50 protein-coding genes and 11 pseudogenes (2 of these 61 cut by a window edge) are annotated in these 56014 nt (G+C 55.3%); 30 read left to right on the top strand and 31 right to left on the bottom strand.

Annotated features, from left to right (window positions below; genetic code table 11):
- Positions 1–598, bottom strand: partial view of an AAA domain-containing protein gene (locus J3P96_RS16890; RefSeq protein ID WP_434658223.1) — the beginning only. It extends 2633 nt beyond the left edge of the window; only the first 598 of its 3231 coding nucleotides appear in the window; it begins with the start codon at positions 596–598; the stop codon falls past the left edge of the window.
- 364 nt (positions 599–962) lie between these two features.
- On the opposite strand from J3P96_RS16890, the gene J3P96_RS16885 reads away from it, so the two are divergent.
- Complete coding sequence (locus J3P96_RS16885) at positions 963–1418, top strand: hypothetical protein (protein WP_434559445.1); 456 nt, start codon at positions 963–965, stop codon at positions 1416–1418.
- 156 nt (positions 1419–1574) lie between these two features.
- Here J3P96_RS16885 and J3P96_RS16880 read toward each other — a convergent pair whose 3' ends face one another.
- Positions 1575–2054 carry an endonuclease/exonuclease/phosphatase family protein gene (locus tag J3P96_RS16880; RefSeq protein ID WP_434559443.1) on the bottom strand — a complete coding sequence of 160 codons (480 nt, stop codon included), beginning with the start codon at positions 2052–2054 and terminating at the stop codon, positions 1575–1577.
- Positions 2055–2758: 704 nt separating this feature from the next.
- On the opposite strand from J3P96_RS16880, the gene J3P96_RS16875 reads away from it, so the two are divergent.
- A complete protein-coding gene (locus tag J3P96_RS16875) occupies positions 2759–3388 on the top strand; it encodes a LysE family translocator (protein ID WP_434559441.1) in 630 nt (209 codons plus the stop codon).
- Positions 3389–3422: 34 nt separating this feature from the next.
- Here the strand turns inward: J3P96_RS16875 and tnpC (J3P96_RS16870) are convergent, their stop codons facing one another.
- Positions 3423–4964 carry an IS66 family transposase gene (tnpC, locus tag J3P96_RS16870; protein ID WP_434559439.1) on the bottom strand — a complete coding sequence of 514 codons (1542 nt, stop codon included), beginning with the start codon at positions 4962–4964 and terminating at the stop codon, positions 3423–3425.
- Here tnpC (J3P96_RS16870) and tnpC (J3P96_RS16865) point away from each other — a divergent pair.
- From tnpC (J3P96_RS16865) to J3P96_RS16855, 3 genes are all read left to right on the top strand, one after another.
- Positions 4893–6389, top strand: coding sequence for an IS66 family transposase (tnpC, locus tag J3P96_RS16865; protein WP_434652475.1), 1497 nt, complete (start codon positions 4893–4895; stop codon positions 6387–6389). The genes tnpC (J3P96_RS16870) and tnpC (J3P96_RS16865) overlap by 72 nt on opposite strands.
- Positions 6390–6443: 54 nt before the next feature.
- Positions 6444–6950 (top strand): GNAT family N-acetyltransferase, encoded by a 507-nt coding sequence (locus J3P96_RS16860; RefSeq protein ID WP_081782130.1) that lies wholly within the window; start codon positions 6444–6446, stop codon positions 6948–6950.
- Between the two features lie 150 nt (positions 6951–7100).
- Complete coding sequence (locus tag J3P96_RS16855; protein WP_434559433.1) at positions 7101–7361, top strand: hypothetical protein; 261 nt, start codon at positions 7101–7103, stop codon at positions 7359–7361.
- A gap of 119 nt (positions 7362–7480) precedes the next feature.
- On the opposite strand, the pseudogene J3P96_RS16850 reads toward J3P96_RS16855, so the two are convergent.
- Together J3P96_RS16850 and J3P96_RS16845 are read right to left on the bottom strand one after the other, a co-directional pair.
- Positions 7481–7678: pseudogene (locus J3P96_RS16850) on the bottom strand (hypothetical protein); the annotation flags it as partial.
- Positions 7679–7860: 182 nt separating this feature from the next.
- Positions 7861–8675: pseudogene (locus J3P96_RS16845) on the bottom strand (alpha/beta fold hydrolase).
- Positions 8676–10066: 1391 nt separating this feature from the next.
- On the opposite strand from J3P96_RS16845, the gene J3P96_RS16840 reads away from it, so the two are divergent.
- Positions 10067–10432, top strand: a complete 366-nt coding sequence (locus tag J3P96_RS16840) for a histone-like nucleoid-structuring protein, MvaT/MvaU family (RefSeq protein WP_434559431.1) — start codon at positions 10067–10069, stop codon at positions 10430–10432.
- A gap of 167 nt (positions 10433–10599) precedes the next feature.
- On the opposite strand, the gene J3P96_RS16835 is transcribed toward J3P96_RS16840, so the two are convergent.
- From J3P96_RS16835 to J3P96_RS16825, 3 genes are all read right to left on the bottom strand, one after another.
- On the bottom strand, positions 10600–11292 hold the full coding sequence (locus J3P96_RS16835; RefSeq protein ID WP_434559429.1) for a DUF421 domain-containing protein: 693 nt from the start codon (positions 11290–11292) through the stop codon (positions 10600–10602).
- Positions 11293–11513: 221 nt separating this feature from the next.
- Positions 11514–11744 (bottom strand): DUF6555 family protein, encoded by a 231-nt coding sequence (locus J3P96_RS16830; RefSeq protein ID WP_434559427.1) that lies wholly within the window; start codon positions 11742–11744, stop codon positions 11514–11516.
- A 126-nt stretch (positions 11745–11870) separates the two neighbouring features.
- On the bottom strand, positions 11871–12452 hold the full coding sequence (locus J3P96_RS16825) for a chemotaxis protein CheB (RefSeq protein ID WP_434559425.1): 582 nt from the start codon (positions 12450–12452) through the stop codon (positions 11871–11873).
- Between the two features lie 341 nt (positions 12453–12793).
- On the opposite strand from J3P96_RS16825, the gene J3P96_RS16820 reads away from it, so the two are divergent.
- Together J3P96_RS16820 and J3P96_RS16815 are read left to right on the top strand one after the other, a co-directional pair.
- On the top strand, positions 12794–14305 hold the full coding sequence (locus J3P96_RS16820) for a diguanylate cyclase (protein ID WP_434559423.1): 1512 nt from the start codon (positions 12794–12796) through the stop codon (positions 14303–14305).
- A 435-nt stretch (positions 14306–14740) separates the two neighbouring features.
- Positions 14741–14965 carry a DUF2188 domain-containing protein gene (locus J3P96_RS16815; RefSeq protein ID WP_434559421.1) on the top strand — a complete coding sequence of 75 codons (225 nt, stop codon included), beginning with the start codon at positions 14741–14743 and terminating at the stop codon, positions 14963–14965.
- A 1559-nt stretch (positions 14966–16524) separates the two neighbouring features.
- Here the strand turns inward: J3P96_RS16815 and J3P96_RS16810 are convergent.
- Together J3P96_RS16810 and J3P96_RS16805 are read right to left on the bottom strand one after the other, a co-directional pair.
- A pseudogene (locus tag J3P96_RS16810) lies at positions 16525–17405 on the bottom strand (manganese catalase family protein).
- Between the two features lie 1149 nt (positions 17406–18554).
- Positions 18555–18965, bottom strand: coding sequence for a response regulator (locus J3P96_RS16805; RefSeq protein WP_434559419.1), 411 nt, complete (start codon positions 18963–18965; stop codon positions 18555–18557).
- Positions 18966–19357: 392 nt separating this feature from the next.
- On the opposite strand from J3P96_RS16805, the gene J3P96_RS16800 reads away from it, so the two are divergent.
- On the top strand, positions 19358–21016 hold the full coding sequence (locus tag J3P96_RS16800; protein ID WP_434559417.1) for a sensor domain-containing diguanylate cyclase: 1659 nt from the start codon (positions 19358–19360) through the stop codon (positions 21014–21016).
- A 171-nt stretch (positions 21017–21187) separates the two neighbouring features.
- On the opposite strand, the gene J3P96_RS16795 is transcribed toward J3P96_RS16800, so the two are convergent.
- Positions 21188–22192, bottom strand: coding sequence for a chemotaxis protein CheB (locus J3P96_RS16795; protein ID WP_434559415.1), 1005 nt, complete (start codon positions 22190–22192; stop codon positions 21188–21190).
- Between the two features lie 336 nt (positions 22193–22528).
- On the opposite strand from J3P96_RS16795, the pseudogene J3P96_RS16790 reads away from it, so the two are divergent.
- A pseudogene (locus tag J3P96_RS16790) lies at positions 22529–22707 on the top strand (KUP/HAK/KT family potassium transporter); the annotation flags it as partial.
- Between the two features lie 204 nt (positions 22708–22911).
- On the opposite strand, the gene J3P96_RS16785 reads toward J3P96_RS16790, so the two are convergent.
- Both J3P96_RS16785 and J3P96_RS16780 read right to left on the bottom strand, forming a co-directional pair.
- Positions 22912–23925 carry a chemotaxis protein CheB gene (locus tag J3P96_RS16785; RefSeq protein ID WP_434652473.1) on the bottom strand — a complete coding sequence of 338 codons (1014 nt, stop codon included), beginning with the start codon at positions 23923–23925 and terminating at the stop codon, positions 22912–22914.
- A 109-nt stretch (positions 23926–24034) separates the two neighbouring features.
- The gene (locus J3P96_RS16780) at positions 24035–24268 is read right to left on the bottom strand and encodes a hypothetical protein (protein ID WP_434575618.1); all 234 of its coding nucleotides are present in this window, start codon (positions 24266–24268) and stop codon (positions 24035–24037) included.
- A gap of 74 nt (positions 24269–24342) precedes the next feature.
- On the opposite strand from J3P96_RS16780, the gene J3P96_RS16775 reads away from it, so the two are divergent.
- Positions 24343–24612: a hypothetical protein gene (locus tag J3P96_RS16775; RefSeq protein ID WP_434652471.1), complete on the top strand. Its 270-nt coding sequence runs from the start codon at positions 24343–24345 to the stop codon at positions 24610–24612.
- Positions 24613–24797: 185 nt separating this feature from the next.
- Here the strand turns inward: J3P96_RS16775 and J3P96_RS16770 are convergent, their stop codons facing one another.
- Both J3P96_RS16770 and J3P96_RS16765 read right to left on the bottom strand, forming a co-directional pair.
- Positions 24798–25037, bottom strand: a complete 240-nt coding sequence (locus J3P96_RS16770; protein WP_434576423.1) for a WYL domain-containing protein — start codon at positions 25035–25037, stop codon at positions 24798–24800.
- An 89-nt stretch (positions 25038–25126) separates the two neighbouring features.
- Positions 25127–26322 (bottom strand): annotated as a pseudogene (locus tag J3P96_RS16765) (MFS transporter).
- A 144-nt stretch (positions 26323–26466) separates the two neighbouring features.
- Between J3P96_RS16765 and J3P96_RS16760 the strand changes: the two are divergent.
- From J3P96_RS16760 to J3P96_RS16745, 4 genes are all read left to right on the top strand, one after another.
- Positions 26467–27291: a LysR family transcriptional regulator gene (locus tag J3P96_RS16760; protein WP_434652469.1), complete on the top strand. Its 825-nt coding sequence runs from the start codon at positions 26467–26469 to the stop codon at positions 27289–27291.
- A gap of 508 nt (positions 27292–27799) precedes the next feature.
- Complete coding sequence (locus J3P96_RS16755; RefSeq protein ID WP_434652467.1) at positions 27800–29506, top strand: sensor domain-containing diguanylate cyclase; 1707 nt, start codon at positions 27800–27802, stop codon at positions 29504–29506.
- 196 nt (positions 29507–29702) lie between these two features.
- Complete coding sequence (locus J3P96_RS16750) at positions 29703–29969, top strand: hypothetical protein (RefSeq protein ID WP_434604290.1); 267 nt, start codon at positions 29703–29705, stop codon at positions 29967–29969.
- A gap of 1024 nt (positions 29970–30993) precedes the next feature.
- Positions 30994–31440, top strand: a complete 447-nt coding sequence (locus J3P96_RS16745) for a hypothetical protein (protein ID WP_434652465.1) — start codon at positions 30994–30996, stop codon at positions 31438–31440.
- A gap of 139 nt (positions 31441–31579) precedes the next feature.
- On the opposite strand, the gene J3P96_RS16740 is transcribed toward J3P96_RS16745, so the two are convergent.
- Positions 31580–32230: a BON domain-containing protein gene (locus tag J3P96_RS16740; RefSeq protein WP_434652463.1), complete on the bottom strand. Its 651-nt coding sequence runs from the start codon at positions 32228–32230 to the stop codon at positions 31580–31582.
- 228 nt (positions 32231–32458) lie between these two features.
- Here J3P96_RS16740 and J3P96_RS16735 point away from each other — a divergent pair.
- From J3P96_RS16735 to J3P96_RS16720, 4 genes and pseudogenes are all read left to right on the top strand, one after another.
- Positions 32459–33135: pseudogene (locus tag J3P96_RS16735) on the top strand (thermostable hemolysin).
- A pseudogene (locus J3P96_RS16730) lies at positions 33125–34599 on the top strand (AMP-binding protein). The pseudogenes J3P96_RS16735 and J3P96_RS16730 overlap by 11 nt, the downstream one beginning before the upstream one ends.
- A 2-nt stretch (positions 34600–34601) precedes the next feature.
- A pseudogene (locus J3P96_RS16725) lies at positions 34602–35111 on the top strand (TenA family transcriptional regulator); the annotation flags it as partial.
- A 315-nt stretch (positions 35112–35426) separates the two neighbouring features.
- Positions 35427–35927, top strand: a complete 501-nt coding sequence (locus J3P96_RS16720; RefSeq protein WP_434577284.1) for a hypothetical protein — start codon at positions 35427–35429, stop codon at positions 35925–35927.
- A gap of 3 nt (positions 35928–35930) precedes the next feature.
- Here the strand turns inward: J3P96_RS16720 and J3P96_RS16715 are convergent, their stop codons facing one another.
- Positions 35931–36848 (bottom strand): polyprenyl synthetase family protein, encoded by a 918-nt coding sequence (locus J3P96_RS16715; protein ID WP_434577282.1) that lies wholly within the window; start codon positions 36846–36848, stop codon positions 35931–35933.
- Positions 36849–37065: 217 nt separating this feature from the next.
- Between J3P96_RS16715 and fni the strand changes: the two genes are divergently transcribed.
- The 5 genes from fni to J3P96_RS16690 are packed head-to-tail and all read left to right on the top strand — an operon-like array spanning position 37066 to position 43076.
- Positions 37066–38121: a type 2 isopentenyl-diphosphate Delta-isomerase gene (fni, locus tag J3P96_RS16710; protein ID WP_434652461.1), complete on the top strand. Its 1056-nt coding sequence runs from the start codon at positions 37066–37068 to the stop codon at positions 38119–38121.
- Entirely contained in the window at positions 38118–39416 is a 1299-nt protein-coding gene (locus J3P96_RS16705; protein ID WP_434652459.1) for a glycosyltransferase, read from the top strand. Before fni ends, J3P96_RS16705 begins: the two co-directional genes overlap by 4 nt.
- On the top strand, positions 39413–40591 hold the full coding sequence (gene crtY / locus J3P96_RS16700; protein ID WP_434562993.1) for a lycopene beta-cyclase CrtY: 1179 nt from the start codon (positions 39413–39415) through the stop codon (positions 40589–40591). The genes J3P96_RS16705 and crtY overlap by 4 nt, the downstream gene beginning before the upstream one ends.
- Positions 40588–42078, top strand: a complete 1491-nt coding sequence (locus J3P96_RS16695) for a phytoene desaturase (protein ID WP_434652457.1) — start codon at positions 40588–40590, stop codon at positions 42076–42078. The genes crtY and J3P96_RS16695 overlap by 4 nt, the downstream gene beginning before the upstream one ends.
- On the top strand, positions 42075–43076 hold the full coding sequence (locus J3P96_RS16690) for a phytoene/squalene synthase family protein (protein ID WP_434652455.1): 1002 nt from the start codon (positions 42075–42077) through the stop codon (positions 43074–43076). The genes J3P96_RS16695 and J3P96_RS16690 overlap by 4 nt, the downstream gene beginning before the upstream one ends.
- On the opposite strand, the gene J3P96_RS16685 is transcribed toward J3P96_RS16690, so the two are convergent.
- Complete coding sequence (locus J3P96_RS16685) at positions 42958–43503, bottom strand: sterol desaturase family protein (RefSeq protein WP_434562999.1); 546 nt, start codon at positions 43501–43503, stop codon at positions 42958–42960. The two genes, J3P96_RS16690 and J3P96_RS16685, sit on opposite strands and share 119 nt — an antisense overlap.
- A gap of 265 nt (positions 43504–43768) precedes the next feature.
- Between J3P96_RS16685 and J3P96_RS16680 the strand changes: the two are divergent.
- A pseudogene (locus J3P96_RS16680) lies at positions 43769–43927 on the top strand (transposase); the annotation flags it as partial.
- A 40-nt stretch (positions 43928–43967) separates the two neighbouring features.
- Here J3P96_RS16680 and J3P96_RS16675 read toward each other — a convergent pair.
- Positions 43968–44183 (bottom strand): hypothetical protein, encoded by a 216-nt coding sequence (locus J3P96_RS16675; RefSeq protein ID WP_434652452.1) that lies wholly within the window; start codon positions 44181–44183, stop codon positions 43968–43970.
- Between the two features lie 498 nt (positions 44184–44681).
- Positions 44682–44834, bottom strand: a complete 153-nt coding sequence (locus tag J3P96_RS16670) for a hypothetical protein (protein WP_434652450.1) — start codon at positions 44832–44834, stop codon at positions 44682–44684.
- Between the two features lie 65 nt (positions 44835–44899).
- On the opposite strand from J3P96_RS16670, the gene J3P96_RS16665 reads away from it, so the two are divergent.
- Positions 44900–46078, top strand: coding sequence for a hypothetical protein (locus J3P96_RS16665; RefSeq protein ID WP_434658368.1), 1179 nt, complete (start codon positions 44900–44902; stop codon positions 46076–46078).
- Positions 46079–46085: 7 nt separating this feature from the next.
- Here J3P96_RS16665 and J3P96_RS16660 read toward each other — a convergent pair whose 3' ends face one another.
- Both J3P96_RS16660 and J3P96_RS16655 read right to left on the bottom strand, forming a co-directional pair.
- Complete coding sequence (locus J3P96_RS16660; protein ID WP_434652448.1) at positions 46086–46514, bottom strand: CopD family protein; 429 nt, start codon at positions 46512–46514, stop codon at positions 46086–46088.
- Positions 46515–46518: 4 nt separating this feature from the next.
- Positions 46519–46842, bottom strand: a complete 324-nt coding sequence (locus J3P96_RS16655; protein ID WP_434652446.1) for a DUF3817 domain-containing protein — start codon at positions 46840–46842, stop codon at positions 46519–46521.
- Positions 46843–46965: 123 nt separating this feature from the next.
- Between J3P96_RS16655 and J3P96_RS16650 the strand changes: the two genes are divergently transcribed.
- Complete coding sequence (locus J3P96_RS16650) at positions 46966–47922, top strand: GlxA family transcriptional regulator (protein WP_434652444.1); 957 nt, start codon at positions 46966–46968, stop codon at positions 47920–47922.
- A gap of 187 nt (positions 47923–48109) precedes the next feature.
- Here J3P96_RS16650 and J3P96_RS16645 read toward each other — a convergent pair whose 3' ends face one another.
- The 5 genes and pseudogenes from J3P96_RS16645 to J3P96_RS16625 form a co-directional block, all read right to left on the bottom strand.
- Positions 48110–48616 carry a GNAT family N-acetyltransferase gene (locus J3P96_RS16645; RefSeq protein WP_081782130.1) on the bottom strand — a complete coding sequence of 169 codons (507 nt, stop codon included), beginning with the start codon at positions 48614–48616 and terminating at the stop codon, positions 48110–48112.
- A 54-nt stretch (positions 48617–48670) separates the two neighbouring features.
- Positions 48671–50170, bottom strand: coding sequence for an IS66 family transposase (tnpC, locus tag J3P96_RS16640; RefSeq protein ID WP_434658221.1), 1500 nt, complete (start codon positions 50168–50170; stop codon positions 48671–48673).
- Between the two features lie 90 nt (positions 50171–50260).
- Complete coding sequence (tnpB, locus tag J3P96_RS16635) at positions 50261–50596, bottom strand: IS66 family insertion sequence element accessory protein TnpB (RefSeq protein WP_434652441.1); 336 nt, start codon at positions 50594–50596, stop codon at positions 50261–50263.
- On the bottom strand, positions 50593–50925 hold the full coding sequence (gene tnpA / locus J3P96_RS16630) for an IS66-like element accessory protein TnpA (RefSeq protein WP_259110206.1): 333 nt from the start codon (positions 50923–50925) through the stop codon (positions 50593–50595). Before tnpA ends, tnpB begins: the two co-directional genes overlap by 4 nt.
- Before the next feature lie 191 nt (positions 50926–51116).
- A pseudogene (locus tag J3P96_RS16625) lies at positions 51117–51919 on the bottom strand (GNAT family N-acetyltransferase).
- A gap of 532 nt (positions 51920–52451) precedes the next feature.
- On the opposite strand from J3P96_RS16625, the gene J3P96_RS16620 reads away from it, so the two are divergent.
- The 3 genes from J3P96_RS16620 to J3P96_RS16610 all read left to right on the top strand — a co-directional run bounded on the left by J3P96_RS16620 (position 52452) and on the right by J3P96_RS16610 (position 53974).
- Positions 52452–53018 carry a DUF6630 family protein gene (locus J3P96_RS16620; protein ID WP_434652439.1) on the top strand — a complete coding sequence of 189 codons (567 nt, stop codon included), beginning with the start codon at positions 52452–52454 and terminating at the stop codon, positions 53016–53018.
- Positions 53019–53260: 242 nt separating this feature from the next.
- The gene (locus tag J3P96_RS16615; protein ID WP_434652437.1) at positions 53261–53620 is read left to right on the top strand and encodes a hypothetical protein; all 360 of its coding nucleotides are present in this window, start codon (positions 53261–53263) and stop codon (positions 53618–53620) included.
- A gap of 168 nt (positions 53621–53788) precedes the next feature.
- On the top strand, positions 53789–53974 hold the full coding sequence (locus J3P96_RS16610; RefSeq protein ID WP_434652319.1) for a hypothetical protein: 186 nt from the start codon (positions 53789–53791) through the stop codon (positions 53972–53974).
- Here J3P96_RS16610 and J3P96_RS16605 read toward each other — a convergent pair.
- From J3P96_RS16605 to J3P96_RS16590, 4 genes and pseudogenes are all read right to left on the bottom strand, one after another.
- Positions 53921–54484 (bottom strand): MaoC/PaaZ C-terminal domain-containing protein, encoded by a 564-nt coding sequence (locus J3P96_RS16605; RefSeq protein WP_434652435.1) that lies wholly within the window; start codon positions 54482–54484, stop codon positions 53921–53923. The two genes, J3P96_RS16610 and J3P96_RS16605, sit on opposite strands and share 54 nt — an antisense overlap.
- A gap of 40 nt (positions 54485–54524) precedes the next feature.
- On the bottom strand, positions 54525–54824 hold the full coding sequence (locus J3P96_RS16600) for a MafI family immunity protein (RefSeq protein WP_434652433.1): 300 nt from the start codon (positions 54822–54824) through the stop codon (positions 54525–54527).
- Between the two features lie 186 nt (positions 54825–55010).
- The gene (locus J3P96_RS16595) at positions 55011–55403 is read right to left on the bottom strand and encodes a hypothetical protein (RefSeq protein ID WP_434652431.1); all 393 of its coding nucleotides are present in this window, start codon (positions 55401–55403) and stop codon (positions 55011–55013) included.
- Positions 55404–55843: 440 nt separating this feature from the next.
- Positions 55844–56014 (bottom strand): annotated as a pseudogene (locus J3P96_RS16590) (transposase); its annotated part runs 446 nt beyond the window's last position; the annotation flags it as partial.

Raw genomic sequence — 56014 nt, 5'->3', positions numbered from 1 at the left:
GCTTGTCCGGGTTGATCGGCGCCGAGCGGAAGCGATGCATGCGCGGCTTGTCGCCGAACAACGTATCGAGCCCCAGGGCCTGGCGGATAAGCTCGGTCATGCTTGCCAGGTCGGCAGCCATGACCACACCTCCAAGCAGGCTGTTGGCCTGTTCGCGAAGGAACTCCTGGGTTTCGTCGAAGCCTCGAGTCCAATCCTTATGGTTGATGGCGCAGCCGACAAACCACGCCTCGCTAGACAACACCAGGCTGTCGGTCACCATCATGCCCCGGTCGTTGAATTTCAATGCGAACAGAGCCGACTGTCGACGTTGAGGCTCCTTGTAGCCTTGGTCTGCGCCATAGAGCGCCTCCAACTGGCGGGAGACATCCAGATTGTCGTAAAGATGTGCATAGAGCGTATGGCTCCATGCGCGTTTGTTGGGCAGGGGCTGTCTGCTCAAGGAGTTGCCTGGCATCCATGGCAGAATCTGGGTGGAGGCGGGGATGTCCTGGAAATAAGGCTGATAGTCGCTGTCGCGCTTCTTCAGCTTTGGGACCGCCTGAGGTTGCAGTAGCTCGACGGCGTGCCAATAGCGCACGATGTTTTGCGGATTCATTGACGTCCTTGAAGCGCTGGTTTGGATTCCTGGTTGGAAGGATATCAGGCATTGCGCATTGCTTTCTCGTGCGGCGCGCGGAAGCGATGCTGACTGGGCTAACGGACGATGTGATCGAGAACGTAAGATCTCCTTCATGACGCCATGGAAGTGAAGTTGTACTTGCCAATGGTTAATCACCGACCCGGCCCACACGATAGAACACGATATGGCGTGGCTTTCTAAAGTGACCACCATGGTGTGTATCAGCAGGTGGGGCAGACTAATGTCGTGGTAGTCTTCAAGTGTGCCCCCCTGGCAACGTACTGTTTTTACAGGGGGACGGTCCGCAACGCTGGAGTATGTTTTCTATAGGAGATTTCGCGTGCCCTGGAAGTCAAATCTTGTAGTGCTCGCCCTGTCCGCCGTTGCCTTTTCGGCGCAGGCCCAATCCGATCGTCAAGTGGTCGAGGACATGGTTACTCGCTCGGCCAATGTCTGCCCAGGCCACAGCACCGAGCGCACCGCGCCCACGGTGAGGGCGGTGCCTGTCGGCGCGTTGCGGGTTATGCTTGACCGCGGCCTGGTCATGTGTCCCGACCGGCGCCTCGATGTCGACGCGCCGGCTGTGTTCTACGGCAGAGTTGGCGTATTTGAATGGAACCCCGAAGTGCCTGCAAGCTCGGAGGTGATCGTCAAGCAGATCGACGCCATGACCCGCAAGGACGAGTACCCATCGGACACTTTAGTTTGGGATGCCAAGGGTATGCCACTTGAGCAGCGCACCGTGCCGGCTTTCGAACCCAAGCCGGGGGCTGCTGTGCTGTACCAGATACGGTAAGTCTTGTCGACGAGGCGCCTGGAAATACTACTACCCCCGGGTGTTGAGCAGCCTGTCGTTCAGGCTGCTTAACTAGATTGTGTCGTGTTTATGAAAGGGAAGGCAACGGTAGGGGTTGCGAAGGCGGGTCGAAAGCAGCGATTAGCTCCAAAGCGCTCAAATGTCTAGATCTACCCACACAGCAGCATGGTCGGACCCCGCATTTTCTTTCTTGATGATTTCCGGGTAGGTCTCCCAGCGTACCGGTCTTGAACCTGGCCACATTCCCTTGCGGTAAACCCCACCAGCTTTTACCTTCAGAAAGAGCTCCGGCGACAGCAATAAATAATCAATTTTGTCGGCGGCTGTGCACGAGCCGTATCTTCCAAGATAACCGCCGTCATCGAAACGTTGGTGGGTGAGTGCATCCTTCAGCGTCGTATCTTCAAGGAGCGGCTTCAATGCGTCGCTGCCTGGCGTGTCGTTCAAGTCCCCCACAACGGCGACATATTGTTCGCCTTGCTCAATCAGCGAGTCATAGATCTCTTTCACTCGACTGGCTTGAGCAAATCTTCTTTTGGCCGAGTCAGCGAGGCTACCGTAGTCTTTGCTTTTGAAGTGATTGACTAACAATACCAACCGGAGGCCGGATGGCATCGAGAGATGAAACTCTGGACAAACCCTCGAACCTTTTTTGCACTATAGGCATCTAATTGGGCCGACCGCCCGCTAGTATCGGCCGGTTCGGTTTGAAATTTAGTCGCAATCAAGGACGATGCGGTCAGAGACAATCCTGCCGCCGTGGTTGATGGTCTTATGGAAGGAATCAAAGGCCTGTCACAAAGCGTGGTTGACGGTTTTCGTGAGGGCGGCAACGCAATTGGAGAAGGTGCAGCCGTTGCGTAAGCAGGCCGTAGAGCTCCGCAGCCATCCCATTAGCTGAACTCTGCGGTCTGCAGGGCTCGACGCTTCCGAAAGGAATAGGCAGCTATCGACTTTACTTTATCAGGCTGGCTCAAGGCCAACGCCGATTGACTCTTCATCTGGCAGATATGTAGAACCTTGGAGGGGTACGATGACGGCTAGCATATTCGCAGTAGACCGTAAGCGGCCCGGGAATACGCCTTGCGGAGCTTGGGCGAGCATCCGCTCATGCGGCAGCAACTAGCTGTGCGCAGTCCTTCGCGAACAACTGCCTCGGGTCGACTCTGTTGAAAAAGCCGGTGGGGGGCGGTCAAAAAGCACTCGCGTGATTACCTTCTGGTAAACACATCTTCTTGATCCCAGCGTTTAGGGCTAAAGTGAAAATCGATTTAAAACAGGTAGATTGTTGCTGATCACCGCTGAGGAAGGATTCCTTCATGCTGGGTATAGTCCACTTTCCGTTGTTTGTACTAGCAGTAATCGCTCTCAATGCAACGCCAGGCCCGGACGTCGCTTACGTTGCAGGCCAAAGCATGGTGCATGGCAGGCGCGCCGGCATTTTGTCGGCCTTGGGCGTATCCTTGGGAGGATGCTTGCATACGATTTTTTGTGCGGTCGGGCTCACGGCCCTGCTGGCTACTTCCCCATCAGCGTTCATCGCGATTAAATACCTAGGTGGCATGTATCTTGTTTATCTGGGGGTGCGGACGATCTTCGCAAAAGCGGCTCCAAGTCACATCAGCCCTAGTACACCCCGTTTAAAAAACAGGACACTTTTGTTTCGTGGCTTCCTGACGAATGCGTTTAATCCCAAAGTCTTACTTTTTTACGTCGCATTTTTTCCACAATTCGTAACACCCGATAGCGCTGACAAAACTGCTGCGTTTTTGGTGCTCGGCGCAGTTTTTGTCTTCCTGGGGCTAATCAACGATATTACCGTCGCGTGGTTAGCGGCCAAAGCCGCACGAGCAGTCAGCAGTAGCCCGCGTGTCAGGAGGTGGATAGATAGAATGATCGGTTTCACGTTCATCGGGCTAGGCGTGCGACTCGCTCTGACTCATAAGTAAAGAGTCAAATGATCGGATGATGCTCGATCATAATCTACCGGCCATTATAGTCGCGCAACGGCATCCAGTTATGCGGCAACAACTCGGCGATCTCACTTGCACGCTGCGTCGGTAGCCGGGTTAGGACGTCTTTCAGGTAAGCATATGGGTCATGCCCGTTGAGTTTGGCCGACTGGATCAGGCTCATCAGCGCCGACGCGCGTTTGCCGCTGCGCAGCGATCCTGCGAAGAGCCAATTCTTGCGTCCAAGAGCCCATGGCCGGATCTGTTGCTCGATGTGGTTGTTATCAATAGGCACCGCGCCGTCATCCAGATAACGCGACAATGCCGTCCAGCGTTTCAGGCTGTAATCCAGGGCCTTGGCAATGGCCACGCCATCGTGCACAAGCTCGCGCTGGGCGATCATCCAGGCGTGCAGCATATCCATCACGGGGACGGCTTTTTCTTGCCGTATTCGTCGCCGTAAATCTGGCTTCAGGTCGCGGATCTCACTTTCGATTTCGTACAGTAACTGGATAAAGCGCAGTGCCTGCTCGGCGAGCGTGCTTTTGTTCGTGGCGTGCAGGTCGAAGAACTTGCGCCGAGCATGGGCCATGCAACCGATTTCGGTGACCCCCAATGCGAAACTGGCCTTGTAGCCACCAAAATCGTCGCACACCAGTTTGCCTTTCCAGTCTTGCAGGAAGTGGCGCGCATGCTCGCCCGAGCGGCTTGGGCTGAAGTCGTACACCACTGCGCTGATATCGACTGATGCGGTGGTCGCGTAGGCCCAGACGTAGCCACGATGGGTTTTCTTCGCGCCAGGCATGAGCACCTGTACCGGTGTTTCATCGGCGTGCACCACGCCGTGGGTGAGCACCACTTCGCGTAGGGCATCGACCAGCGGTTGCAACTGCACACCGCAGGCGCCGACCCACTGGGCCAAGGTCGAGCGCGGGATGGCAAAGCCAGCCCGACCGAAGATCTTTTCCTGGCGATACAGCGGCAAATGATCACCGTATTTGGCAACCATCACTTGAGCCAGCAGCCCGGCAGTGGGGATGCCTTTATCGATGATCTGCGCGGGGACGGGTGCCTGGATCAGCGTTTCGCAGTCATCACAGACCCATTTGCCACGGACATGGCGCTCGACGGTAAATACGCCAGGCGTGTAGTCCAGCTTCTCGCTGATGTCCTCACCAATGCGCTTGAGCGCGCAGCCACATGAGCAGTGAGTGTTGTCTGGTTCGTGATGGATCAACGTGCGCGGAAACTCTGCCGGCAATGCCGCGCGTTTAGGCTTTTGCTTTTTCTCAGGCTGCGTTGGAGCCGCCTGCAAGGCTTGAAGCTCAGCTTCAATCGCGGCGATATCGGTATCGATCAGGTCATCGAGCAGGCTGGCCTGCTCTGGATTCAGCTGCTCGCTGCGCTTGGCAAACTTGAAACGCTTGAGCTGTGCGATTTCGTGGGTCAGCTTCTCGATAACCGTTTGGTCGCGGTTGATCTTCTTGCCCATGGTCTCGACTTGCGGCAGCAACTGCGCCGCGAGGGCGCGCAGTTGATGTCGAAGGTCGACACCATGGGCAGGAAGATCCATCGCGATCAAACCATCATCGAACAGCTGACTCACGAGATCGCGATCCTCAAGCGGCACAGGTTTGCCAAGCGCAGCGAGCAGATCAGCCCTGAGCAAGGCAGCTTGCTCGACGATCTACTTAACACTGATCTTGAGGCTATCGACGCTGAGCTGACGGCACTCCAGCCGGCTCCGGCTCCAGAAGAGGTGCGCCAAAAACCAAAGCGTGCACCGCTGCCGCCGCAGTTTCCACGCACCGTCATTCATCACGAACCAGAAAACACTCAGTGCACTTGCGGTTGCAAGCTTCAGCGCATCGGCGAGGACGTCAGCGAGAAGCTGGATTACACGCCAGGCGTGTTCACCGTCGAGCAACATGTACGTGGAAAATGGGCCTGCCGTCAGTGCGAAACACTTATCCAGGCGCCGGTACCGGCCCAAGTGATCGACAAGGGCATTCCGACTGCAGGTCTACTGGCTCATGTGATGGTGGCGAAGTTCGCTGATCATTTGCCACTGTATAGGCAGGAGAAAGTCTTCGGGCGCGCCGGTTTAGCGATACCGCGCTCCACACTGGCTCAATGGGTTGGGCAAACCGGTGTACAGCTTCAGCCGCTGGTTGATGCCTTGCGAGAAGCTGTTCTGGCGCAGCAAGTTGTCCACGCCGATGAGACGCCGGTGCAGATGCTTGCGCCCGGACAGAAGAAAACGCACCGCGCTTATGTCTGGGCTTACTGCACCACACCGTTTTCGGCGCTCAAGGCTGTGGTCTATGACTTCAGTCCGAGCCGCGCCGGTGAGCATGCGCGTAACTTCCTCGGCTCGTGGAACGGCAAGCTGGTGTGCGATGACTTTGCTGGCTACAAAGCTGGCTTCGAAAAAGGCATGACCGAAGTCGGCTGCATGGCTCACGCCCGTCGCAAGTTTTTCGATCTGCACGTGGCAAATAAAAGCCAGCTGGCTGAACAGGCGCTGCACTCGATTGGCGGCTTGTACGAAGTTGAACGCCAAGCGCGAGACATGAGTGATGAGGATCGCTGGCGAATACGACAAGAAAAAGCAGCACCATTGGCGAAAGCACTGCACGAGTGGATGTTGACCCAGCGCGATCTTGTGCCCAACGGATCAGCGACGGCCCAAACCTTGGATTACAGCCTTAAACGCTGGGTAGCGCTGACGCGCTACCTTGATGACGGAGCTGTGCCAATCGACAATAATCCGGTCGAGAATCAGATCCGGCCGTGGGCACTTGGGCGTTCGAACTGGTTGTTTGCGGGATCGCTACGCAGCGGCAAACGGGCGGCGGCGATCATGAGCTTGATCCAATCTGCGCGCATGAATGGGCATGATCCGTATGCGTATCTCAAAGATGTGCTGACGCGCCTGCCGACGCAACAGGCGAGCGAGATTGAGCTACTGCTGCCGCATCAGTGGGTATCTGGCTGAGTCATGTGAGGTAAGCGGAATACTCGTCCAGCGATCTTAATGAGAGAAGAAAGCATGCATAGCTACCAACTCCGGCTTAGTGGCATAGATGATGTTGCAGATTTATGCCGTATCTCGGCTCAAGCACGTCTGCGTTACAAGGCCATTCCAAATCTCGCCCATATTGCTGAAACACCCGCACTGCCCCCAGCGAGATTTGAAGCCTGTCGGGTCGTAGTGGCGCTCGATAGCGAAAGCCAGAAAATAATGGGCTTTGCGGCAATGCGACCACTGGACGGGCTTTTATATTTAGACAATATTTCCGTCGACCCGGATGCTTCAGGGAGTGGGATTGGAGCAAAGCTTCTCACGGCAGTTATAGAGCATGCTGAAAGCAGTGGGGTTCAAGCAGTGACCTTAACAACTTTTCATGAGCCTCCTTGGAATGGCCCTTGGTTCCGCAAACATGGCTTCCGTACGATGCCCAGTGAACACATAGCTGAGGGCTTGAGACAGGTTATGGATCGTCAATGGCTGACCTTGGACGCCACAACTCGTGAAACATTGTGGCGTGTCCTATGATTGCTGGATCAACAAGAAAATTGGGCATTACCACCTAACCTAGGGTGTCTTTGCCATTCGCTTACTCCCCATGAACGAACGGTGCTTGTCCCAGAGCGCAGAATTAACACGATGGCTGGTTCCGCGCTGGCCTTGGACACGGAGCTCGTTATGATTGCCAGCCAACCGTTGAATGATGAACTTGTGAGCCGGCTGGAAGAAAAAATCCCAACCATGGCGAAGGGCGCAATTCATGCCGCTTATATCAATATGCTGGCGGCCGGACTCAGTGTGATGGAAATCAGGAATGGCATGCTCGTTGAAACAATGGCCGATGGTCAGCACAAGGTTATTCGAGCGGCCAAGCCCAAGCATAAGGTAGCTTCGGGCAGGATTTTCAAGGTGTGCCACCTTTTCATAACGAGAGGTTGAGAGCGCCCGTATCTTCACGATGTCACCGCGCAGCGCGCGGGAGTTCTGACGCTTCGGCGAGTCCAGCCTTTATGCTGCGCAGGATAACCGCCAAGCTCGCCATCGCATGGGCCGTTAAATCAGTGACCCTGGGTTCTCAGCTTAGCCAAGCCCTGCTTGATGTGTCCGGCGTTCTCTCCGATGGTGTGAAGTGCACCTCGGACGTTAGCACCAATCTCCGTTGCACCTTGGTCTTCTACCTTCAAGGTCAGTTCCATCACTGCGGCCTCCAAGGCGAGCTGATTTTGGTAAAGCCGCTCAAGAACATCAGAAAGGGTATTCGGTGGGCATCATCTCGACTCCAATCAAGGAGTCGAAAGCGTAGCAGCGTAAGGGACAGAAACCAAAGGTCAGTGCGGGCTAGCGAGTATTGCAGGGTCTAAAGACAGCGATCGGCCAAATGCGACATTCACGCGGAGCTGTTTCCAGACCGAAGCGGTCATTAACGGCGTCGCGATGGTCATCGCTCGGTGAAAAATGCCTTCAGTGCACGAGCCAACTCGACCGGAGCTTCTTCAGCAATGTGGTGACCGCAGTCGATACCTTCTCCGGTGACTTTCAGTTCTGCCCATGGCTCCCAAACTGCAACTACATCGCCGTACAGGTCCTCTAGGTCATCCCTTAACGACCAAATAACATGGAGCGGACATTGAAGTTTTCGACCAGCCTCACGGTCTTCCCGATCATGCAGGTAGTCCAGCTCGATACCCGCGCGATAGTCACCGAGCATTCCAATAACAGTTTCATGATCGTGAATCGCAGCCTGAAAATCCTCGTAATTTTCCCGTCCCATAGTTTCTGAGCAACCCCCATACCAACCCTTTGGATCCGCGAGGATTGCCCTCTCTGGCTTGTCGGGCTGAGCATAGAAAAACCAGTGCCACCATTTGGATGCGAACCGCGCGTCACATCGCTCAAGAGCCTCCAAGATAGGCACACCGTCTTGGATTGCCAGTTTTAGCACGCGTGACGGGTGGTCTAACGCTGAGCGGAAAGCAGCGTAGCTACCTCGATCATGACCCGCTAGGTAAAACTTATCGAACCCAAGGCTATCCATGAGGGCAACGCATGAGCTTCGTAGTCATTGGGGGTCGCAGGCCGGCTGGACTTGCCGAACCCTCTCAAATCGGGACAGACCACCGTAAAAGAACTGGCGAGCAGCGGTGCAACCCTATGCCAAGTCGTGTGCGTACGCGGGTGCCCATGAAGTAACAATAACGGCGGGCCCGAGCCACCATAGCGAACGCGTAATGTCGCCTCAGGCAAGTCAATCATTTTTAGCTGGAAACCTTCGAACATCGTCACTCCTAACGAGGCTTTCCACTCCAAACAATAGATCACGGATACGGTAGCTAGGTCGGACGAGCGGCTGAATCCTCCGCAGGATGCATCATACGGTGTTGGCCCCAGCGTAAGGGTAGGACAGCCAATGGTTCAAGCTTGAGTGGCCGCTACGGTTCTTAATCTTCAGGAAGAATTTTATTTATTGTAAAGCGTCAACTCTCTGAGCCTGCTCTCTGTTGCGTGGTCAAACCGACTCAGAATCACATCGGCTTGTTCCTCTGTGATAGCTCCAGCACACCTTAGGCCAATCACAAACCCATGCTTTTGCGCCGTTTTTCACCGCTAGGATCATCGATCCGGCAGTCTCGATCTCTTTGAGTATTTTCTGGGCAGGGCGTACCGCCCCGACTGGCAAGTCGAAAGGTTCGCTGGACATTCTATACTCCGTACACGCAAGTTTGCCCTTCGCTGGGCTGGGGCGTATCGCCCTCTATTCTCATCGACCCTATCAGGCGAGGTAGGGTTTCCTATGATCCTTTAGCTTGTAGCGCTCTCCCAGGGCCCTGCGCCGTTAAGCACCTGGGTTAGGCGACGAATGGTGCTGCGTGCATGCTTCCCGAAGGAACCCAATCCGTTTCCAAAAAATCTATCTAGGCAACGGGAGGGTAGTAATGAAGTGTGGCTGCTGGATCTGTTGGGGCGATGCGTATCGAACAGGCCTATACGGTGATTGGGACGACATCATCTGCGTCGCTTGTGGTCATTACAAAATCAGCCGCCGCTTCGTAAAAAGTCACCTAGGCAGGAAGTTTGACGTCGAGCGCATGCGCGACCATTTCAATCACATTCACGTTCAAAATTGCACTCCCATCGTGGAAAGATACAGCGCAATTTTTGCAGGGGAGAAGCCGCTACGAGAGCCACTTGAAAAGCTGGTTGGCTGGCCGCTCGGACACGCTGTAAACAGAACGCGTTGAATGAGGCTATTTTTCGTTTGCGTTGGTGGTTCTGGCAAGTCTCAAACTTGACATGAGTTCAGGCGCCGACGGTGGAGAGAAGCTTTGTGACCTGTGCTGCCTCAAGCGATACCTGGCCTGGGGATGGCTATCCAGTCGTGCGCCGTTAGGTGATGGGTTGCAAGCTTCGTGCGCATGATGAATGGGCGTGACTGAGCGCATTAGTGGAGCGCGATGCACTGGAATTCGGACAGGGAAGCGCTGGTGTGTTTTGGATGCGTCAAAGGCATGGTAAACCAATTGTTTTGAGTTATGACTCAGCCAAAACGGTTGCCGAGACATGATTTTTTATACCTGCTCTACAAGCCGAGCGCGAGCTCTAGATCTGCAATACACTCTAAGGTAACCATCAAAACGAGACCTACCATGTCCAAACTCGCAGAATTTCGCCAGCTCGAGAAGCACCTCGCTGAACAGCTCCAAGCACTTGAAGCCCTCAAAGGCGATGCTGGACTTAAGAAAGAAATTGAATTTGAAACGAAGCTCCGCGATTTGCTAGAAAAATACAGCTACAGTCTGAAGGACGTGATCAATCTGCTTGATCCACAAGGGGGACGTCGCGCTGCAGCGGCGACTCTAAAATCTGGCACGCGGAAAGTTCGCCAGGTGAAGTCCTATAAAAACCCGCACACAGGCGAGATCATTGAAACGAAAGGTGGCAATCACAAAGGCTTGAAAGAGTGGAAGGCTGAACACGGCTCAGACACCGTTGAGTCTTGGCTGACCAAGTGACTAGGTGTTGAATACAAAGGAGCGCTGCGGGCTCTTTCAGTTCTCGATTTTTCCGCGAGCCGCCTGAATCAGTTTCAGGCGCTGGTTTGACTGGCGCTCCTTGATTTTTTTTCGCCGTACACCTATCCCAAGTGGAAGTGGTGAGGGTGGTATTGATCTCAATACCATCACCTACATCTTGGACTGCTTAACGCGGTAGACCATATGTCATGGTCGCATCGGGAGCAATGGCCGCCTTGCTCTTCCTGGAGATGCTTCGCGAAACCGCAATTCACGCAGCAATAGAGCGCGGAAATAGATGCTATTTTGAACTCCGGGCGATGTTCCACAGGCAGAACGGATAACCCAGGACGTAGGTCCTCATGATCGTAAAAATAAAGGCTGATATCGCCGTCAGTCTCCATTAGCCCCAGCCTCACCTGGCCTAGGTGTTCAACGCCTTGTTGCCGCAACTCCATCAGCAGCTCGCTCGATGAAATGTTCAGCTTTTCTAACGATTTGAGCTCGTATTGGCCTTCGATGATGACAGTCACAGGCAAGCCATCAATCCACGCTTCAAATTTTTTGCTCTTCGTCATGATCAGTACGGTAGTGCGATAAAGAAGCAGGAGCGTTAGAAAAACCACTGCTACCGGCAACAGCGGGACGTCATGGTAGAAGGACACGTCCCCGGCAGCGGAGCCCAAGGTCAGAATGACGACTAGCTCAAAGAGTGATAGCTGCCTTATGCCCCGCCTACCACTTGATTTTAAGAATAGAAAAACAGCGAGAAAGGCAAAGGTAGCTCTGAAGCCAACCTCTAACAAGAATTGCAATGGGAACTCATCTATCAACATTCGCTGTAGATCGAAGGGTGACATCATTGCCTCTGTTGATTTAGAACGGCCAGGGGATAGCGGTGCATTCCGTCGCCAGACCTGCGATTCGGAGCGCATCTGCTAGTTAACAGAAACAGGAACGCGTTCAGCATGATGAGGCAAGCTCCCACAATGCTTAACAAACTAGGCGTCTGCCTAGTTTAGACATAGCTGACCGCCAAATGGGTTGATGTTCCAGATAGCGCCAGGATTGAAGCCTGGAGCTACTGAGCTCCGCTCGCTCGCCATGTGACATCAGTGACGCCGTACTTCTCAGCTTGAGGCTTTGAGACCATCTTCATTGGCGGACGGCCTGGCTTGGGGATGGGGGCAACGCCGACATCGCAGCTTGCCCAGTGCCAGGCCTCTACGTTTCGCATCGTTTTGCTGCGGATGATGAAGGATTTTGGTTCGCCGTGAAGTTTGTAGGCGATGACGAACAGGTTGTTGTCCATGAGTGGCTCCATTTGCTCATATCTAACGGAGTCATCAGGCTGGGAAAAATTCAAATGAATTGGGAATCTTAGATTGGGCGCGCAGTGGCAGACGCCTTATCCAGGGCTGACCGGCCCGAAGAACGCCTAACTGCGTGAATCAGAACGGTTGCCAAATGCTTTCGCTTTGACTAAGACGTCCGGGTGATCCTTAACGATGGCTTCAACAGGCATACTCGCTACGTCAGCATCGCTCGGATCTTGAACGAGGTTCAAACCCCCCACCGCCCCAACCGCAATCGCTCCGTCTGCTCCGTCAGCCCCGTTGCCGGATAGGATCACACTGATCACTCGGGGGCCGAAGACTTCAGCGGCGGTCTGAAAGAGACGGTCAACTGCTGGCCTACAAAAATTCACTTTCGGTCCGTCACTTAAAAAAACCAAGCCAGGTGCCGAAACCTCAAGGTGTTTGTCTGGCGGAGCCAGATATATACGGCTAGGCAGAATAGCGTCGCCATTCGCGCCATAAGCTATCGGCATAGATGAGGATCGCTGAAGAATGGCGGCCATCATCTTCAGGCTTGAAGAGTGAGTATGCAAAACGATCAAAATTGCGGCGGGAAATTTCGGTGGCAAACCCGCGAGAATTTCTTTCAATGGCTCAATACTTCCCTCTGACCCGCCGATGACGACGATGTCTCTGTACTGGACGATATCGTCTGACATCATTTTCTCTCCTGCTCGGGGGATAGGTACTCTTTCTCATGAGGATGTAGCGGTCAAGAAATTGTCCTGCTGATTCCCCACCATCGAGTGTAGCCTGCCAGCCTAATAACGGCCGCCATCAAAAGACGTGTACAGTCTGTACATGATCTCATGCTGGAGCCTACCTTCATCGGGCATGACGATACTAGCTCGCGTAGCAATGCCCGAGCCCTAATCGCATCCTAAGTCGCGATTAGGTATGCCGGAACGTCCTTGGTTCGCGCGTGATTGCTTTGACGTTGTGCTCCCGCTGATCGGTACGAAAATTGCTCCGCCAAACCCACCGCCAATTTGACGACGCACAAATGACGCTCTTCTTACCGATCTCAGCAAGGCTGACGCCTAAAGCGTTGTCCCTTTCGCTGATAGGTTTCATTCTCCTAGTTTGTTTTTCGCTGATCCTCGCAACCGCCTGGCAGATGGTGCAGTCGTCCGGTGAGCGAGTCGATGCGGCTAAAATAGCTGTTTCGAACATTGTCCTTGCCGCTGAACAGCAGGCCCGTGACACGATGCTGCAGGCTGACAATACCTTACGAGATCTTTCTGAGCGTGTAGCGCACGATGGGATCGGCCCCGATCAACAGAAGCGGTTGGCGAAGCTGATGGCCCGGCAGGTGAATGATATTGAAGGCATTCAGGGGCTTTTCATCTTCGATGCACAGGGCAGTTGGATGGCCAACTCGTTTTCCGAAGGCTTGCAAACCAAAAACAACAGCGACAGAGCGTACTTCATTTATCATCGTGAACACGATGACCAGTCCATTCACGTTGGCTCCATAGTTGAAAGTCGAACGACAGGGGACATGGTAATCCCTATCAGTCGACGTATTGAAACAGTTGATGGAGCCTTCGCAGGCGTCGCGTTAGCCACGGTTCCGGTTTCATATTTTCAAAGCTTTTTCAAACGTATGGACGTTGACGACGAAGGGGTTATTTTTCTAGCGCTCGATAACGGTGAACTACTCGCCCGACGCCCGACAGTCGCGGCATTGATGACGACCAATCTCTCCAAAGGTGAGATTTTTAGCCGGTACTTACCGCAGAGTGATAGCGGTACTGCAATAATCAAATCCATTGTAGATGGTATCGAGCGTATTTACGCCTATCGCCGCCTATCGGGGCTGCCCATTGTCGCGGCGGCTGGCGTATCATACGAACATGTATTTGCTCCGTGGTGGTCATATGTCTATCAATCGGTCGCGCTGGTAGGTTCCATCATATTGGCACTAGCATTCTTAGGCGGCTGGCTATATCGACAGATTCAACAGCTGCTTGTTGCAGAACGCGAACTGAAGGTGGTCAGAAAAGAGTTAGAGGTAATAGCCCTGACAGATGGTCTTACTGCCTTGGCCAATAGGAGGAGTTTCGATGGAGCTATAAATAAAGAGTGGAAGCGTGCTGCGCGAAATCAAGCAAGCGTTTCGTTAATTCTTTTGGATATAGATTTGTTTAAACAATATAATGACTGTTACGGTCATCTAAGCGGTGATGACTGCCTTGTTCAGGTCGCAAACCTTATCGCGGCCAATGTTAACCGGCCAGGTGATATCGCTGCTCGCTACGGCGGGGAAGAGTTTGTAGTTTTGCTTCCGGACACTGAACTCGCTGGCGCGGTCATGATTGCAGAAAAAATCAGACTCTCCTTGATCAATGCAGGAATTCAGCACTCAGCGAGCCCGTTTGGTATAGTCACAATTAGCTCTGGTGTAGTCTCAACTTGCAATACAGGAGAGGAAAATCATAGGGATTTTTTAATCAAAGCTGACCGCTTGCTTTACGGCGCCAAGTCTAAGGGGCGGAATCGGATAGAAAACTAGATCGTTTTCTTCCTCTTCATAATGCACTTGGCTACTTTTTATTGGCTTGGCTTGGCTTGGCTTGGCTTGGCTTGACTGGACTGTTGCTGTCCATGTTGCCTTAGAAAGGCGGCACGAGACGCTGATGGATTCCATATGGCTAATTGCTGGCGCAGCCGATCTCCACTTTTCGGAAGCGGGCTCCGCTTTGATTCGAATTGGGCCCCCTGGCGCTACTTGTCTGAAGGTAGGCTGCCCTCGAGATAGTTCATTCCCTCCTACAGCGAATTTTGGTCACGTACTCTTTGAGCGTTCGAGTTCTGCCTAGAGCCCACTGCATGGGAGAGCCATGGCAGAAGGTGTCGGAATTTGTGACGCTCAATATTTCAAACTTTGATGGCGACCTGCTGTCAACTCAGTACCTTGCCGCACATATTCTAATTCCGAGGTGACCTCATGGATAATTACCACATCAATAAAAGCGAGAAGCTGTGGGAGCTAGTCAAAGAGGGGGCACAGCGCGCCTCCAAAACTGCATCCACAAAAGCTGAGATAACGGCAATAGCCAGTCAATTTCTTCGAGGTAAAACAGCTTCGCTAAAGATCCACAGAGAGGACGGAACGATCCAGGAGGAACGCACATTTCCGCGTGCAGCAGATCCAAGGAAGTCCAAGGGCTAGTTTGGCGATCTGCGGACGCAATGAGTGGCTGCGCAAAGCTTAACCTTGAGTCGTCTTCGCTTGGCTACCGCCATCGCGCCAGCGACACATATGCACACCAAGGATGAGAATCATGCTAATCGCATGCTTAGGATGGGGATCTTTAATTTGGAAGCCGGACACATTGCCGCTGGCAAGCGATTGATTCCTAGACGGCCCTGAACTATCCATTGAGTTTGCTCGAGTCGGCGATAGTGGAGAACTTTCCACGGTGATTTGCGCGAACGCGTCCTCGTGTAAAGTGCTATGGGCAGTGTTAGATGTTGAATCGCTCAATGAGGCGTGTGAGGCGTTGCGCATTCGAGAGCAGGTCCCTGAAGACAGGCAGGACGGCGTCGGGGTCATAGCAATCCGTAGCGCATCGGTGGGCGTGATTGCCGCATGGGCATCGGCTCGACAGTTGGATGCAGTGATATGGACTGCGCTTCCTCCCAAGGTTAATAACGTCGAAGGTCTTATACCTTCCGTTGACGACGCCGTTTCGTATCTCGCTAGCTTAACTGGAAAGGCGTACGACCACGCGCGTAGCTACATCAAGCGTGTGCCTCCCCAGATTGATACCCCTTATAGGCGCGAAATTGTCTCGAGACTTGGATGGTAATCATGACCGGTAGTAGCAGAGTCCGCGTCGCAGCCATCTTTGACCAGTTCGTGGTTCTACTGAAGAGTGTCAGCGGTACTTCAGAAGGCGGAGGCAGACAGGATAAGCACACTTCGCCGTCATCAAACCATGTGGACGACTCGTTCTGCCTGGTGCTCCAGAAGCTTCAGGTCGAGATCGCCCGCCTGGAGAGACTCTGGCGACTATTTGCTGAAGCCACCGACGATGTACTATAGCTCTAGGGGGCAATCCTCGTAGAACGTCCCCGAATCTTTTAACCCTGCACCAGAAATATCGCACAACGCCTTGGGACGATATCGACGGTCTTGCATGGATTTTGGTTAAAAGCTCATCGGGGCTTATGCCAATAAGCTGTTTCCATTGAGCGCTCGGCATAATTGATGCCAAGCGCTTAGGTGTGATTAGGGTATGTTCTCCAGCAAACTGCTTAGTATGATCATCGTGCCGGTTGAAAATATCGCAAAACCCACCAGGAACAAAGGACGGAATAATCCCTCTGATGAGGGATTACCGAGGTTATTTGGAGTTCTCATCTCATCCTCCTACCAATCAGTATTTTGAAGGCGGTTGGGGCTGTCTATGCCGCAGCCGAACGTCCCGTGAATCCCTTCGCATCAGACAGGAATGAGACGTGATCTTTCCCCGGCTGCGTTGTGCTCACATCTATGACATCATCCGCGAGGTCATTAGGAAGTAACGTTCCCATGCCGAAAACATTGACTGCAATACTTACCCTCATTCCTCTACGCGCCTGTCTGCAGTCATGTTCAAAGCCTGCACATGCGGCCCCCATGATGCGTTGGACTAGATGATATGTTGGTGCAGATGGTTTTGCGTTTTTCATGTCATCACTCCTGAAAGAAGGGGCGACCCTGCTCAAGGGCCGCTGTTACGTTTGTTATGCATCTCTGCCCTGAACGTAACCTGAACCCAAATCGGCACCTGTGACAGGTTGGCTGAGGGGATCCGACGCTGTGCGGATTTTCATTGCTTCCAACACTTCTTGGTCTTCTAAAGGGAGACTCACGGTCGCTAGGCCATCACCGCCGTCAACAGCCGGCTCAGGGCTTTCCACATATTCCCAGACACCTCCTTCGTTCCAAGGGCCGCGCACGTTTGGTTCGCCCGACATATTGAAATATTTATTTGTGAACTCGGGTATCCCTGGAAGTTTCCCTTGTGGGAAATTCGGTTGGATGGAATGGAGTGCCTTTTCAAAAGATTGCTGGTGGGCAATTTCTCGTGTCATCAAAAAACCGAGCGCTTCCTTAACTCCGGGATCATCTGTGACGTTGATCAAGCGCTCATAAAGAATTTTTGCGCGTGCTTCCGCTGCGATGTTAGAGCGAAAGTCAGCGGTCGGTTCAGTGATCGAGTCGACGTATGCGGCTGTCCAAGGGACGCCAGCGGAGTTTACCAATGGAGCGCCCGCACCATAAAGAAGGCTTGTGATGTGGGAGTCGTTACCATTGCCGTTTATGGCACGATACAGTTCGCCTTCTTCTTGTACTCCTTCTGCTAACTGGCCTTTCGCGCCTCGGTTGAGCATTACAATGATGGAGCCGACGATTTCCAGATGGCTAAGCTCTTCGGTGGCAATGTCCATCAGGAGGTCTTTGCGACCTGGGTCTTCTTCCGCTAATGCCTGGGTAAAGTAACGCGCCGCCGCTGCAAGTTCGCCGTTGGCGCCACCGAATTGCTCAAGTAGAAGATTTGCCAAGCCGGGGTTCGGCTGGGCAACACGAACGGTGACTGAAGACGCTTGTTATGTAAGAACATTCATTGCTCCTCGGTCTGGGCTAAAGCGCAATCACCACTGCGGGTATTAGCGCGTGCATAGTTTGGGAGTTTTATAGCAAGCAAAAATTTCTTTTTCTGAAAATTAGCTAGACCAGCGGTACAAGGCTAAAAGTTCAAAAAAATCAGCAAGGCGTAAACCCCGATAGGTTCGCAGTAGTTAAACTCCTAAAATTAACCTTCGGCAGGGTTCGCTAGTCGTCATGCTACTAACACTCATGGGAAGGGCTCGGCATGGTGAAAATTGATCGTCGCTTTGCCTGTTATATAGTATCCGCGAGGGACCCATTTGAGGTCAAAACAATGGCTCGGTCATGAAGGCTTTTTGGACGGGCCAAACCTTGCTTGATGCGACCGGCGTTCTCGCCGTTTGCGTAGGCGCTCCGACGTCGTCGCCGACTTCCGTAAGTCCCTGAGCTTCCACGCTGAAGCCTCAACTCATTAGAGCTGCCTCAAGGAGAGCTGGTTTTGGTACATCCTGTCCAAAATATAGGCAGTGGGTATTCGGCCGCAACACAAGTCTCGGCTGGGCTAAGAAAGTTCAGCCCAGCGAGTAGGGCGTGATGACGATTTTGTAGGCAGGCGCTGAGGCTTACAGTAGGGCAGGAACTAATCCAGAATTAATGTCGGTGAACCAAGCGATCGCCGGATAGCGTATCCCAGTGACATGTTTGGTTATAAGGATGAGTGGCACGGCGTCGATATTGGCGTGGTGCTGACGTTTCTCGAAAAGCGGCGGTATTGAACATCTCGTTCGCCTGGTGTGAAGCAATGCAGACCCTGCGCTATCGATTGGGCCTCATCCAACGGCGTCGCCATGCCGACGACTTCGTGCCCCAATTCGGTAACCATGTCTTCAATAAACACTGCTACAAGAGCTTCGTCTTCGACGATGTAGGCCCTTGTCCATATCACGAGCCAGAGGCGCACGGATGTTGCACCGCATACCGTCCGGTTGAAATGAAAGCGTGGCTTCGCCTTCCAGCTCTGATGCCAAGTATCGCTGGATCAGTCTGGTACCGAACCCAGGCGGGTCAAGTAGCTGATGGAGTCGATCGCCTTAGCAATACTTCTCCGTGGCGCACTGGGTGTACGTAATCGAGCCGTAAATAATGAATTTGAAAAGGAGCGCTACCGTTCTGTCGCGGGGTAATCAGGGTAAAGTACACCGGTTATAGAGCTGATTAGGTCTTTCATAGACCAAGGTTTTTGCAGATAAACCGTAGGAGAAGGAACGGTTTCACGCATCAACTCATAGCCGGACATGAGTATCGTTTTTGTTGAAGGCCATTTATCTCTGACCATTCGTATAAACTCCATTCCATTTATTTGGCCTGGTACCCCGTAGTCAACAATCACAAGGGTACAAGGCCGTCCTGATTGCAGCAAATAAACCAATGCTTCATCGGCGGTTTCAAATGCTACTGTCTTCGCACCTATTTCTTCTACAATTTGCTTTGTAAGCGCACGCAGAGTCGAATCGTCTTCTACGACCAGAATTTCCCCTTCGATTTGTTGTAGGGTTTCCTGATTAGCGGTCATAGCTGGCCTTACGCGGACGAATGGTAGGTACGAGAGTGTACGCTCAATTCGTCTGCCATGCCTCGGCTCGCTACCCCACCAGCTGCATTGTCGCTAGGATCGGCATTCGCACAGGAGGCACCGGCGTTCACTTTTAGGTGGGCGGGGCTTGAGTAGTCCAGTATGTATAGATGGGGGTGGAATTATCGATCGATATCGGTGACGCTCGCCAACGCTTGCTACCTTAAGCTTCGCCACAGCCGAACTCCACAACATGGTGGCGATGCGCTCCTAAATCTAGGACGCATACAAAGAAGGCCAACTGTAGTAGTTAAAGCAAGGGCGCTGCTGGCCGATAACCCCTGCAAGGATGCCAGGGATCGTAGGCGTTTAATCTACTGGGCCTACCTATCATGCAGCTTCTTCCCTTTAAGAGCTTACGGGCAAAATTCGCGATTGTAGTGGCCCTCGCCGTGCTAGTCCTCACTTGCATTTTCGGTAGTGTCATTGGCGCCTCCGCCATTTCCCGGCACAAAGAACAGACAGGACATCAGCTCGTTGAATATGCCGCCTCGATGATTGACCGCCTTGATCGTGACATGTACAGCCGCTCCAAGGAACTCGGCGTCTTGAGTGCGCTGGAGGCACTGCGCAACCCTGCTAACGTAGGTGAAGCAAGAAGTCTGCTCAACCACCTCAACGCCCAATTCCCGAGCTATTCATGGATTGGACTCACTAACGCTCAAGGAACGGTCGTTGCTTCGACCGGTCGTTTGCTTGAGGGCGTCAGCATTGCGCATCGGCCAGTCTTCATGGAAGGGCAGGACAAGACGTTTGTCGGCGACGTACACGAAGCGGTAATGCTTGCAAAGCTTTTGCCCAACCCTTCGGGGGAAGCAATGAAGTTTGTCGACATCAGCATGCCGGTACAGGATAAAGCCGGACGCTTTATCGGCGTACTTGCCACCCACCTTTCCTGGCAATGGGCCGCAGAAATAGGCCGAACCATGTTCGAGCCTCTGAAAAATAGCCTTCCGGGTTTAGAGTTTCTGGTCGTTAGCAAAGACGGGAATGTCCTGCTCGGCCCCAAGCACCTGATCGGCAAGCCAAGTGAGGCCGGCATAGCTCATAACAGTGAGATCCGATGGTCGGTGAATAAATGGCAGGATGGAAAAACCTATGTGGTGGGATCGGCTGAAAGCAAAGGACTTGATGGTTACCCTGGTTTGGGCTGGACCGTTGTAACGCGTCAGCCGGCAGAAGTCGCCTTTGCTGAGGCAAACGGACTCCGCGCAGAAATACTGCTTTGGGGGAGCATGTTGTCCATCGCTTTTGCTGTGATTGGATGGTTTGTGGCTGGTGTCATCACTGGACCGCTAAACCGAATAGCTGAGGCTGCTACGCTTCTCTCCGAAGGGGCCGATGTAGACATTCCGCTGGTGAAGGGGAGTATTGAAGTAGAAAAGCTGAGCATGGTCATTCGACACTTGGTTGAAAGCCTGACGCAAAAGAAGGGGCAATTGGCGCTCATCAAAGGGGTAGCCTATCGCGATACGGTGACAGGTTTGCCTAATCGCGCCGCGTTGGAAAACTACGTCAAGAATATAGAAAGTGAGCCTGGTCAGCGTCCTGCTTTTGGCGTGTTATGCCTGGATCTGGATGGTTTCAAACCAGTGAACGATCGTTTTGGACATGCCGTTGGGGATGCCCTGCTTCATGCTGTTGGGCTACGGCTCTTAGCAACGGTGCGCGATGGCGACATTGCGGTACGCCACGGCGGTGACGAGTTCGTGCTGCTGCTGCGGTTGAGGGCGGGCGAATCACTGGCAAACGTGCAGAGCGCAGCTCAACGCATCATTACAAAGCTCGCGGAACCGGTCCCGCTAGCAGGCGAGGTGATCAGGGTAGGCTGTAGCATCGGGGGAGCGCTGTGGACCGAGGGCGACTTCGCTGACACATTGGGTAAGGCCGATGAAGCGTTGTATGGAGCTAAGCGAGCTGGCAAATCCCAAGCGCAGTTTCATGAGTCCGCAGGATATAAAAATGCCTTAGCCAGCGAGACTGAGCTGTAAAGGTCTAAGATAATAGTACTTCGCGTTCGACGATTGATTCCAAAATACCGTGGCATCGTGAGCCAGATTTTAATGTGCACCTATCTGCCAGGCTTAATCCACAGCGTTCAGCAGTTAATCGTCCAAATCAATGTCTTGTGATAGGAGCTTCCCTACAATGACGACATTCAGTCAGCGTAGGTTCGCGATTAGCTCCCGTAGAACGGCGCTGTGTGAATTAAGCTCCTCTCTCGCAAGCTCGTATTCGTCCACCGCCTTGCTGCGCCCGTTGCATTTGCTGCGCTCCGCCAGCTGGTCCAGCAGCGTTTGCTTTTCATGCAGCGCTCGTATGGCCACCCAAAGAGCATCTTCCATTGTCTTGTTCTGGGATTGGAACAGCGCTGCAGCGGTGTAGCTATGACCGGTATGGCAACGATACCGCGGTGGCGAAGCCCCTATCTCCCATAGTGCGCCCCCGCATTCGGGGCAAGACATTCCTGATGCGGCGCCTACCTGAGATACAGCGTTTGGGGCTCCCGCGCTCAAATCGAAGGTGAGCTCATTCTCGGTGGCGAATGGCTCAATGCGAGAATGCATAGACAGTGCTGTGCCCACCGCAGCACGCTCTTGGACTGTCTGAACGATTATCTTCCCTAGTTCCGCTACGGATCGGCAGGCATCAACTTCTACATGGCGAAGTGCGCTCTCCGGCATAGAGGGCGCCTCGGCGGTGGCCGGGTCCTGTACCAATGCTAACCCCCCATACACCTTCACCGCTTGCAATCCAACGATCCCGTCATCCATTTCGCCAGTGAGAATGACGCCAATTACCATGTTTCGGTGGCTGATGGCTGCGGAGCGAAACATGGGGTCAATTGCCGGTCGGGCATGATTTTCCTTGGCGCTTCGAACAACCTGGATGACGTCGTTTTCAATTAGAAGATGACGATCAGGCGGCGCGACGTAGATGCGCCCATTTTTGATCTTTTCGTGAGGCTCCGCGAAGCCGATCCCTAGAGAGGTGTCTTTGGCAAGAATATGCGGTAACGAACTGGCGTTTCCCCCGATGTGCATGGTAATGAAAACTGACGCGTTGAGATCATTTGGGAAATGGCCTAGGAGTTCCCGAAGTGCTTGAAGCCCGCCAGTGGAAGCGCCTATGACAATAATCTGGTGCGCGGGTGTGTATGGCTGCATTGATTACCCAACATATCGATAGGCCATGTGGTCGGCCGGTTTCAAATTTAGGTTGCACGTCTTTAGAACCTCAACCGGAGCTAAAAGTTAGCCGGCGGCGGCAGCAGGAGGCCGAGCGGAGCAGTTTTATGCTTTTTTGCGGAGGCTTTTTCCTTCCGTCGGGATACTAAGCGCGTTTCCGGCGCCCTTTGCTTAATCTCTGCATCGCATCGATCATACCTAGGGAAGCCATGCATTTATTCCTCGCAACCTGTGGAGAGGTCAAACCACCGCCCAGCAGCCCCAACGCAGCGCCACCGTCGGCCCAGCCACCACCTTCGATGGCCCCGAGACTTCGTGAGTGAAACGGCGACCATTGCACATAAAACTCACCCAAAACATCCGGCTTCGGCTTGGTCATTGCTGCCGTCGGCGTGGTCTACGGCGATATCGGTACCAGTGCTCTCTATATACTGAAAGAGGTTTTTGCCGGTCACTTTGGTATACAAGCTAATCACGGCGGGGTGCTGGGCATCGCTCAGAGCGCATTACTTGAGTGTCCGGATGAAGGTTGCGCGAGGCTTCGCGTTGCAGGTATTGGCTATGGAAACCTGGCACAGTGCAAAGGCGATTACAGATGCGATCGGCTACGACAGTTCTAGGGAGTCGCTCTGGTGGGCAGCGATCAGCTAGGAGCAATCGTCGCTGATCCCTCTGAGAGTGCTGATTGATTGCGTCACTCAACTGGTGCGAAAAAAGTCTGGGTCTAGTACAAGCTCGCGGAGCGGCTTCAAACGGTCTTCTGCGTCCTTGGCTTGGGAGCGGGAACGCTCGGCATCTTTCTTAGAACCTTGCGCTTCTGCCAGATCGCCCATTTGACGAAGCAGCATAATTCTTTCTTCAACCGCCCTGAGCGCGTCCCAGAGCCCGGTATCAATCGCGGCGTTAACTTCAGCGATTAGAGTCTTGATCGAAAACGCATGGCCCGTATGGCAGCGAAACCTGACAATCGATCCTTCTTCTATCTGCACCAAAACTCCATGACAATCGGGACATGTATAGCTTGAAATATTCCCTATACTCATGACGCCAGCTTCCAAGCCGTTGCCATTTTCACTGATGCTCGTCTCGATCAGATGGCGCTCGTTTAAGGATCTTGTAGCCAGTTGCTTGATCGGCAATCTAACCCGCGTTGCTATCTGATTCGCCAGCTCAGTGAGCGTGCCTACAAAGTCTGTTTCGACGTGCTCTATCGCACTACGGGGCATGGAATCATAAGTAGCTTCAGAAGGATCCTGCACGAGTGCCGTACCGTTTTTGTCCTTTATCGCCCAAAGTCCCGCTGTTCCGTCGTCCAGCGCTCCGGTCAGTATCACTCCGATCACCCTAGAGTCATAAGCCACCGACGCTGAGCGAAAGAGTACATCGATAGCCGGACGAACTCTGCATTCCTTCGGTCCGCGAGTAAGGCGGACCCCCTCCTTCGTCACAAGCAGATGGTGATCAGCGCTGGCGACGTAGACGGTTGAGGTTTTGAGCGGTTGATTGGCTTGTACCGAAATGACCTTCATGCTGGTTTCACGAGCAAGTATCCTGCCTAGCTCACTCGGCGAGTGCGGAGGAATATGTAGCACTACCAAAAAAGCCGCTGGCAAGTCAGAGGGTAAGGAGCGAAATAGACTCCTTAATGCTTCGACTCCACCGGCGGAAGCCCCAATAACGATAATATTCCGACAGTGGCTATCGAGTTGCATAGATACACACCTCCCTCTCTAAAAACGAAACACAAGATTACCAACCAAACCCTGATGGAAGGTTTAGTTCCTACAAATCGGGTGAACGTTCGATGAAGCGTGACTAGTATCAGTGTTTTTTCCGAAATACGGCCCTCGCCTGGTCCCAGGCTTTTTTGCCTTCAAGGCATTTCGCATCAGCTGCTGCGCGCGCGTTTTGAAACGCGATCATGGCTTCAGGCGAATCTGTGGCATGGGTTAGCAGTTCATAAGCGATCGCGTTGAGACGATCAGCCTCTCGAAACAGCTCGTTGGTGCGGTCGGTGGCTTCATGCCAAGCGGAAATAATGGCGTTATTTCTCATGATCGTCCTCGCGCGTCATCCGGTCTTTAAACAGTAAGAGAGGAGCGCCTTTTAGTTTTTTGGAGCTTACGTTTATGGACGTAATTTTTGCTTGGTGCAAATGGATTCGGATGGTGGCGGGCGTCAAGGTCGTGGGCGTGCTGCAAGTATTGACCGCCCCACGCACGACCGTGTCTCAATCGATGAGCGCGATCCCGACCATCGAGCTAGAGGACAACGCCGCTTGGGAGTTGCTGATCGAACTGGTTCAGAAGGGGGGCCATCCACTGATTGCCAAGCGCTTCGGCCATGCCCTGGAACAGGAGGAAACGCACCTGGCCGGTGCGCAACTTCATCAAGCATGATCTTCTTGCGTAAGTGAGCTGAGCCTTGCTTACCATCTGGCGCCACCCTAGTTTATCCGGGGTGGGACCACTGGCTCGAACTTTTAAAGGACAACCGCCCGTGAGTGAAACCTACTTGAAAATGAACTGAAAGCCTGGCGGCTGTTGCTCGAAGACGACGCCTATCGCCCGGAGTTTCCCGAGGATTACCACGCCACATGATTCGGCGCGCCGATGAACGGGTGTTGCAGGAGTTCATCAGGCTGGACCGCTGTTTCGAGTTGCTCGCGGACATGACAGCGAAGGGGGGCGGGCGACACGACTTCGACGTCCGCGGCATTGCTCATCAGGAATAATCTCAGCTCCTGAGTGTCGGGTAATTCACACCGCAGCAACCATCTGTTTGTGTGTCGGTCATGGTCTTTCCCCTGGAGAGGACCCAGCATGAGGCCAACGGGCACAATACGCTCCGCCAATCTTGCTCTCTTGAGCGCCCCGTCCGGTCGTTATTTACCGGCCAGTGACAAGCCGTGCGTTACGTCTTGGCCGGCGAGTCGACCAGCCTCCAAGCCCCCAGGAAATAAAACACGCCACCGGCAACAATGAAGAGGGCGAGCATGTAGAAGATGCAGTGAGGCGGTTGCGTCGCCAATACCAGGCCACACAGCACCGGTCCGGAGGCGGCGCCGAGGTTGCCAAAATTTTGCGCAGCGTAGTACATGCCTCGCAAGTGGTCGGGCGCGATGTTGTCGATGAACATGTATTCAGCGGGGAAGACGATGATCTCTCCGAGCGTGAACACCGCCATGGCAATCACCCAGAGCACGAGGGTATCGGCCAGGGCAAAGCCGGCCAACCCAAGGATGAACAGACTCAGCCCCGCCGCCAGCCACAGGTTCAGATGATGTTGAGAGACTCTTCGGCCAATGGCGTATTCCAGGCTGATCACCATCAGCGCATTGGTCGTCACAATGGCGCTGATGGTGCGATAGGTGAACTCTGCTGATGTCGTGACCACCAGGTACTGTGAGAGGTAGGCCGTGAACTGGCCGAAGACCACCGCGCTGAGCAGACCGCCGAGGGTGAAGCACACTAAGCGGTAATCCCGGAGCAGAAGCTTGCCTACGGCCAGGAAAGGCACAGGTTTGTAGCTCACATCAACGACCGTCAGGCCTCTGTCGCCCCAGACGAAATAGACCAGGCAGAATCCGGCGCCCAGCATGCCGGACAACAGGAATGGCAAGCTGATGTCCAGCTTGGCCATGCCCGCCCCCAGAAACGGCCCAACGGCATAACCGATGTTGGTCAGCGTGTATTTGATTGCGAACGCTTCGCTGCGCTCGGCGATTGCAAGCACGCTGCCAAACCTTGCCTTGACCGCGATGTCGATGACGGCATAAGCCAGGTTGACCAGTATCAGGCAACCATAGAACAGCCAGAGCTCGCGAGCCAGAAACGTCCCGAGAAACCCCACCGTGAACAGTGCGCTGCATCCCAGGATGAGTCGGTGGCTGGGCATGTTGTCCACCAGGAAGCCGCCGTAGAGGCTCAACAGGGAACCGATGATCAATGTGCTGCCTATCACCCGATGTCGGCGACGTTCAATCCAAAGCTGTCCGACAGGTAGATGACCAGATAGGGCAGCGTGATTGCCCGGGCCAGCGTCAAGATGAGTGACGCTGAAAGCAGCAAATTGACTGACGTGGGATAGCGTTTAAGGGTGGTGAGCATCCTTGCCTCATTCGAGCGGAATTTCATGCACAGCGTTTATTGCGCAGTGATTAGGCGGCTGCCAAGCTTACTGAGGATTTCAATTCTGATTTATGATGTTTTTTCTTGCATTGAGTGAATTAGGATCATGAATCAAGGATGTCCATGTTTTCCTCCGAACGATTGAAGGGCATCGATGTATTCGTCTGCGTCGCTGAATCCGGCAGCTTCAAGGCTGCTGCTGAACGGATGAGCCTCACGGGTTCTGCCATCAGTAAAAGCGTTGCTCGCCTGGAAAGCCGGCTCGGCGTCCGACTGTTCGACCGTACGACCCGACGTGTTTCGCTGACCGATGCAGGGGGGGCCCTTTTTCGCACATGCACAAGCGTGCTTGCCGACCTCGAAGAAGCCGAGCTGTCGCTACAGGCTGAAAACGCCGAGCCCCGTGGCAGGGGCCGGATCGACCTTCAGGAAGATGTGAACATCGCTATCCGTTTGGGCGGCGCAGAGGTATGGCCGGACACGTTGGGGCATCGGTACCTGGGTAGCGAATGGCATATTTTCTGCGCATCACCTGCGCATCTCGCCAGGCATGGCACGCCCCTGACGGACCTTGATCTGGAACAGTACCGGTGCGTCGCCTACGGATGGCGGGATGGAAATGTCAGCCCTTGGAATTTCGCCGGGCGCCACAGGGGCGAAACGGCCAGGATGCAGGTGGCTCCAACGCCGGTGGTGGGCGATGGCGAGGGCTTGGTGGTTGCGGTGTTGGCGGGCTGCGGTATCGTCCAGTTGCCGTCCTGGTTGGTCCCACGACAATTGGACGAAGGAACATTAGTTGAAGTACTGCCCCAGTTGGCAACTGATGGGATGGCGATCAATCTTGCCTGCAAAAAAAGCCGCGAGGCGCTGCCCAAGGTCGCTGTTTTATTGGACTTACTGACGGCCAATTTGACTCAGGCGGTAGGAGGGCGGGCGCAACGGTTATAAAGGCTTTGCCCGTGGTGCCACGAACCAGTCGGCAACGAGTTATGACAGCAGACGCACAGCTTGTTGCCATCGAGATCTCGAAAGTAGGCACCGTGATAATTGGGATGGTGGTGGGATCTCAAGCCGGGTTCCCCCCTCACATGTCCCGCCCAATGCCACAGATTTCTCTCGATCATTTGCCTATAATCCGTTTTGTCTGCGAGAAGGTAGTTCGGGGATTGTGTCGACGGATTGTGCCGTGCGGGGCGCCCCTTGGGTGGAACAGCGCATGCTGGCCCCGGCCCTTTAACCTCGTAGCGAGGCAGTACCTCGTCCAGCGTCTAAATCTGATGAGTGGTGCCTCAAGGATTCAATGGGAGCTTCTTAGCGCAAGCTCCTAGCTTCCCCGACACCTGGCGATAGCGGTTAGTTGCCTTATTATTGGGTGCCATAACCTGTTAACTGCCTCTGCCTCTTGCCGTTTTCTCTAGCATGTCGACATCACTGGCCCCCAAGAGCGTAATCGTTAATGCCTGATCGTAAAGCAAGCCTTCTCATCGCTACCGCTGCCGCGAGTATCGTTATGGCGGTCACCGCGGCCGTGGGCCCCGCCACGTTGTTCTGGACAAATGAGACGCGCCTGGAGCGTAACGTTGTCGAGGCCCAGATAGACCGTATCCGCAACGTTCAGAGCTTGTTGGTTGATGCTGAGACCGGTGAGCGCGGTTACGTGTTGACGGAAAAGGAAGTCTTTCTACAACCTTACTATATCGCCGTATCCCAACTGCCTCCGGCCCTCAAGAACCTGCGCGCATCCTATCAAGGCGATCCAGCGGAAGAGGTTGGGCGCGTTGAAGAATTCATCCGCCACGCTGAGTTGAAAATGGCGCATTTGGATCGTGTGGTGAAGCTGGTAAGCCCCCACGGAAATGACGCGGCAGAGACGGAGATTGCCGCTGGCAGTGGTAAGGCCCTGATGGACACTGTGCGCACCATCAGTGCGGAACTAATCAGTGACGAAGCAGAGGAACTGGCGGCGCTCGAACGTCAACTTTTGAGCAACATCCGCTGGGCCGTCGCGATTTCCATCGTAAGTTTTATCGTGACCTTGGGCTTGGGTCGCTTTATCTATATATCCATGCGACGTAGCGTCCGACGTCAATCGGAGTCGGCCGCAGCGGCCATCCTCGTCAGCAATCAACTTAACCAGAGCCTGGAGCGGTTGGAACGGCGCAACGGGGAGATAGGCCTTCTCGCTGAAATGGCGAGATTGGTGCAGACGGAGTTGACTCAAACGGAAACGCTCCAACTAGCCAGCACGTACTGTCAGCGATTAATACCTGCGAGTGAAGGGGAGTTTTTTCTCTATCGCAACTCGGCGGATGTCCTTCAGCAAGCGGCGTCGTGGGGTCAAGCTGAAGGGAAGAATGCTGATGTCATGCTCAGCCCCAAGGATTGCTGGGCAATCCGGCGAGGGCGATGGCATTTGACTGAGCATCACCACGATCTTTCCTGTCGCCATTACCCACCGGCGTCGGGCACCGACCAAGTGACCGATTGCTGTTTGCCCTTAATGGCGTACGGCGAAATTCTCGGGCTGTTGCATATCCGTCAAGTTGGATTGCGGGACTTGTCCGAAGAGCGGTTACAGATTGCTGAGGCTGTGGCGGAACAAACGGCTCTGGCGTTGGCGAATGGCCGGATGCGCCAAGTATTGGAAACTCAGTCCATCAAGGATCCGCTGACAGGGTTGTATAACCGGCGCTTCATGGACGAGGCGCTAAAGCGCGAGCTGGCGCGCTCTGAGCGCAACGGGTCCCCCCTGAGTGTCGTCATGCTAGACCTCGATAACTTCAAGCATCTGAATGACTCCTACGGCCATCCCGCAGGCGACTCTGTGCTTCGTGCGGTTTCCGCTTTGCTTCTGCAATCGTTGAGATCCTCCGATATCGCGTGTCGATTTGGCGGAGAGGAACTGATTGTGATTCTTCCAGAATGTTCCTCAGAGAGCGCTACGTCACGTGCTGAGACCATACGAGCATCTCTTGAAGGGTTGAGTCTTACGGATCACGGTCAGACATTCACAGTGACTGCTTCGTTCGGGGTCGCTTCTACAGAAACCAGCGGGTTGGACCAAGGCTCTCTTTTGAAGGCGGCTGACTCAGCGCTTTACGCAGCCAAGCGGTTGGGGAAAAACAGAGTTGAATGCTGGCCTCTGGTGAAGCATGAGCGCTAGAAGTTTCGATGGGATGCAGCAGGCTGATCGCTGCTCGTCGCCCGATCAGAAGCACTAGCGATGACTGGTTGGCTGCCGCAGATATCGCAAAGGTGTCGCAGTTGAGTACCCGCAACCCGAGCGCCCGAAAACTCCAGGCAGATATGGACTACAACCCCCCCATTGAAGCCGCAAAAAACGAGTCGTCTTCAGTCGGTTGCGTCTGGACTTTCCCGAGGATTATCGCGACACGCTGATTCGGCGCGCCGATGAATTGGTGTTGCAACAATTTATCAGCCTGGAGGATTGGCAACTGCTCAAGGATGCGGCCGACCAGGCTTATCAACTGACGGTGGAAATGCTGGCGCGCAATCAGCGCGATTGTCTCAACCTAGCCTCGTTGTGCCTGCTTGGGAGGGGAGGGACGGGGGAGCGAAAGGAAAGCGTAGGGTCGTCTACCCTCGTTCAACGTATGAAAAAGTGAGCGGCTAAGGCTCGGTGTGAGGGGGCGTCGTGGGCGCCAATCAGGCGCAAATGTAACTGCTGATATGCATGGCATTAGCGGCGCGGACGATGCAATCGTGACCTCCGAGCTAGCCGGATTTCGCCGATGGGTTCTGGATCATTTGACAGGATGATTGTCCAGAGCCAAGGCACCCTTCCTATTGGCTATGGGTCGCATGAGTTGGCGCAGCCCGGCATCACTCCTCTTGGCCTTGATACTCCCCAAAAACAAGTCCAGAATTGAGTCTTTTCCTGCTTCGGCAAGAAAGGAAACCCCTTAGATTTCAATGGGTCGGACATCAGATACGAGTCTCGTTTCCCGCTCCAATTATTTTTCTATAGGCTTCCATTGAAGTATGTAGAAACCAAAAAAAAGAGACTTCGGTCTCTTTTTTTGTTCCAGTAAAGTCCATTCGGATACATCAATAGCCACGATTTTTAAGTACATTATTTAGTACATCAGTTCGGTGAATCAGTTTAGAGCCGCTTGGTGCTCTGAAAACCGTACAACACTTCTTCATTAAAGTGGAGTGAGTAGATCCTTACCGATACAGCGGTCCGACACGCCAAGCCTCGCTCCAAAAATGACTCCCTTCCTGATTTTGATGGCCTCGCGCTATTTATAGTGAAGGGGGCGGAACCGCCGGACAATTAATGCAGTGCTGAAACTGCGCTATGCCAATTCGTTCTGTCCGCCCCTGCTGGTCAGGTAGCCATGAATGGGATGTTCATTGAAACAATGGCCGATGCTCAGCACGAGGTTGTTCGAGTCGCCAAACCCGAGCAACATCAACTTCTTAGGACAGCCCAACTTGTCGGCGACACCTGGCGATACGGCAGCTTGCCTAACGTTGATGAATCTTCAATGTGGTGCCTCTGTAACTACTCCCAGATGCCTAACTATACGACCTTTGAATTAGTAATCAGGACAGTTTGATTCAAGTCAAACGATGGTATTCGTCAGGCGTCATGCTCTGAACGACACTCCTGGGCAGGGCTCGGTCATGACATTCAAAAGATTCGCTGATGCTACGCATGCCGCACGCGGCTTTTGGCGGGGATGGGTGGGATTGCTTCACCATTTTCCTGATATAAGGATTTGGGGAAGAGAAGCCATTATGCTATTCGCCACATTGGCGATACTCGCGACAGGTTATTTCGTCACGCTTCACTTCGCCTCGGGTGCCGTGCAGACTTTGATAAGCACCTGTACCACGCGGCTAGAGATTGAGTTTGAGATAGCCGAAATAGATTATCCGGAAAGGGCGTCGCCACGAGCCCTATGTCAGTGTCTTGCTCATGCGCTCGTGGAAAAAAACGGCATCGTTGCGCTGGCACTGGTCGATGGCCTGAATTTCGATCCGCTCAACCTTGAGCCTGTGACTGAAGAGGAATCGCAACGCTGCATAGATGCCTTATGGTTTCCCGATATTGAGCTCGCTCGGTTCTGATGCAGGGCCATTGGCGGGTTTGGTTGTTGATTAAATTGCCGATGCCTTCATGCGCGATAGCCTGAAGGGTGTGCATTCATGCCGTCGTCCCGACTCGCGCACGACCCCATGTTCTTTCCAATGGGCCCGGATTAATGCCTTAGGCGATCAACAAATAATTTTCGACATGCTTGACTCCTGGTGCGGCCCAGGCCGCCTGCTCGGCAGCCTCGCGTTCTCGCCAGAGACGCACCCGGCCCTCAAGCTTGACTGTTCCTCCTTCAACGCAAACATGAATATCATTGGCGTTCAGCCCTGCGTGGCGGCCCATAGATGCCTCTATCTGGCCTTTGATATCGTTGGCGCTATCTCGGTCCCGGATGGCCAACCGATTCTCGATACTGACAACGCCCGCCAATGCATGCACCGCGCGTTCTGCCGCTTGCTTTTGATACTGCCAGTCGACCTCGCCCTCCAGGCGAACGGCCCCTCGCTGTACATTGATTTGGATTTGATCTTCGGGAATAACAGCATTCCAACGGATAACGTCCAGGCAGCGTGCAGCGATTACGTCATCGCTTAGCAATTGATCCTCGAGCCTGCGTATTTCTATTTCCTCAGCGATGGCTCTAACGCCTCTCAATCGCCTCACGGCCTGCTCTACTGCTTTTTTTTGCGTGTAGGTATGTACGTGTCCCGTCAGACTGACAATGCCGTTTTCCACGGATACTCCGATATTTGCCGCATCGTCGAGATGAGCACAAAATTCCAATTCGTCGAGAATGCTGCGGCGCAGGTCCAAGTCGTTCATTGGGGCAACTCCTCTGTTCTTGGTTAAAATGCTTCCCCACCGGCACGTCTCGCCGTGGTGAGTAGCGTGCTCCGATGTTCATCCCGTGAGCGTGGTTGTGTTTGATCCAGATCAGATGCATAGATAAAGACGCGCTCATCGACACCAGAGCACCAGAGCATCTTCAGACTTCATTAAGAAACGGGCTCGATACTGGCTCCCAACCACTCTTGGGGAGTATGTCGGACCATGCCCGATTTCGATTGGAACATTCACTTGCCGCTGGCCTTCGGCGATGCTGCCCAGCCGCTCAGTCATTTGCACCGGGGGCTGCCTGCTCATCCGCGACGGGCTGAGTTCGAAGCGTTTATCCAGCAGCGTTTTCGCCAGGTCCACGGTGCTGACATCCGGCATTTCATGCCGGAGCTGTTCGGGCTCGATGACCCCAATGGCGGGCTCTGCGCCGTGGCAGGCGTACGCCGCGCCGCGCAAGGGGCGTTGTTCCTGGAGCGCTATCTGGACGCGCCCATCGAACCCTTGATCAGTGCGGCGACCGACCGTCCAGTGGACCGTGCCGGCATCGTCGAGGTGGGCAACCTGGCGCCAGCGACACCGGCAGCGCTCGGTTGAGCATCATCGCGATCACGTATCTGCTGGCCATGGGTGGCCTGGAGTGGGTCGCGTTTACCGGCAATATCGGCCTGGTCAACAGCTTCCATCGCCTCGGCCTCAAGCCCGTGACCTTATGCTCGGCCGATCCGCAGCGCCTCGGCGAGGAGCGTTACCTCTGGGGTCGCTACTACGACAGCCAACCGTGGGTCCATTTCGGCAACATTCGCGCCGGTTTCATTCATCTGCGCAACACCGGCCTGTTCAATCGCCTGGGACTGCCGACCCATCTCGGGGAAACTTGCCATGTCGCCTGAAATTGAGCGTTTCAAGCACACGTTGCGCGGCCATGCGCAGCGGCGAGGGCATGTGACCGCGCTGTGGGGTGACGGTTCGCAGCTCGACTACGCGACACTTTTCGCTGAAGTGGTCTACCGCCAGCAACGTCTGCGCGAGGAAAACGTCCAGGTCGTCGCCCTGGCCCTGGACAACGGCATCGAAGCGATCCTCTGGGACCTTGCCGCGCTGCTCGAAGGGCTGACCTGTTTGATCCTGCCCGGGTTTTTCAGCCAGGCCCAGCGGCATCACTGCCTGGAGCAGAGCCAGGCTGAACGGGTGATCGCCGAGCCTGGGTTCGATGATGAATTGCGAGCCGCCGGCTACCAGCACAGCGGCGAATTCTGGCGTCGGACGTTCGACGGCCCAAGTCGCATGCCGCCAGGCACCGCCAAATTGACATTCACCTCCGGCACCACGGGCACCCCGAAAGGGGTGTGCCTGGGCGCCGAAAGTTTGTTGCGAGTGGCCCGGGAACTGGAGCAGGCCAGCCAGCCGGTCGAGGCCAGGCATCATTTGGCATTACTGCCCCTGGCCATCCTGCTGGAAAACCTCGGTTGTTATGCGGCGTTATATGCCGGGGCAATGTTGAGCCTGCCGAGCCAAAAGACACTCGGCATCCAGGGCGCCAGCGGGGTCGAGCCGGCGCGCCTGCTGGGCTGCCTGGCGAACGGCGTGCGCAGAGCCTGATCCTGGTCCCGCAGCTGTTGTTGCTGCTGGTCACGGCTGCCGAGCAGAAGATGTTCAACCCGCACCTCGTCCGGTTCGCCGCCGTCGGCGGCGCCCGGGTGTCCCAGGAGTTGCTGCAACGGGCCCAGCGTGCGGGACTGCCGGTATTCGAAGGCTACGGATTGTCGGAATGCGCCTCGGTGGTGTGCCTCAATCGCCCTGAAGCGCATCGTGCCGGCAGCGTCGGCCAGCCGCTGCCCCATGTACAGGTGCGCTTGGCCGAGGACGGCGAAGTGCTGATCAAGGGGTCGACCTTGCTCGGTTACCTGGGAGAGGTCCCGTATCGCGGGGAGTGGTGGCCCAGCGGCGACCTGGGCGAATTCGACGAAGACGGGTTTCTGTACCTGCGCGGTCGCAAGAAACACCAGTTCGTGACCAGTTTCGGGCGCAACGTCAATCCCGAATGGGTTGAAGCCGAACTCACCCAGGGTGGCGACATCGCCCAGGCCTTCGTTTATGGCGAAGCCATGCCCCACAACCATGCGCTGCTCTGGCCCAACCGTGCCGACTGCTCCGACCAGGCGCTTGCGCTGGCTGTGGCCAAGGCCAATGACACGCTGCCCGATTACGCCCGGGTCCATCGCTGGACGCGCCTGGACCAACCTTTCAGCGCCGCCAATGGCCTGCTCACCGCCAACGGTCGTCCGCGCCGCGAGGCCATTGTCGAGCAGTACCGAGCGCTGCTCACCGACCCCATTCAGTCCGAGGAATCCTGACCATGAGTTTTTTCGACACCCTGCAAGAAGCCACCCTCCAGGAACGCCAAACGCTGTTCAATCTTCCGATTATCCGTGACGCCCTGGGGGGGCAGGTCAGCCTGGCGAGCTACCGCAGCTTTCTGATCCAGGCTTATTACCATGTCCGTCACACCGTGCCGTTGATGATGGCGTGCGGGGCTCGTCTGCCAACGCACCTGGAATGGCTGCGCAAGGCTGTGTGCGAATACATCGACGAAGAATACGGCCACGAGCAATGGGTGCTGGACGACATCGCCGCGTGCGGTGGCGACAAGGACGCGGTGCGCAACGGCCAGCCGTCGTTGCCCATCGAGTTGATGGTCAGCTACCTCTATGACCTGATCGCCCGAGGTAACCCGGTCGGTCTGTTCGGCATGGTCTATCTTTCTAAGATTGCCATGGCTGCCATCGAAAACGTCACAGTGAGTTCGGCGGCGGACGAAGAGCACTCGTTCCACAAGACTGAGAGAGCCATCGATCAGAAAGATCATGCTAGTCAAATGCAGAGCTCATCACTGCCGGGAGATGTGGGTATCTCTGCTGGTAAGACATAGCGTTGATTTCGAGTCTGATTACGGTGGGTGACGAGGCGGCGTATCTGGCGCGCGTTGAGCCGCACCATCTGGCATAGCGTGCGCCCCAGCGGCGAATCTTGAATCAATGGCGTAAGGCAGACACTCGGCGTCAGTGCGTTGCGAGCAGGTCAGGCAAGAAAAGCGTTAAGGCGGTGGAGCGTCATAGCCGGGCTGGCGTAGGATGGCGCCTGCGTTTCACTCCCTGACTTTCCCTGAATAAGGTTCGAAATCATGCGGCGTATGATCTTGCTGATCGGTGTACTACTAAGCTTTAACGTGTTGGCGCAGGATTCAGCTCAATCAAAAGTTCTGAATCAACCCAAGGATTCAAACCAACCCGTGGTGAAGTGGACCCTGCTGGATCAGAACGATAAGGCGTATACCTTGAACGACAGCGCTCAAGTGCTGTTGATAGCGCGCAGTATGTCCGCAGCAGAGTTGCTGGATGCGGCGATGGAAGGTCAACCGGAGGGCTACCTGGAAGCGCACCACATTGTGTACGTGGCGGATATCGAGAAGATGCCTTCACTGGTCAAGATAGTGGCAGTACCGGCCATGCGTTCGGCCAAATACAGAATCATGCTGGACCAGGACGGCAGGGTTGCCAGCCGCTATGGCGGCGACCGGGATACCGTTCAGTGGCTTGCCTTGAACAATGGCGCGGTCGTCAGTGAGCAGCGTTTTGCAGACGCCGAAAAATTGAAACAAGCAATTGCCGAGCGGGCCAAGTAAGCCCTACGGTCTTGCGCTACGTTGTCGCAGCGCTTTTTCGAAGATCATCCGCATATACCCGATGATCATTGGAGAAGGGCCGTAGACTTCCCGCAAATGGCTTTCGGCGTTGACGAGGTGAGCCTTAAGCTGTTCGCGGACTTTCTGCTCGCCGTAAAGCGCAACGAACGTCGACTTGCCCTCGTCCTTGCCTTGATCCTTGTCGCTGTCCGGGCAATGATCCCTGAGATCGTCATACATCTGGAACGCCTGACCTAGCTCCATGGCGAAGTTCTGCAGGATCGGGCGTGTGCTCGCTTTTGCATCACTGATCAGCCAGGCCATGTCCATAATCGCGCTAAACAATACCCCCGTCTTCAGGTTGTTGGTCAGCGCAATTTCCTCGGGGCCCCGGTTTTGCTGGCCTTCACGTAGATCCTTGAACTGGCCCTTGACCAGCCCCTGCATGCCTACGGTATTGGCCATGACCGCCACCAGTTGCATGCGGATCGCCGGGGTCAGATCGCTAATTCCGGCAACAACCCCGAATGCGCGGCTGAGCAGGGCAACGGCGGCAAGAATCGCCACGTCTTCGCCAAACTTCAAATGCACGGTCGGACGCCCACGGCGTAATCGCGCGTTATCCATGCACGGCATGTCGTCCAGCACCAGTGACGCTGCGTGGATCAATTCCACGGCGCAGCCCAGGTCCAGTGCCTGATCGCCGCCGTGTCCCAGGCCTTGCGCAGCGAGTATCAACAGAATCGGCCGCATGCGCTTGCCGGGCGCCAGCGTGGAGTCACGCATGGCAAGCGCGACCAGATCCCGCTCGTCGCTGCTGCTGGGCAGCAATTGGTCCAGACGCTGTTCAATAGCCGCGCGCACATCTTTCAGGAGTTCGGTAAACCCAAATTCGACGGTTGCGTCAGGCTCGATTGCCATCGGTCTTGACCTTTGCTTTAAGGGTGATCAATGAAGGGTGATCAGCTTGCTGGCTGGCCACGTGATGCGTCTTAAACTCTGAACGACTTTGAATAACCAGTGCCTCAGTTATAGTCATTATTGTACGTAACTTGTACTAGCATCTTAATCTTGTACAACCTGGCTCAACACAATGACCACGCGCGCCGCAAAATGATTCAACCGAATTGGAGCTTCCATGACTGAGCACCCCCTGAGTCGGAGAAAGGATGATCATCTTAATATCGTGCTGGACGGCCGTGGTGTGCGTCATGACCCACGACAGGGTGGCGGCAGCGGGCTGGATGCCTTTCAGTTCGAGCATTGTGCGTTGCCGGAGCTGGACCTGAACGGCATTGACCTCACCAGCGCGCTGGTTGGGATCCCCCTCAGAGCGCCCTTGCTGATCAGCTCCATGACCGGTGGGGCGCAGCGTTCTGCAGCGATCAACCACCATCTGGCCGAGGCCGCCCAAGAGCTTGGTATCGCCATGGGCGTAGGTTCGCAGCGCGTCGGGCTGCGCAGCGGCAACGATCAGGGCTTGACCCGTGAGTTGCGGCGGCTGGCTCCCGATATCCCGTTGCTGGGCAATATCGGCGCGGCACAGCTCTTGGAAAGAGATGGCCAGGAACTGGCGCGCCGCGCCGTGGAGACCTTGCAGGCGAACGCTTTGATCATCCATCTGAACCCGTTGCAGGAAGCCGTTCAGGCCGAAGGTGATCGGGATTGGCGAGGTGTGCTGGATGCTATCGGATTGACCGTGCAAAGTGTCGGCGTGCCGGTGATCGTCAAGGAAGTCGGGGCGGGCATATCGGCATCGGTGGCGGTGGCCCTGGCGGATGTCGGGGTCCGCGTGATCGACGTGGCGGGCACCGGCGGCACCAGTTGGGCGGCGGTGGAAGCTGAGCGCGCCAGCAGCCCCGCCGATAAAGAGGTGGCGATGGCTTTTGCCGATTGGGGCATATCGACGTCCACCAGCCTGGTCAGCGTGCGTGAGGCGTTGCCCGGCATGACGCTGATCGCATCCGGCGGCATTCGTAATGGCGTGGATGTAGCCAAGGCGCTGTGTCTGGGGGCTGACCTGGTGGGGCAGGCGGCGGGAGTGCTGCGCAATGCGACGGTATCGACAGCGTCGGTCATCGAGCACTTCAACATCATCATTAAACAGCTGCGCATTGCCTGTTTTTGTACGGGCTCGGCAGATCTGGCGGCATTGCGTCAAGCCAGATTACTCTCGTCGGTCGACCGCTCATGAGCCATTTCGGCGTGGTGACCCCGGCGTTCCATAGCCACTTCCAGGCCTTTCAGGCGCTGGCGGTAGAACTGTTGAACCGTGGGCATCAGGTCACGTTCTTCCAGCAGCCCGACGCGCGCCGTTGGCTGGGTGATCCGCGTATCGGTTTTCATGCGACGGTTGCTGGCAGCCATCCGCCGGGCAGCCTGGACGCTTCGTTGCAGCGCGCGGCCAGCTCGAATAACCCGCTGACTTTGCGGCGGGTCATTGCCGATATGTGTGCAACCACAGGCATGCTGTGTAAAGAATTACCCGCAGCGCTGGCTTACAGACAGGTCGATGCGCTGCTCTGCGATCAGATGGAAGCTGCCGGTGGGCTGGTCGCCGAGGCCTTGGGCCTGCCTTATGTCTCGGTGGCTTGCGCGTTGCCGGTCAACCGCGAGCCTGGCTTGCCGCTGCCGGTGATGCCGTTTGCCTACGGCAGCGACGAACGTAGCCTACGCATGTACGCCGGTAGCCAGCAGGTTTACGATTGGCTGATGCGACCCCTGGGAGACGTGTTGCGAGGTGCATGTCGACAGCTTGCCATCAAGCCTCGCGATGCGCTGCATGAATGCCTTTCACCGCTTGCCCACATCAGCCAGACCCTTGCAGGATTTGATTTTCCTCGTACGCAGCAGCCCGCGCATTTCCATGCCGTAGGACCGTTGCGCCTGCCTTTTTCGAGTGCCGGGCAACCTTCGCCAGGCGGCGAAGCTTTTGAGTGGCAGATTGATAAAAATCGACCCTTCGTCTTTGCCAGCCTGGGCACCTTGCAGGGCGGGCGCCTGGGTATGTTCCGGCGGATTGCAAAGGCCTGCCGCCGCTTGGACGCGCAGCTGTTGGTCGCCCATTGCGGCGGGCTCGATTCGGCCCAGGAACGCATGCTTCTCGAGGGTGGCGCGACCTGGGTCACTGCGTTCGCCCCCCAGCAAGCGGTGCTTGAACACGCCGATGTAGTCGTGACCCATGGAGGTCTCAACACCGTGATGGATGCCATTGCCACCACTACGCCGATGCTCGTCATGCCCATCGGTTTTGACCAGCCGGGGGTGGCGGCGCGTGTCAGCTACCGAGGCCTGGGCCTGAAGCTAAACCGCTGGGCGAGTGCCGCCACCATTGCTGATGGGCTGGCCCGGCTGTTTGTTCTTCCACGAGAGCCTTTGCAGCGGATGGCGGCTGAGTTGCAGCACGCCGGTGGCACCCGCAAAGCGGCTGACATCATCGAGGCGGCGGTGCGCAGCGGTCAACCTGTGCTGACGCAGGCGGTGGCATGATCTATGACCTGATCCTTACCGGTGGTGGGCTGGCCAATGGGTTGATTGCCTGGCGACTCAAGCAGTTGCGCCCTGAGCTACAGGTGCTCTGCGTTGAAGAGCAAGCCCGGATCGGTGGTAACCATACCTGGTCCTTTCACGACTCGGACTTGACGGCAGAGCAGCATCAATGGATCAGGCCCTTGGTGGTGAAAACCTGGCCCGCCTACGATGTGCATTTCCCGGGGCGTTCGCGTCGGCTGAACAGCGGTTACGCCAGCATCACCTCGGAACGCTTTGCCCAAGTGATCGAACCCGCGCTCAGCGAAGGGGGGCGGGCAGGGTTGCGTGTGGCACAGCGGATTGAGCAGGTCACCCCGACCTCGCTGTTGCTGGAGGGCGGCGAGCAGTTGCAGGCCAAGGCCGTCATTGACGGGCGTGGCGTCCGGCACAGCGAACACCTGGTGCTGGGTCAACAGGCGTTTCTGGGCCAGGTGCTGCAGCTACAGGCCCCTCATGGGCTGGACGCGCCGATTATTATGGACGCCCGGTTGGCTCAAAGGCAGGGCTATCGTTTCGTCTACGTCTTGCCGTTTTCAGCCGACACGGTGCTGGTGGAGGACACCCACTATGTTGACCGCCAGAGCTTTTCTTCAGAGCAACTGCGCGAGCATATCCGTGATTATGTGCAAGATCGCGGATGGACCATTGCTCGCTGCCTGCGCGAAGAGCAAGGCGTGTTGCCGATCACCCTGGCAGGCGACTTTTCCGGCTTCTGGCGCGAGGCGGCCGGCCAGCCGCGTTCCGGTTTGCGAGCCGGTTTGTGCCATTGCACAACGGGTTATTCGTTGCCCCTGGCGGTTCAACTGGCGGACTGGTTCGCCCGCCAACAGAACCTGCAAGCGGACGCCTTATACCTTGGCATTCGCGCATTCGCCGAGCAGGCGTGGCGGCGCCAGGGGTTTTACCGTTTGCTTAATCGCATGCTGTTCCTGGCAGGCAAACCCCAGGACCGCTGGCGGGTGATGCAGCGTTTTTACGGGCTGCCCGAGGGGCTGATCAGGCGTTTCTATTCGGGCGACAGCACTTTGCAAGACAAGCTCCGGGTGCTGATCGGCAAGCCGCCTGTTCCCATCAATGAGGCCATGCATGCGGCACTTCGCTGCCTGCCTCGGCATTACAAGGATCGAGCATGACCCAGGGGAAAAGCGCGATTGTGATCGGCGCAGGCTTTGGTGGCCTGGCACTGGCGATCCGGCTGCAGGCGGCGGGTGTGCAAACCACCTTGCTGGAAAAACGCGACAAGCCCGGCGGCCGCGCCTATGTGTATCACGACGAGGGATTTACTTTCGATGCCGGGCCGACAGTGATTACCGACCCTACGGCCATCGAAGAATTGTTCGCAGCGGCGGGCAAAACCATGCGGGACTACGTCGAGATGCTGCCGGTCTCGCCGTTCTATCGTTTGTGCTGGGAGGACGGTACGCAGTTTGACTATGCCAACGATCAGGCCGAGCTGGACCGTCAGATCACCAGGCTCAACCCCAAGGATGTAGAGGGCTACCAGCGGTTTCTGGCGTACTCCAGGGCGGTCTTTCGCGAGGGTTATCTCAAGTTGGGCGCCGTGCCGTTCCTGTCGTTTCGGGACATGATCAAGGCCGGGCCGCAGCTGGCTCGGCTGCAGGCGTGGCGCAGCGTCTACTCGATGGTTTCCGAGTTTGTCGAAGACGAAAAGCTGCGCCAGGCGTTTTCGTTTCACTCTCTGCTGGTGGGCGGCAATCCGTTTGCCACCTCATCGATCTACACCTTGATCCATGCGCTGGAACGCGAATGGGGCGTGTGGTTTCCCAAGGGTGGTACGGGGGCGCTGGTGCATGGGCTGGTCAGGCTTTTCGAAGACATCGGCGGGCGTGTGGAGCTCAATGCCGATGTCGTCAGCATCGAGGTGCAAGCGGGCAAAGCCAGCGGCGTGCGCTTGAAAAACGGTCGCCTGCTGAACGCGGACTGCGTCGCTTCGAATGCGGACGTGGTGCATACCTATGAGCGATTGCTGGGCGGCCATGCCCGTGGCATCAAGGAAAGCGCGCGTCTCAAAGGCAAGCGTTTCAGCAATTCCCTGTTCGTCATCCATTTCGGCCTCAAGCGGCCGCAACCCCAGCTTCAGCATCACACGGTCTGCTTCGGGCCGCGCTACCGGGCGTTGATTCACGAGATATTCAATGGCGTTGAGCTGGCTGAGGATTTCTCGCTATACCTGCACGCTCCCTGCGTCACGGACCCGAGTCTGGCCCCGCCGGGCTGCTCCAGCCACTACGTACTCTCGCCGGTTCCGCATCTGGGTAACGCGCCCATCGACTGGGAGGTGGAAGGCCCACGCTACCGGGATCGGATTTTCGCGTATCTGGAGAAACACTACATGCCCGGCTTGCGGGACGATCTGGTGACCAGCCGGATTTTCAACCCGAATGATTTTCTCAGTGAGTTGAATGCGCATTTGGGGTCGGCATTTTCACTTGAACCGGTCCTCTGGCAGAGTGCCTGGTTCCGGCCTCATAACCGCGACGCGAGCCTTGGCAACGTGTACCTGGTAGGCGCGGGCACTCATCCCGGTGCGGGCGTGCCCGGTGTCATCGGCTCGGCAAAGGCCACGGCAGGTTTGATGCTGGAGGATCTGCATTCATGAGTCGCGATGCAGATCAGCACCGGGTCCTGCTGGAGCACGCCGAACGCAGCATTGCCGTGGGCTCGAAGAGCTTTGCCGCAGCCTCGCGTTTGTTCGACCCCTCGACCCGGGCTAGCGCCGTGATGCTTTATGCGTGGTGTCGGCATTGCGATGACGTGATAGACGGCCAGGAGGCGGGGCATTCGGCGACCGTGTTGAGCCAGTTTGACATTGACCGGCGCCTTGCCGACCTTACCGCTCAGACTCGGTCGGTGTACGCCGGGTTGCCTGTGCAGCACCCAGCCTTCGCAGCGTTCAGAGAGGTGGTGGCCAAACACCGCATTCAGGAGCGCTATGCCCTGGAGCATCTGGCGGGTTTTGCGATGGATGTACATCAGCGCCGTTATCAGAGCGTCAACGATACCTTGGACTACTGCTATCACGTGGCCGGGGTCGTCGGGCTGATGATGGCCCAGGTCATGGGTGTCAGCGACCAGAGGACATTGGACCGAGCCTGCGATCTGGGCATGGCGTTTCAACTGACCAACATTGCCCGCGATATCGTCGAAGACGCTGCCGTCGGCCGGTGCTATCTGCCACGCGACTGGCTGGATGAGCTTTCGATCCCCGAAGCGTCACTCGCCGACGTTCAGTATCGGCCCGGCCTGGCCATTCTCGCGCAACGGCTGGTGCAGATGGCCGAGCCTTTTTACGCCAGTGCCGAGGCGGGATTAAGCGCACTGCCGTGGCGTTCTGCGTGGGCGGTGGCGACTGCGTCGGGTGTCTATCGGCAGATTGGCATGAAGGTCGCAAGACGGGGCGAGCATGCCTGGGACACGCGGGCATCGACCTCAAAGGTCGACAAGTTGCGGCTGGTGCTCAGCGGCCTGTGCCGTGCCGTTACTGCTCGCGGGCGTCACTGGCCCGAGCGTTCGCCGAGCCTGTGGCAACGTCCGGATCATTCTTGTGAAGAGGCCCACCATGCAGATCGCGCAACTGAGCCCGAAGCGCAGCGGTAGTTGGGGCATAGAGAAAGCCGAATGAGACACAGCGGTCCTTGCCCGACACCGCATGGTGCATCAAGTGCGCTTGATACAGACGCTTGAGATAACCGGTGCGAGGGACATATTTCAACGGCCAGCGTTTGTGGACTAGCCCATCATGGGCCAGAAAGTACAAAAAACCGTAGGCCGTCATCCCGGCCCCTATCCATTCCAGTGGGCGGATGCCCTGTGTGCCAAGCGCGATCAGCACGATGGCGAACAGCGCGAACACGATCGCGTACAGGTCGTTTCTCTCCAACCAGCCGGTGCGGGGTTCATGATGGGATCGGTGCCAGCCCCAGCCCCAGCCGTGCATCACATATTTGTGCGCAAGAAATGCAAAACCCTCCATACCGATAAGGGTCGCGAAAAATACCAGTGCGTTTGTCATCAGGCGGTTCATCTGAGCAAAGACACAGCATCGGACTGCGCCGAGGCGGTGAAGGTTCTAACATCTGACAGCGCGATGCTGGCCCCTGTAAAGGGTAAATTTCAGCTTGATATCACGACCATTTTCCCACTGCATGGCGAAGCAGGCGGGTTCCTCACGCTTGCACTCAAGCCGGCAACAGGCTGTGTGTAGCGATCTAATGATTCCGGACATCCATTTAGGCGAGAATGCTCGCCAGCTAGAGGTGTCAGGTAACCAAACAACGTCGTTCCTTTCAGTGATTCAAACGCGAGCCGCAGGCATTGTGCTCGATCAAGGCGATAGCCATATCGAAGCCAGCCGCTCACTTGGTGTGGTCTAGCTCGCGTTGCGCCGCTGGGTTAACCAGCTTCAGCAGGAGCGCACCGGCGTTAATCCTAAGAGTAAAGCGCTGACGCTTAGGCGCGTACGACCGCGGTAACGTCCTCGCGCAGTCTTCAATGAAACAGGCAGTTATCAAAAGCTACTCTGGCATCGCCTCTTATTTCGTCCGCTTCTGATTGGCTGATGATATTGCAATGCACGTAACCGCTTAGCATCGCCATCAATTGATCATAGCGAAATAGTGTGGCTCCATGACCCAATAATATGGCCTGAATTTCTGCTTCCGCGTACCGCATGACCTTGTGGTGGAGACGTTCGTCATTATTCATATCTGTCTCCTAATGTCCTTCCACAGTGGACTTACAAAATCATTCTTGCGGTGCTTACGGATGAACGGTAGTCCACCGCTACCACCCAACTGCGCGCGAGGCGCAACGTCCTTTGCGCGTGTTGGTTGTCGTGATGCAATGAGGCCAATGAATAGGCACTATGCCATAGAGGCGAAGAGATAGGAGCCCTTAATGGCGGGCTTCTGAAATGATCTAATAGTTTTGCTAATTCGAGTGGAGAGAGGCGGTGCTCCGTACGTTGCCAATCGTGCAATTACGCCAGAACCAGCCATGGGTACCCGTCAGAATGAGCCGTGAATTCGTCCTTGTAGCCTTTGACCTGCCTTGCTTTGGAGTAGGCCCTTTCTCTGTTGTAGGGTTCGCCATGGGTGTCGTGGTTCACAGGGCCGCCGGACGCATTCCATTCATAGCTGGCAGTTTAGTCCTTGAGCATTTCCAGTTTGATTTCTGTCCCTTCAGCTAGTTGTAACGTGACGGTCATTTCATCTGTCTTCTGGGCTGGGCAGCGGGTAGCGGGTAGAGGCGCAGGTTGAGCTGCAGGGGTGCAGCTGCAATCTGCATGACCGGAGTCTTTTGCACTGGCTGCGGTGCTGCATCGGCCGACGCCTCCTGGGCCAGCGCGATCTTCATTTCGCCCATCTGCGTCAGGCCAGTGCGCGGCCCACGTCTGTGGGATCAATGGGAATTCCGACGGCATGACGACGGTGACCAACAAGCCGACCGCAACCAGCAGGCATGAGACGACGCAAACTGGGCGGCGAAGAGCGCAGGGTGGTCTTCGCCATGGGCGGAACGACGCTGCAGCCGGCCACTCGGGGTCTGTGCCAACGAATAACGGAATAAATGCGGGTTGCAGCGCCGTGCTTTTCTGCGCCTGCACCCGAATGGGAAGCACCAAGACCTGGACATACTCGTCTGGGGATGTTTCTCGTCTGGTCGGGCATATGGATTGGGGCGGACATACCTATACCTACAATGCTTTTGGTGAGGTGGTAAAAGAGCAGATCGTCGGAGGCCCTGACAAAATCTACCAGTATTTTGCTAACGGCCTGACCAAGTTGGTGACCGAGGGCCCCACAGATAACTGGGCGGCTACTGGATCGGAATATGATCTGGCGGGGAATAAAGTTCGTGAATTCAACTCCTCCAGCGTGGAGTTGAACTCGAGTACCTTCGATACGCACTATGAAACACTCTACAGATATGATGCGTTGGGAAGGCTGGCAGGGGTAAGAATGCCTGCCGGTATTGACCTTGCGAGCCCTGTAATCGCCCGTATTGATTATAGCTATGATGAGTTGGGCAATCGGCGTCGTGTCGTGTTGGATACCACCAATCAAGCCGGCATACGCACGGTGATTGACAATTGGTTTAAATATGATCTGGAAGGGCGGGTGCTGGTGGAGGACGGCTTCCGGAACAGCGGCGGGCAAGTAGCCGCCGGTGTCGTTGGCGGCAAAGCCAAGGGTAAGGTCTGTACCTACGATGCTGTGGGTAAACGGACATCTGCCGAAGAGTATGTAAAGACTATCGATTTCTTTGGTTATCCCAGTCACGAATATGTGCTGAATAACTACACCTATCATGACGTTGGTTCGTTGCTCACCACCACCAAGCGCGCTTCGATCCGAAATCTGTCGACTAACCCCGATACCTCCTATGGGGCGCTGCTCGGCGAGGCCAGTCAGATCTTCAGTGCCCAATATGACGGGCGCAATAACCGCATCTTCCAAGAGGACGTCAACGGCAATGAGCGCACCCGTACCACCTACACCTATCGTGGCGATGGGCAGCTCAATAATCAGTTGGTAACTCGTTGGAACGGTAGCAGCTGGACGGCCTATCAATATTCGAGTTTGTGGGCTATTGGTTGATGGCTCGTCAAAACGGTTTGAAGATAACCAGAAAAACGATCATGGGCAGCGCTGTTAGGATGACCGGCAGGGCGTTGCTCCCATTCTGGATAGCGCCTTTCCCCTCGATGCTCACCATCCGACGCAGTTTGCCGGCCTGGGCGCCGTGTACGCCGGCCAACAGCAGCGCCAATCCCATCTTGGCGAACAACCATCCGCTGCCAAACCAACTGGCTGTTGCTGCGATGGTTACGCCACTTCCGAACGCTAACACCATGGCGGGGGTTGTAAGGATTCGGTCCCACTTGTGCAGGAGACGCAATCTCGCCAGTTCTTGAGGCGATGCGGCGCCTGCCAGCTTGCGGCCGGCCAATAACACCAGCGATTGCATCACCAAGCCCGATATCCAGAGTAAAACAAAAAAAATATGCATTGATTTGAGCGCTAGGTACATCATGGTTTCACTCCCGCTCCTTGGGCGCCGCGTTTTGCAGCAGAAAAAGGGCCGTGAAGAATCCTCCCAGCGGAACGAACGCGGCAGTGACCACACGCAACAGATGACTCTGGCTCCAGCCTTGCGCTGAAGCCACATTGAGCGTCAGCCATATGTAAATGATGAACGCAACGCCGTGTACTGGTCCCAGCCAGGACACAGCATGCGGGTATCCAAAAAGATGTTTCAGAGGCACCGCCACACCCAGCAGCAGGAGGAGGGTAGAACCCTCGAACAGCGCCATCCACCGCAGACGCCGCGTTGCAGAAACATTGAAGTCATGGTTATGCATCTATCAATTCCAGGCCGGGATGAGGACTTGAATTGTCCGGGACGCCCTGGACATGTACCATTGGCCGGAATGCCAACATTCGAAAGATTCCCGCCAGTACAGGCAAGACATTGGAATTCGATCATGAGCGGTTTGCCGATGCATCAGGTCGCGATTCTGGCTTACGACGGAGTGGTGCCCGGCGACATCACGACACCGTGTGAGCTGTTTTCGCGAGTCGAGCTTCATAACGGCCGCCTCCCATATCAAGTGAAGGTTTGCGCCACTTCACCGTTTGTAACTACCCATTCACTCGGTCTGCACACTCCGTGGTCTCTTGACGAGGTGCTTCGTGCGGATACTGTCATCGTGCCGGGTCTAGCCAATCCGACTGATCACGTGCCGGACGCGGTCATCGAGGCAATCTGTAAGGCCCATGCGCGCGGAGCTCGAATTGCATCGATTTGTTCAGGGGCTTTCATTCTGGCCGCCTGCGGTGTGTTGAATGGGTTGCGGGCGACCACGCATTGGAAGGCCGCCGACCTGCTGGCACGCCTGTATCCGCTGATTGACGTCAATCCGAATGTATTATTCACGGACAACGGCCACGTACTGACCTCTGCAGGTGCGGCAGCCGGCATGGATTTGTGCCTACACATGGTCAAGCGGGACCATGGCGCGACAGTCGCCGGCAACGTAGCTCGGCTTGCTGTCGTTCCGCTGGAACGCTCCGGCGGGCAGGCCCAGTTTATCGTCAGGAGCATTCCCACCTCACACGCGAGCCTATCTGCTGTTTTACAATGGATTGAAGGTCGGCTGGGCGGAACGATCACTGTGGGCGACATCGCGGCGTTCGCCGCCGTGAGCGTGAGGACGCTCAACCGGCGATTTCAGGAGCAACTCGGAGTCAGCCCGCTTAAATGGGTTATACAAGCACGCGTCAAGCATGCACAGTGCCTGCTCGAAGCGACGGATTTGCCAATTGAGCGTGTTGCGGCAGAAGCTGGATTTGGTTCGTCCGTATCATTGAGAGAGCATTTTTTGCATATTGTCGGCACAAACCCGTCAGCGTACCGCGGTGCTTTTAGAGCGGCTCCTTAAAGCTTCCATCGTTGAACCGCGGAAGCGACTCTGCAGATCAGCAAAACACTCGGTTGCGAAAAGCCGGGTTCAGCTCCTCTGTATCTTCAGGTGTCGCGCCACGATTGAATACCTGCACATCCGTAAGCGAATGGCAAAGACACCCTAGGTTAGGTGGTAATGCCCAATTTTCTTGTTGATCCAGCAATCATAGGACACGCCACAATGTTTCACGAGTTGTGGCGTCCAAGGTCAGCCATTGACGATCCATAACCTGTCTCAAGCCCTCAGCTATGTGTTCACTGGGCATCGTACGGAAGCCATGTTTGCGGAACCAAGGGCCATTCCAAGGAGGCTCATGAAAAGTTGTTAAGGTCACTGCTTGAACCCCACTGCTTTCAGCATGCTCTATAACTGCCGTGAGAAGCTTTGCTCCAATCCCACTCCCTGAAGCATCCGGGTCGACGGAAATATTGTCTAAATATAAAAGCCCGTCCAGTGGTCGCATTGCCGCAAAGCCCATTATTTTCTGGCTTTCGCTATCGAGCGCCACTACGACCCGACAGGCTTCAAATCTCGCTGGGGGCAGTGCGGGTGTTTCAGCAATATGGGCGAGATTTGGAATGGCCTTGTAACGCAGACGTGCTTGAGCCGAGATACGGCATAAATCTGCAACATCATCTATGCCACTAAGCCGGAGTTGGTAGCTATGCATGCTTTCTTCTCTCATTAAGATCGCTGGACGAGTATTCCGCTTACCTCACATGACTCAGCCAGATACCCACTGATGCGGCAGCAGTAGCTCAATCTCGCTCGCCTGTTGCGTCGGCAGGCGCGTCAGCACATCTTTGAGATACGCATACGGATCATGCCCATTCATGCGCGCAGATTGGATCAAGCTCATGATCGCCGCCGCCCGTTTGCCGCTGCGTAGCGATCCCGCAAACAACCAGTTCGAACGCCCAAGTGCCCACGGCCGGATCTGATTCTCGACCGGATTATTGTCGATTGGCACAGCTCCGTCATCAAGGTAGCGCGTCAGCGCTACCCAGCGTTTAAGGCTGTAATCCAAGGTTTGGGCCGTCGCTGATCCGTTGGGCACAAGATCGCGCTGGGTCAACATCCACTCGTGCAGTGCTTTCGCCAATGGTGCTGCTTTTTCTTGTCGTATTCGCCAGCGATCCTCATCACTCATGTCTCGCGCTTGGCGTTCAACTTCGTACAAGCCGCCAATCGAGTGCAGCGCCTGTTCAGCCAGCTGGCTTTTATTTGCCACGTGCAGATCGAAAAACTTGCGACGGGCGTGAGCCATGCAGCCGACTTCGGTCATGCCTTTTTCGAAGCCAGCTTTGTAGCCAGCAAAGTCATCGCACACCAGCTTGCCGTTCCACGAGCCGAGGAAGTTACGCGCATGCTCACCGGCGCGGCTCGGACTGAAGTCATAGACCACAGCCTTGAGCGCCGAAAACGGTGTGGTGCAGTAAGCCCAGACATAAGCGCGGTGCGTTTTCTTCTGTCCGGGCGCAAGCATCTGCACCGGCGTCTCATCGGCGTGGACAACTTGCTGCGCCAGAACAGCTTCTCGCAAGGCATCAACCAGCGGCTGAAGCTGTACACCGGTTTGCCCAACCCATTGAGCCAGTGTGGAGCGCGGTATCGCTAAACCGGCGCGCCCGAAGACTTTCTCCTGCCTATACAGTGGCAAATGATCAGCGAACTTCGCCACCATCACATGAGCCAGTAGACCTGCAGTCGGAATGCCCTTGTCGATCACTTGGGCCGGTACCGGCGCCTGGATAAGTGTTTCGCACTGACGGCAGGCCCATTTTCCACGTACATGTTGCTCGACGGTGAACACGCCTGGCGTGTAATCCAGCTTCTCGCTGACGTCCTCGCCGATGCGCTGAAGCTTGCAACCGCAAGTGCACTGAGTGTTTTCTGGTTCGTGATGAATGACGATGCGTGGAAACTGCGGCGGCAGCGGTGCACGCTTTGGTTTTTGGCGCACCTCTTCTGGAGCCGGAGCCGGCTGGAGTGCCGTCAGCTCAGCGTCGATAGCCTCAAGATCAGTGTTAAGTAGATCGTCGAGCAAGCTGCCTTGCTCAGGGCTGATCTGCTCGCTGCGCTTGGCAAACCTGTGCCGCTTGAGGATCGCGATCTCGTGAGTCAGCTGTTCGATGATGGTTTGATCGCGATGGATCTTCCTGCCCATGGTGTCGACCTTCGACATCAACTGCGCAGCGAGGGCGCGTAGTTGGTCGGGGGGCATTTGGTCGAGGTTGGGCAAGGAAGTCGTGCGGTGGATTTTACTAAAGCAGACCGCCTACGGCAGCAGACCCAGACGTTAATTACAGCCTTTTTAAAGGATCGTGATTGCGCCACCAGCGCCCACGCGCTGCCACGGCAAACCAAGTATTAAGGCCTGAAGTTGCTCGGTATCCAGTTCCAGCTCGCTACCTTGTCGAATACCTGGCCATTGAAACTTGCCCTGGTTCAACCGGCGTGCCGCCAACCAGACACCAATTCCATCGTGCACCAACACTTTCATCCGATTGGCCCGTCGATTGGCAAATAGATAAGCGCAGTGCGGCTTCGCCGCACCAAATACCGTAATGACTCTGGCCAGCGCGGTCTCGGTACCAGCACGCATATCCATGGGCTCGGTGGCGAGCCAGATGGCGTCGATGCGGATCATCGCAACAGGTCTCGAAGAAAGGTCGCGCAGACAGCAGCACTTTCAGTTGGCCAGTTTATTTTAACGGTGCCGCGTGGATGCTCGATCTCAACGCAGATATTCGATGACGCTGCGTGCGAACCTGCTCCGGCCAACGGCATAGGTAATGGAATAAATGCAGGTTGCAGCGCCGTGCTGTTCTGCGTTTGCAGGCGAATCCATTTGTGGACGAGGTTTGCATTGAGGCTATGGCTGAGCGCGATGCTGGCAATCGAAGCGCCGGGCTGGGCACACTCTTGAATGACCTGGGCTTTGAAGGACTTGGAATAGGAACGGCGTTTTGGCTGCATGAAATACCCGCTTAAAAGGCTAGAAGTGGTGCCCACTTAAATTTAAGTGCACACCATGTCCTGGCTTTGCGGGGCTGGGTAGATGACTTGGCCGGACGCTTACGCTCATGCTACTCACATCGTGCAGCTAAGAAGCCTCTGACTCTGGCAGCTATCGGCCAGAAGCGGACGGTCACCCTCAGCCGTATATCTCAGCTGTCTGTCAGGCGGTACAGTGCTTGGGCATGGGATGCCGTTAACCCGGCACGCTCCAGATTTCGGCGGCTCTGGGAGCTGGCCAGCGCGGTCGCAGCGATCCAATGATAGCCATGCTTCTTTGCTTGTTCTATTCGTTGAGAAATCAGCGCTCGGTGGTAGCCGTGGCCCCGGGCATCCTTTCGTGTTGCGGCCGTTCCAAGGTAGGCAACGCCATTGCTGGCCAGGTACATCGAAGCCCCTGCTACCACTGTCCCTTCCGCTTTCAATACGTAGATTTTCAGACGTCCGTCAGGCACCGGCCCTACAAAGGAAGCCTGATTCAGAAGCCGATGCTCCGGCTTGGTATGAAAGCTACCCGCATGCACTTCTGCGAATAGATCCAGAGTCTTCGACGTGACCTCTTCAATTTCAAATGAGTGACGACTCAAAACCACCTTTTCAATGGCACAAGCTAATTGCAAATGAGTCCAGCCCCTCAAACGCTCAAGCCGTGCTTCGCCCACAACAACGTACTGCTCCAACGCCGAAGATTTCCCAATAAGAGGAATTACAGTCTGTCGCTCCGCTGACTCATTGAGCAGATTTAATACTGCCAAGGGATTGCTGGTGATGTCACCATAAATGCGGTTGAACATTGGGCTTGGCGATGCGTTCACCTGAAAACACGTAAAGTCCGCGTTGAAAAAAAAACACGCGCGCCATAGGGATTTCCGCTTATCTCTGCCAAGCTCTCAACGCGCGAACGTAGATACTCGCTTTCTGCGGCCTCAATCTTATGAGCAAGCTCAACATCCATGTTCGTCATCCTTTCTAAAAACTCCAAGAGAGGTGAAGCACGTCGAACAATACGCTTGCGTGCAGGTACGTACCAGTGCCTGGCTCAGTTCCACTGCTGCTTCGGGTCGATTACCGCCCTTCGTGACAGGCTGCAATCGGCAGAGGCGGCCATTCAGAACGAGACAATTTGACCGGTCCCCACTAAAGGGCACACCTGCACCGCTCGCTCGGCCACGAGACCACCCCGCAGGGTATAAGCGATACTTCGCGAACATGGCCTGTTCAGTCATGACCTGCTTAAGCCTGTTTCAGAACGGATCGGTGGATTGCTAGGCGTCCATACTCGTGATTACTGAACCAGATACGATGCGGGTGTTGGAAGGGTGAGGCCCAGTGTACGGTCCACATACTCGCGTAATCACCTGAGGGTGAAAGATAATCCTCGTGTTCTTGATTCTGCTCCCGCAAGAGCGCGCCGCAGTGATCGCTGTCAGCACAATGCTGCTGCACGCTGAAAATATCATTCGAGTTCATTCACGAGGAGATAGACGTTGGGGATTCTGAATCGTCTTTTTGGTGGCCGCTTTCATCAACCGCCGCCCTCTGAACCGCCGTTGAGCGATGCCGCGATCATGCGCGAGCTGCATCCCTTTCGCGCCGAACTCAAGGCATTCACCCAGCGCCTTCTGGTACGTATGCCTGAAAAGGAACGGGCACGTCTTGTCAGGCGTGTGATGCGCTGTTATGGACAGGGCGAAGAGCCACCCGTTGCGTTGACCGACGGCGTGCTCGATATGGAAAAGGGGCAGTCCATTGAGCATCTGGCCCTGCTGGCCGTCGACTGGAAGGGACACGATGGGTTTGAATACCTCGCACCGCATTTGGTCACGGCCAGCGGGATTCGAGAGCCTTTTGCCTACCGGACAGACCCTACACTGACCCTCGAACAGGTACTTGGAAATTTCGATCTCTGGCTTACGGGCCATGGCAAACGCTATTTGCACATAAACACAGGAGGCGACGAACACGTGGGCTGTATCGTTGACGGCGATGAGGTCGACGACATGATCGGAATGGCACGAAAGGCCGGGATTGAAGCAGCGCTTAAGGCTTTTTGATGTCCACACAGAGAGCAGCAGGTGCTTGTGTTGGATAGCTTGATTCGCGCTGCTTCGCTTCTTGGCAAGCAAATGCGAGCGTCGGTTTTCGTCCAGAAGCAGAAGCTCGCCCGAGCCTCCTCCGCAACAATCGGGCGGTCGAATGAATGGAAGCCATAAAAACGGATATAAGATCTGCATGCAAATTGAGAGTCGATTCAGACTTATGTCTTCTATATCCACCGGTTTGGACAGAGTACGGCATGATGATAAGTGATTCAGATTTGGCCGAAATGGTTCCTTCCACGCTGACGGGTGTAACTGTCGGAATCGGCTCGCAGATCCTGCTTTTTGGTGATATAGCTAGCGTCTTAATTCAGTGCCCATTTACCAGTGATATCAATGGAATCTGCAAGTGGGGGCATGGTGAAGACGCTAATACAAGCCCTTTGCTTTTTGACTTTTTAAACATCGACGTGAAAACTTTTTCTATGGATGGTTTTGGGGTGTTAACCATCACTTTCAGTGCGAAAATGATCTTGAAAATTTTTCCTGAGAAAAATGGATTGGAGTCTTATGTTGTAAGTACGCGGCGCGATATATTTCCCATTTTGGCGTGGTAGCCAGAAAAACACGAAGGCTCTCAGTGGCGAATACGGCGCGAGCCCAGGCTTCGCTACTGATTCTGACGGCTACACTGTCGAGTCGGTTACAGCACTTGAAACAGGCAGATATCGGCTAGAAGAGGACGTTCTGACGTTCCTAGGAAAACCGACAAGGAGAAAGGGGCAATGGACTTCGTTATCGACTTGATAGCTCATCGCATTGGTGTTTTTGTGCTGGGTTTGCTGAGTGGCGGCCGCTTCAAGGGTGAGAGTGGTTTTGCCTGGGGCTGGGCAGTTGTCGTCGGTGGACTGATTTTGCTATCTCCATTCGTCGCATTCATAGCTGTGCTCATCTATTCCAGTGGCCCGTGAATCGATGTCTGTAATTGGGGCAGACGCTGCATTTCTAATCTTCCGACCCATCTCAATCACGGTCGCCCTGCGCATTATCAATACTGTCATTTCGTAAACAAGAACGGTTTTTCCGGCATACGTAGTGACATCGATTTTAAACACCGCCCAGCCTCGTTCATGATTTGACGCGTGGATAAATGATCGAACGACTTGAGCTGATAGCTTGAGCGTGTCTCCAGGCACCACTGGAGCAACCATCCTGAAGCTATCGATCTTCCCACCCGCCACGACATTTGTTTGAAGCAGCAAGGCTTCACACATCAACCGCTGCGAGATACCGAAGGTTTGCACTCCGCTGGCACAATGCACGCCAAGCGGACTCGAACGGGCGAGGTCAGGATCTATATGGATATCGAGAGGATCGTATTCTGCAGCAAAGGCAATGATCTCTTCCGATGTAATAGGTACGGATTGCCTAGCCGTCCAAATACTACCTTCGGGTTGGTTCCGGTATTTCGGGACCGGCAACAATCGACCCGAAGCTGACCTTCAGGTGGGTTAATTTTTGTCATCTCGTGAATGGCATCTTCAAGGACTTTGCGATCCGAGCTAAAATTTTTATGCATTTTTCAGAAACAACGAGCGGTGGTTCGTTAATCATGTAAAGCAGGTGTTCGAACGCTACTCCAGCCTCGTTGTGATCGACATAATCCAGAACGATTTCACCACCATTCTCTAAACCTGCCTGAGCTAATGCATGGCCTTCCGTTACAGGGCCGAGCTGTTCGTATGCAATGGACATCAGCGTCGAGACTTCCTCAAGTGCCTCAACGAAATCGGCCCTCAAGTCGTTGTCAAGGTGGGTCATAACAAACATTCCTTCGATTATGGTGACCTGCGTTCCGTTCCCGTCTGGTCAATTGTTGCCCAAGACTTGTTCTTTGCGCACGCGCTTGGACAGCTAAGGTCGACTGTCCGCTCTTGGGTCACGCTTTACCCATTTCCTCGTACGAAGCATCGACGAACGTGATGTGCTCCTCCCAAGCAGCTTCAGCTAGATCCCGGATAATTTCAGCGAGCGTCTCAACATCCACTCCTGAGCTTCGATGCAGGCCAAGCGTCCGGGCGACCAGTCGATGACGGAACACTGTGGATACTTCCCTAGCACTGCGGACAGCGCTTCCTGAGGCGGCTCTTTGTGGGTATACATGAAGTCAAAGTACGGGGCACTGGCATTCTGAAGCGGGTGCACCAGAGCCCAAGCATTTGATGGGCCGGGAAAGCAAATGTGGACGTTACGATGCGCCCATTCCGGCCCACCGTGTTTGATGTGGCGAAGAACTTCGATGATCGAATGACAATCGGCTATTCGGATCATGCGATCAGGGTCAAACGTCCAGCCAGGTCCAGGCTGGGTTGTTGCGTTACTGGTCAGTGGTGCAGTCATTCTTGTTTTTCTCTTCATCGCATACCTTAGGTTCGAACGTCTGCTCTCGGCCGAAAGCCGGCGGGTCAGGGGTTGAGCAGCTCCTTGATGTGGGTGGCATGGACATCTTCTGTTCGCATGAAGCCGCAGCGCAGGTAAAACGCATCGCCTCGAGAAGTATCGGTGGAAAGGCGTCCAGTGCCCTTTGCTCATGCCGGCCCGACCGTTTTTTTCAAGCGTAGGGATTCTCTTGTGGGGCAGCAATTTGGCCGATTCTGCCGCTAGTGACGGGCAGCAATCGGCCCAGAGTGTGTCAAAACGCGCTGATGCACTGTCGGCGCGCAGCGCTGACGGTTGTTAGCTGGAGTAATTGCTCACAACAAGTCCTGCGGATCATCACGAGGGTCTGGGAGCCCCTAGCGCCGCATCTACCTTGCTGGGTGGCCAAAATACAGACCTCTTCAGGCCGACAGCGCCTTCATTAAACCGCTGGTACCGAGAATTTTCATGACTCGTTTCAAGTTGTAGGCGAGGACGTTCAAGCTCATCTCCGCACTTACTCCGTTCAGCGTTCGTGTCAGGAAATGTGTAGCGCCCGTCCATTGTTTGAGTGTCCCGAAGGGATGCTCGAC

Origin of the sequence: Pseudomonas sp. R3-56, from assembly GCF_051132075.1 — a bacterium.
Classification (GTDB): Bacteria; Pseudomonadota; Gammaproteobacteria; order Pseudomonadales; family Pseudomonadaceae; genus Aquipseudomonas.
Note: the sequence above shows the minus strand (reverse complement) of the source record. Positions and strands in the feature narration are given on the sequence as shown.

Bases quoted from the DNA above. Each gene is read 5' to 3' on its own strand.
- J3P96_RS16880 (WP_434559443.1), bottom strand. From the start codon at position 2,054: ATGCCATCCGGCCTCCGGTTGGTATTGTTAGTCAATCACTTCAAAAGC.
- J3P96_RS16875 (WP_434559441.1), top strand. From the start codon at position 2,759: ATGCTGGGTATAGTCCACTTTCCGTTGTTTGTACTAGCAGTAATCGCT.
- tnpC (WP_434559439.1), bottom strand. From the start codon at position 4,964: ATGGATCTTCCTGCCCATGGTGTCGACCTTCGACATCAACTGCGCGCC.
- J3P96_RS16860 (WP_081782130.1), top strand. From the start codon at position 6,444: ATGCATAGCTACCAACTCCGGCTTAGTGGCATAGATGATGTTGCAGAT.
- J3P96_RS16855 (WP_434559433.1), top strand. From the start codon at position 7,101: ATGATTGCCAGCCAACCGTTGAATGATGAACTTGTGAGCCGGCTGGAA.
- J3P96_RS16840 (WP_434559431.1), top strand. From the start codon at position 10,067: ATGTCCAAACTCGCAGAATTTCGCCAGCTCGAGAAGCACCTCGCTGAA.
- J3P96_RS16835 (WP_434559429.1), bottom strand. From the start codon at position 11,292: ATGTCACCCTTCGATCTACAGCGAATGTTGATAGATGAGTTCCCATTG.
- J3P96_RS16830 (WP_434559427.1), bottom strand. From the start codon at position 11,744: ATGGACAACAACCTGTTCGTCATCGCCTACAAACTTCACGGCGAACCA.
- J3P96_RS16825 (WP_434559425.1), bottom strand. From the start codon at position 12,452: ATGATGTCAGACGATATCGTCCAGTACAGAGACATCGTCGTCATCGGC.
- J3P96_RS16820 (WP_434559423.1), top strand. From the start codon at position 12,794: ATGACGCTCTTCTTACCGATCTCAGCAAGGCTGACGCCTAAAGCGTTG.
- J3P96_RS16815 (WP_434559421.1), top strand. From the start codon at position 14,741: ATGGATAATTACCACATCAATAAAAGCGAGAAGCTGTGGGAGCTAGTC.
- J3P96_RS16805 (WP_434559419.1), bottom strand. From the start codon at position 18,965: ATGACCGCTAATCAGGAAACCCTACAACAAATCGAAGGGGAAATTCTG.
- J3P96_RS16800 (WP_434559417.1), top strand. From the start codon at position 19,358: ATGCAGCTTCTTCCCTTTAAGAGCTTACGGGCAAAATTCGCGATTGTA.
- J3P96_RS16795 (WP_434559415.1), bottom strand. From the start codon at position 22,192: ATGCAGCCATACACACCCGCGCACCAGATTATTGTCATAGGCGCTTCC.
- J3P96_RS16785 (WP_434652473.1), bottom strand. From the start codon at position 23,925: ATGCAACTCGATAGCCACTGTCGGAATATTATCGTTATTGGGGCTTCC.
- J3P96_RS16780 (WP_434575618.1), bottom strand. From the start codon at position 24,268: ATGAGAAATAACGCCATTATTTCCGCTTGGCATGAAGCCACCGACCGC.
- J3P96_RS16775 (WP_434652471.1), top strand. From the start codon at position 24,343: ATGGACGTAATTTTTGCTTGGTGCAAATGGATTCGGATGGTGGCGGGC.
- J3P96_RS16770 (WP_434576423.1), bottom strand. From the start codon at position 25,037: ATGCTGGGTCCTCTCCAGGGGAAAGACCATGACCGACACACAAACAGA.
- J3P96_RS16760 (WP_434652469.1), top strand. From the start codon at position 26,467: ATGTTTTCCTCCGAACGATTGAAGGGCATCGATGTATTCGTCTGCGTC.
- J3P96_RS16755 (WP_434652467.1), top strand. From the start codon at position 27,800: ATGCCTGATCGTAAAGCAAGCCTTCTCATCGCTACCGCTGCCGCGAGT.
- J3P96_RS16745 (WP_434652465.1), top strand. From the start codon at position 30,994: ATGACATTCAAAAGATTCGCTGATGCTACGCATGCCGCACGCGGCTTT.
- J3P96_RS16740 (WP_434652463.1), bottom strand. From the start codon at position 32,230: ATGAACGACTTGGACCTGCGCCGCAGCATTCTCGACGAATTGGAATTT.
- J3P96_RS16720 (WP_434577284.1), top strand. From the start codon at position 35,427: ATGCGGCGTATGATCTTGCTGATCGGTGTACTACTAAGCTTTAACGTG.
- J3P96_RS16715 (WP_434577282.1), bottom strand. From the start codon at position 36,848: ATGGCAATCGAGCCTGACGCAACCGTCGAATTTGGGTTTACCGAACTC.
- fni (WP_434652461.1), top strand. From the start codon at position 37,066: ATGACTGAGCACCCCCTGAGTCGGAGAAAGGATGATCATCTTAATATC.
- J3P96_RS16705 (WP_434652459.1), top strand. From the start codon at position 38,118: ATGAGCCATTTCGGCGTGGTGACCCCGGCGTTCCATAGCCACTTCCAG.
- crtY (WP_434562993.1), top strand. From the start codon at position 39,413: ATGATCTATGACCTGATCCTTACCGGTGGTGGGCTGGCCAATGGGTTG.
- J3P96_RS16695 (WP_434652457.1), top strand. From the start codon at position 40,588: ATGACCCAGGGGAAAAGCGCGATTGTGATCGGCGCAGGCTTTGGTGGC.
- J3P96_RS16690 (WP_434652455.1), top strand. From the start codon at position 42,075: ATGAGTCGCGATGCAGATCAGCACCGGGTCCTGCTGGAGCACGCCGAA.
- J3P96_RS16685 (WP_434562999.1), bottom strand. From the start codon at position 43,503: ATGAACCGCCTGATGACAAACGCACTGGTATTTTTCGCGACCCTTATC.
- J3P96_RS16675 (WP_434652452.1), bottom strand. From the start codon at position 44,183: ATGAATAATGACGAACGTCTCCACCACAAGGTCATGCGGTACGCGGAA.
- J3P96_RS16670 (WP_434652450.1), bottom strand. From the start codon at position 44,834: ATGAAGATCGCGCTGGCCCAGGAGGCGTCGGCCGATGCAGCACCGCAG.
- J3P96_RS16665 (WP_434658368.1), top strand. From the start codon at position 44,900: ATGACGACGGTGACCAACAAGCCGACCGCAACCAGCAGGCATGAGACG.
- J3P96_RS16660 (WP_434652448.1), bottom strand. From the start codon at position 46,514: ATGATGTACCTAGCGCTCAAATCAATGCATATTTTTTTTGTTTTACTC.
- J3P96_RS16655 (WP_434652446.1), bottom strand. From the start codon at position 46,842: ATGCATAACCATGACTTCAATGTTTCTGCAACGCGGCGTCTGCGGTGG.
- J3P96_RS16650 (WP_434652444.1), top strand. From the start codon at position 46,966: ATGAGCGGTTTGCCGATGCATCAGGTCGCGATTCTGGCTTACGACGGA.
- J3P96_RS16645 (WP_081782130.1), bottom strand. From the start codon at position 48,616: ATGCATAGCTACCAACTCCGGCTTAGTGGCATAGATGATGTTGCAGAT.
- tnpC (WP_434658221.1), bottom strand. From the start codon at position 50,170: ATGCCCCCCGACCAACTACGCGCCCTCGCTGCGCAGTTGATGTCGAAG.
- tnpB (WP_434652441.1), bottom strand. From the start codon at position 50,596: ATGATCCGCATCGACGCCATCTGGCTCGCCACCGAGCCCATGGATATG.
- tnpA (WP_259110206.1), bottom strand. From the start codon at position 50,925: ATGCAGCCAAAACGCCGTTCCTATTCCAAGTCCTTCAAAGCCCAGGTC.
- J3P96_RS16615 (WP_434652437.1), top strand. From the start codon at position 53,261: ATGATGATAAGTGATTCAGATTTGGCCGAAATGGTTCCTTCCACGCTG.
- J3P96_RS16610 (WP_434652319.1), top strand. From the start codon at position 53,789: ATGGACTTCGTTATCGACTTGATAGCTCATCGCATTGGTGTTTTTGTG.
- J3P96_RS16600 (WP_434652433.1), bottom strand. From the start codon at position 54,824: ATGACCCACCTTGACAACGACTTGAGGGCCGATTTCGTTGAGGCACTT.
- J3P96_RS16595 (WP_434652431.1), bottom strand. From the start codon at position 55,403: ATGACTGCACCACTGACCAGTAACGCAACAACCCAGCCTGGACCTGGC.